Source organism: Amycolatopsis regifaucium, assembly GCF_001613935.1.
In the GTDB taxonomy this organism is placed as follows: domain Bacteria; phylum Actinomycetota; class Actinomycetes; order Mycobacteriales; family Pseudonocardiaceae; genus Amycolatopsis; species Amycolatopsis regifaucium.
This window is the reverse complement of record NZ_LQCI01000034.1, coordinates 349,031-405,261: the sequence shown is the minus strand read 5'-3', so window position 1 is coordinate 405,261 and position 56,231 is coordinate 349,031. Positions and strand designations below refer to the sequence as shown.

57 protein-coding genes (1 of these 57 cut by a window edge) are annotated in these 56,231 nt (G+C 68.6%); 23 read left to right on the top strand and 34 right to left on the bottom strand.

Annotated features, from left to right (window positions below):
• A protein-coding gene (locus tag AVL48_RS25715; protein WP_061980366.1) for an aspartate aminotransferase family protein crosses the window boundary here: on the top strand, positions 1–820 show its 3' portion. 464 nt of this gene lie to the left of the window's left edge; the window shows 820 of its 1,284 coding nt (coding positions 465–1,284); its start codon lies off the left edge, out of view; its stop codon occupies positions 818–820.
• A gap of 65 nt (positions 821–885) precedes the next feature.
• Here AVL48_RS25715 and AVL48_RS25710 read toward each other — a convergent pair whose 3' ends face one another.
• The 4 genes from AVL48_RS25710 to AVL48_RS25695 are packed head-to-tail and all read right to left on the bottom strand — an operon-like array spanning position 886 to position 4,136.
• A complete protein-coding gene (locus AVL48_RS25710) occupies positions 886–1,791 on the bottom strand; it encodes a haloalkane dehalogenase (RefSeq protein WP_143104622.1) in 906 nt (301 codons plus the stop codon).
• Positions 1,792–1,846: 55 nt separating this feature from the next.
• A complete protein-coding gene (locus AVL48_RS25705) occupies positions 1,847–2,299 on the bottom strand; it encodes a DUF350 domain-containing protein (RefSeq protein ID WP_061980368.1) in 453 nt (150 codons plus the stop codon).
• A gap of 58 nt (positions 2,300–2,357) precedes the next feature.
• Positions 2,358–3,524 carry a glutathionylspermidine synthase family protein gene (locus AVL48_RS25700; RefSeq protein ID WP_061980369.1) on the bottom strand — a complete coding sequence of 389 codons (1,167 nt, stop codon included), beginning with the start codon at positions 3,522–3,524 and terminating at the stop codon, positions 2,358–2,360.
• A complete protein-coding gene (locus AVL48_RS25695) occupies positions 3,525–4,136 on the bottom strand; it encodes a hypothetical protein (RefSeq protein WP_244162525.1) in 612 nt (203 codons plus the stop codon).
• Between the two features lie 94 nt (positions 4,137–4,230).
• On the opposite strand from AVL48_RS25695, the gene AVL48_RS25690 reads away from it, so the two are divergent.
• The 4 genes from AVL48_RS25690 to AVL48_RS25675 all read left to right on the top strand — a co-directional run bounded on the left by AVL48_RS25690 (position 4,231) and on the right by AVL48_RS25675 (position 7,567).
• Complete coding sequence (locus AVL48_RS25690) at positions 4,231–5,241, top strand: septum formation family protein (protein ID WP_061980371.1); 1,011 nt, start codon at positions 4,231–4,233, stop codon at positions 5,239–5,241.
• A 4-nt stretch (positions 5,242–5,245) separates the two neighbouring features.
• The gene (locus AVL48_RS25685; protein WP_061980372.1) at positions 5,246–5,596 is read left to right on the top strand and encodes a metallopeptidase family protein; all 351 of its coding nucleotides are present in this window, start codon (positions 5,246–5,248) and stop codon (positions 5,594–5,596) included.
• 213 nt (positions 5,597–5,809) lie between these two features.
• Positions 5,810–7,069, top strand: coding sequence for an MFS transporter (locus AVL48_RS25680; RefSeq protein WP_061980373.1), 1,260 nt, complete (start codon positions 5,810–5,812; stop codon positions 7,067–7,069).
• Positions 7,070–7,129: 60 nt separating this feature from the next.
• Entirely contained in the window at positions 7,130–7,567 is a 438-nt protein-coding gene (locus tag AVL48_RS25675; protein WP_061980374.1) for a hypothetical protein, read from the top strand.
• 4 nt (positions 7,568–7,571) lie between these two features.
• On the opposite strand, the gene AVL48_RS25670 is transcribed toward AVL48_RS25675, so the two are convergent.
• The 3 genes from AVL48_RS25670 to pheA all read right to left on the bottom strand — a co-directional run bounded on the left by AVL48_RS25670 (position 7,572) and on the right by pheA (position 9,911).
• Positions 7,572–8,225, bottom strand: coding sequence for a DUF4232 domain-containing protein (locus AVL48_RS25670; RefSeq protein ID WP_061980375.1), 654 nt, complete (start codon positions 8,223–8,225; stop codon positions 7,572–7,574).
• A gap of 160 nt (positions 8,226–8,385) precedes the next feature.
• Complete coding sequence (locus AVL48_RS25665; protein WP_061980376.1) at positions 8,386–9,006, bottom strand: histidine phosphatase family protein; 621 nt, start codon at positions 9,004–9,006, stop codon at positions 8,386–8,388.
• Positions 9,003–9,911: a prephenate dehydratase gene (pheA, locus tag AVL48_RS25660; RefSeq protein WP_061980377.1), complete on the bottom strand. Its 909-nt coding sequence runs from the start codon at positions 9,909–9,911 to the stop codon at positions 9,003–9,005. The genes AVL48_RS25665 and pheA overlap by 4 nt, the downstream gene beginning before the upstream one ends.
• Positions 9,912–10,008: 97 nt before the next feature.
• Between pheA and AVL48_RS25655 the strand changes: the two genes are divergently transcribed.
• From AVL48_RS25655 to AVL48_RS39185, 3 genes are all read left to right on the top strand, one after another.
• Positions 10,009–10,650: a macro domain-containing protein gene (locus AVL48_RS25655; protein WP_061980378.1), complete on the top strand. Its 642-nt coding sequence runs from the start codon at positions 10,009–10,011 to the stop codon at positions 10,648–10,650.
• A gap of 157 nt (positions 10,651–10,807) precedes the next feature.
• Positions 10,808–11,740: a type I pantothenate kinase gene (coaA, locus tag AVL48_RS25650; RefSeq protein ID WP_061980379.1), complete on the top strand. Its 933-nt coding sequence runs from the start codon at positions 10,808–10,810 to the stop codon at positions 11,738–11,740.
• Between the two features lie 327 nt (positions 11,741–12,067).
• Complete coding sequence (locus tag AVL48_RS39185) at positions 12,068–12,241, top strand: hypothetical protein (protein WP_156515778.1); 174 nt, start codon at positions 12,068–12,070, stop codon at positions 12,239–12,241.
• 34 nt (positions 12,242–12,275) lie between these two features.
• On the opposite strand, the gene AVL48_RS25645 is transcribed toward AVL48_RS39185, so the two are convergent.
• The 4 genes from AVL48_RS25645 to AVL48_RS25630 all read right to left on the bottom strand — a co-directional run bounded on the left by AVL48_RS25645 (position 12,276) and on the right by AVL48_RS25630 (position 16,102).
• Positions 12,276–12,692, bottom strand: coding sequence for a type II toxin-antitoxin system VapC family toxin (locus tag AVL48_RS25645; protein ID WP_061980380.1), 417 nt, complete (start codon positions 12,690–12,692; stop codon positions 12,276–12,278).
• Complete coding sequence (locus AVL48_RS25640) at positions 12,689–12,988, bottom strand: type II toxin-antitoxin system Phd/YefM family antitoxin (protein ID WP_244162526.1); 300 nt, start codon at positions 12,986–12,988, stop codon at positions 12,689–12,691. Before AVL48_RS25640 ends, AVL48_RS25645 begins: the two co-directional genes overlap by 4 nt.
• Before the next feature lie 70 nt (positions 12,989–13,058).
• Positions 13,059–14,615 carry a DUF1841 family protein gene (locus AVL48_RS25635; protein WP_061980382.1) on the bottom strand — a complete coding sequence of 519 codons (1,557 nt, stop codon included), beginning with the start codon at positions 14,613–14,615 and terminating at the stop codon, positions 13,059–13,061.
• 167 nt (positions 14,616–14,782) lie between these two features.
• Positions 14,783–16,102 carry a hypothetical protein gene (locus AVL48_RS25630; RefSeq protein WP_143104620.1) on the bottom strand — a complete coding sequence of 440 codons (1,320 nt, stop codon included), beginning with the start codon at positions 16,100–16,102 and terminating at the stop codon, positions 14,783–14,785.
• 312 nt (positions 16,103–16,414) lie between these two features.
• On the opposite strand from AVL48_RS25630, the gene AVL48_RS25625 reads away from it, so the two are divergent.
• The 4 genes from AVL48_RS25625 to AVL48_RS25610 all read left to right on the top strand — a co-directional run bounded on the left by AVL48_RS25625 (position 16,415) and on the right by AVL48_RS25610 (position 21,602).
• Positions 16,415–16,732 carry a nucleotide pyrophosphohydrolase gene (locus AVL48_RS25625; RefSeq protein ID WP_061980383.1) on the top strand — a complete coding sequence of 106 codons (318 nt, stop codon included), beginning with the start codon at positions 16,415–16,417 and terminating at the stop codon, positions 16,730–16,732.
• Between the two features lie 89 nt (positions 16,733–16,821).
• The gene (locus AVL48_RS25620) at positions 16,822–19,320 is read left to right on the top strand and encodes a M14 family zinc carboxypeptidase (protein WP_244162527.1); all 2,499 of its coding nucleotides are present in this window, start codon (positions 16,822–16,824) and stop codon (positions 19,318–19,320) included.
• Between the two features lie 9 nt (positions 19,321–19,329).
• Positions 19,330–19,956 (top strand): response regulator, encoded by a 627-nt coding sequence (locus AVL48_RS25615; RefSeq protein WP_016330621.1) that lies wholly within the window; start codon positions 19,330–19,332, stop codon positions 19,954–19,956.
• Positions 19,956–21,602, top strand: a complete 1,647-nt coding sequence (locus AVL48_RS25610; RefSeq protein WP_061980384.1) for a hypothetical protein — start codon at positions 19,956–19,958, stop codon at positions 21,600–21,602. Before AVL48_RS25615 ends, AVL48_RS25610 begins: the two co-directional genes overlap by 1 nt.
• Here AVL48_RS25610 and AVL48_RS25605 read toward each other — a convergent pair.
• From AVL48_RS25605 to AVL48_RS25560, 10 genes are all read right to left on the bottom strand, one after another.
• Positions 21,562–23,760: an AAA family ATPase gene (locus tag AVL48_RS25605; RefSeq protein ID WP_061980385.1), complete on the bottom strand. Its 2,199-nt coding sequence runs from the start codon at positions 23,758–23,760 to the stop codon at positions 21,562–21,564. The genes AVL48_RS25610 and AVL48_RS25605 overlap by 41 nt on opposite strands.
• 73 nt (positions 23,761–23,833) lie before the next feature.
• A complete protein-coding gene (locus AVL48_RS25600) occupies positions 23,834–25,099 on the bottom strand; it encodes an HAD family hydrolase (RefSeq protein WP_061980386.1) in 1,266 nt (421 codons plus the stop codon).
• A gap of 42 nt (positions 25,100–25,141) precedes the next feature.
• Positions 25,142–25,750 carry a histidine phosphatase family protein gene (locus AVL48_RS25595; RefSeq protein WP_061980387.1) on the bottom strand — a complete coding sequence of 203 codons (609 nt, stop codon included), beginning with the start codon at positions 25,748–25,750 and terminating at the stop codon, positions 25,142–25,144.
• A gap of 9 nt (positions 25,751–25,759) precedes the next feature.
• A complete protein-coding gene (locus tag AVL48_RS25590; RefSeq protein WP_061980388.1) occupies positions 25,760–26,395 on the bottom strand; it encodes a class F sortase in 636 nt (211 codons plus the stop codon).
• A complete protein-coding gene (locus AVL48_RS25585) occupies positions 26,392–27,021 on the bottom strand; it encodes an excalibur calcium-binding domain-containing protein (RefSeq protein ID WP_061980389.1) in 630 nt (209 codons plus the stop codon). The genes AVL48_RS25590 and AVL48_RS25585 overlap by 4 nt, the downstream gene beginning before the upstream one ends.
• A gap of 144 nt (positions 27,022–27,165) precedes the next feature.
• A complete protein-coding gene (locus AVL48_RS25580; RefSeq protein ID WP_061980622.1) occupies positions 27,166–28,302 on the bottom strand; it encodes a GAF domain-containing sensor histidine kinase in 1,137 nt (378 codons plus the stop codon).
• Between the two features lie 14 nt (positions 28,303–28,316).
• Positions 28,317–31,568, bottom strand: a complete 3,252-nt coding sequence (gene cydC / locus AVL48_RS25575; RefSeq protein WP_082857762.1) for a thiol reductant ABC exporter subunit CydC — start codon at positions 31,566–31,568, stop codon at positions 28,317–28,319.
• Positions 31,565–32,572: a cytochrome d ubiquinol oxidase subunit II gene (cydB, locus tag AVL48_RS25570; protein ID WP_061980390.1), complete on the bottom strand. Its 1,008-nt coding sequence runs from the start codon at positions 32,570–32,572 to the stop codon at positions 31,565–31,567. Before cydB ends, cydC begins: the two co-directional genes overlap by 4 nt.
• 249 nt (positions 32,573–32,821) lie before the next feature.
• The gene (locus AVL48_RS25565; protein ID WP_061980391.1) at positions 32,822–34,333 is read right to left on the bottom strand and encodes a cytochrome ubiquinol oxidase subunit I; all 1,512 of its coding nucleotides are present in this window, start codon (positions 34,331–34,333) and stop codon (positions 32,822–32,824) included.
• A gap of 81 nt (positions 34,334–34,414) precedes the next feature.
• On the bottom strand, positions 34,415–35,368 hold the full coding sequence (locus AVL48_RS25560) for a S41 family peptidase (RefSeq protein WP_061980392.1): 954 nt from the start codon (positions 35,366–35,368) through the stop codon (positions 34,415–34,417).
• Between the two features lie 187 nt (positions 35,369–35,555).
• Between AVL48_RS25560 and AVL48_RS25555 the strand changes: the two genes are divergently transcribed.
• Positions 35,556–36,143 carry a TMEM165/GDT1 family protein gene (locus AVL48_RS25555; protein WP_061980624.1) on the top strand — a complete coding sequence of 196 codons (588 nt, stop codon included), beginning with the start codon at positions 35,556–35,558 and terminating at the stop codon, positions 36,141–36,143.
• Between the two features lie 88 nt (positions 36,144–36,231).
• Positions 36,232–36,903 carry a DUF998 domain-containing protein gene (locus AVL48_RS25550; RefSeq protein WP_143104618.1) on the top strand — a complete coding sequence of 224 codons (672 nt, stop codon included), beginning with the start codon at positions 36,232–36,234 and terminating at the stop codon, positions 36,901–36,903.
• 4 nt (positions 36,904–36,907) lie between these two features.
• Here AVL48_RS25550 and AVL48_RS25545 read toward each other — a convergent pair whose 3' ends face one another.
• Together AVL48_RS25545 and AVL48_RS25540 are read right to left on the bottom strand one after the other, a co-directional pair.
• Positions 36,908–37,546, bottom strand: a complete 639-nt coding sequence (locus tag AVL48_RS25545; protein WP_061980625.1) for an IclR family transcriptional regulator — start codon at positions 37,544–37,546, stop codon at positions 36,908–36,910.
• Between the two features lie 223 nt (positions 37,547–37,769).
• A complete protein-coding gene (locus tag AVL48_RS25540) occupies positions 37,770–38,624 on the bottom strand; it encodes a hypothetical protein (protein WP_074038226.1) in 855 nt (284 codons plus the stop codon).
• An 85-nt stretch (positions 38,625–38,709) separates the two neighbouring features.
• Between AVL48_RS25540 and AVL48_RS25535 the strand changes: the two genes are divergently transcribed.
• The 3 genes from AVL48_RS25535 (at position 38,710) to AVL48_RS25525 (ending at position 42,627) form a co-directional block, all read left to right on the top strand.
• Positions 38,710–39,879, top strand: a complete 1,170-nt coding sequence (locus AVL48_RS25535; RefSeq protein WP_061980393.1) for a homogentisate 1,2-dioxygenase — start codon at positions 38,710–38,712, stop codon at positions 39,877–39,879.
• A gap of 177 nt (positions 39,880–40,056) precedes the next feature.
• Positions 40,057–41,874: a substrate-binding and vWA domain-containing protein gene (locus AVL48_RS25530; protein ID WP_061980394.1), complete on the top strand. Its 1,818-nt coding sequence runs from the start codon at positions 40,057–40,059 to the stop codon at positions 41,872–41,874.
• A 12-nt stretch (positions 41,875–41,886) separates the two neighbouring features.
• Entirely contained in the window at positions 41,887–42,627 is a 741-nt protein-coding gene (locus tag AVL48_RS25525) for a hypothetical protein (RefSeq protein WP_061980395.1), read from the top strand.
• Here AVL48_RS25525 and AVL48_RS25520 read toward each other — a convergent pair.
• On the bottom strand, positions 42,620–43,690 hold the full coding sequence (locus tag AVL48_RS25520; protein ID WP_063054142.1) for a hypothetical protein: 1,071 nt from the start codon (positions 43,688–43,690) through the stop codon (positions 42,620–42,622). The two genes, AVL48_RS25525 and AVL48_RS25520, sit on opposite strands and share 8 nt — an antisense overlap.
• Before the next feature lie 50 nt (positions 43,691–43,740).
• Positions 43,741–44,748: a hypothetical protein gene (locus AVL48_RS25515; RefSeq protein ID WP_061980398.1), complete on the bottom strand. Its 1,008-nt coding sequence runs from the start codon at positions 44,746–44,748 to the stop codon at positions 43,741–43,743.
• Between the two features lie 95 nt (positions 44,749–44,843).
• Between AVL48_RS25515 and AVL48_RS25510 the strand changes: the two genes are divergently transcribed.
• Positions 44,844–45,635: a DUF2470 domain-containing protein gene (locus AVL48_RS25510; RefSeq protein ID WP_061980401.1), complete on the top strand. Its 792-nt coding sequence runs from the start codon at positions 44,844–44,846 to the stop codon at positions 45,633–45,635.
• Here the strand turns inward: AVL48_RS25510 and AVL48_RS25505 are convergent.
• Positions 45,632–46,093, bottom strand: a complete 462-nt coding sequence (locus AVL48_RS25505; protein WP_061980402.1) for a PPOX class F420-dependent oxidoreductase — start codon at positions 46,091–46,093, stop codon at positions 45,632–45,634. The genes AVL48_RS25510 and AVL48_RS25505 overlap by 4 nt on opposite strands.
• 23 nt (positions 46,094–46,116) lie before the next feature.
• Between AVL48_RS25505 and AVL48_RS25500 the strand changes: the two genes are divergently transcribed.
• The 3 genes from AVL48_RS25500 (at position 46,117) to AVL48_RS25490 (ending at position 48,847) form a co-directional block, all read left to right on the top strand.
• Positions 46,117–46,914, top strand: coding sequence for a CPBP family intramembrane glutamic endopeptidase (locus AVL48_RS25500; RefSeq protein WP_061980404.1), 798 nt, complete (start codon positions 46,117–46,119; stop codon positions 46,912–46,914).
• 13 nt (positions 46,915–46,927) lie between these two features.
• Positions 46,928–48,139: an arginine deiminase gene (locus tag AVL48_RS25495; RefSeq protein WP_074038227.1), complete on the top strand. Its 1,212-nt coding sequence runs from the start codon at positions 46,928–46,930 to the stop codon at positions 48,137–48,139.
• A gap of 156 nt (positions 48,140–48,295) precedes the next feature.
• Positions 48,296–48,847 carry a ferritin gene (locus AVL48_RS25490; protein ID WP_061980408.1) on the top strand — a complete coding sequence of 184 codons (552 nt, stop codon included), beginning with the start codon at positions 48,296–48,298 and terminating at the stop codon, positions 48,845–48,847.
• Positions 48,848–48,928: 81 nt separating this feature from the next.
• On the opposite strand, the gene AVL48_RS25485 is transcribed toward AVL48_RS25490, so the two are convergent.
• From AVL48_RS25485 to AVL48_RS25470, 4 genes are all read right to left on the bottom strand, one after another.
• A complete protein-coding gene (locus AVL48_RS25485) occupies positions 48,929–49,762 on the bottom strand; it encodes a hypothetical protein (RefSeq protein ID WP_244162528.1) in 834 nt (277 codons plus the stop codon).
• 2 nt (positions 49,763–49,764) lie between these two features.
• Positions 49,765–50,277, bottom strand: coding sequence for a SigE family RNA polymerase sigma factor (locus AVL48_RS25480; protein WP_061980628.1), 513 nt, complete (start codon positions 50,275–50,277; stop codon positions 49,765–49,767).
• Positions 50,278–50,482: 205 nt separating this feature from the next.
• Positions 50,483–50,836 (bottom strand): DUF952 domain-containing protein, encoded by a 354-nt coding sequence (locus tag AVL48_RS25475; protein ID WP_061980411.1) that lies wholly within the window; start codon positions 50,834–50,836, stop codon positions 50,483–50,485.
• A gap of 82 nt (positions 50,837–50,918) precedes the next feature.
• On the bottom strand, positions 50,919–51,803 hold the full coding sequence (locus AVL48_RS25470) for a DUF5926 family protein (protein ID WP_061980629.1): 885 nt from the start codon (positions 51,801–51,803) through the stop codon (positions 50,919–50,921).
• 632 nt (positions 51,804–52,435) lie between these two features.
• Here AVL48_RS25470 and AVL48_RS25465 point away from each other — a divergent pair.
• Both AVL48_RS25465 and AVL48_RS25460 read left to right on the top strand, forming a co-directional pair.
• A complete protein-coding gene (locus AVL48_RS25465; RefSeq protein ID WP_061980413.1) occupies positions 52,436–52,675 on the top strand; it encodes a hypothetical protein in 240 nt (79 codons plus the stop codon).
• 74 nt (positions 52,676–52,749) lie between these two features.
• Entirely contained in the window at positions 52,750–53,919 is a 1,170-nt protein-coding gene (locus AVL48_RS25460) for a cytochrome P450 (RefSeq protein WP_061980415.1), read from the top strand.
• 52 nt (positions 53,920–53,971) lie between these two features.
• Here AVL48_RS25460 and AVL48_RS38005 read toward each other — a convergent pair whose 3' ends face one another.
• The 4 genes from AVL48_RS38005 to AVL48_RS25440 all read right to left on the bottom strand — a co-directional run bounded on the left by AVL48_RS38005 (position 53,972) and on the right by AVL48_RS25440 (position 56,111).
• Positions 53,972–54,409, bottom strand: a complete 438-nt coding sequence (locus AVL48_RS38005; RefSeq protein WP_063816495.1) for a type II toxin-antitoxin system VapC family toxin — start codon at positions 54,407–54,409, stop codon at positions 53,972–53,974.
• A 26-nt stretch (positions 54,410–54,435) separates the two neighbouring features.
• Complete coding sequence (locus AVL48_RS25450) at positions 54,436–54,720, bottom strand: hypothetical protein (RefSeq protein ID WP_061980417.1); 285 nt, start codon at positions 54,718–54,720, stop codon at positions 54,436–54,438.
• 75 nt (positions 54,721–54,795) lie between these two features.
• The gene (locus tag AVL48_RS25445) at positions 54,796–55,734 is read right to left on the bottom strand and encodes a DUF4328 domain-containing protein (protein WP_061980419.1); all 939 of its coding nucleotides are present in this window, start codon (positions 55,732–55,734) and stop codon (positions 54,796–54,798) included.
• 26 nt (positions 55,735–55,760) lie between these two features.
• Complete coding sequence (locus tag AVL48_RS25440) at positions 55,761–56,111, bottom strand: rhodanese-like domain-containing protein (protein WP_039794049.1); 351 nt, start codon at positions 56,109–56,111, stop codon at positions 55,761–55,763.
• Positions 56,112–56,231 lie beyond the last annotated feature (120 nt).

The following is a 56,231-nucleotide window of genomic DNA, read 5'->3' as shown; positions in this document are numbered from 1 at the left end:
GGCGTCGTCGCTGAGCCCGGTGAGGGTGAGCTACGTCCACGGTGGCTACCGCTACCGCAGCCCGTTCCGGGCCCTTTCGGACACGGAGTACATCGACGCCTGCGTCGCGGACCTCGTCGACGTCCTGGAGACGGGCACCTCGGGCGATGTCGCGTGCATGATCGCCGAGCCGATCCAGGGCGTCGGCGGCTTCAGCTCCCCGCCGGACGGCCTGTTCAAGGCGATGAAGGAGGTCCTCGACCAGTACGGGATCCTGTTCATCTCCGACGAGGTCCAGACCGGCTGGGGACGGACCGGGGAACACTACTGGGGGATCCAGGCGCATGACGTCGTCCCCGACGCGATGACCTTCGCGAAGGGCCTCGGCAACGGGCTCGCGATCGGCGGTCTCGTGGCGCGCGGCGACCTCGTCGACTGCCTGACCGCGAACTCGATCTCGACCTTCGGCGGCAACCCGGTCGCGATGGCGGGCGCGGCCGCGGTGCTCGACCACATCGCCGACCACGATCTCCAGGCCAACGCGCTGGCTCGCGGCAACGAACTGCTGGCCGGTTTGCGCGCGGCCGGGAGCCCGCTCATCGGGGACGTGCGCGGCAAGGGCCTGATGATCGGCGTGGAACTGGTCAATCCGGGTGGCATGGAGCCGAACCCGCAGGCCGCGGCGCGGATGATGGAGGAGACCAAGGCGCGGGGGCTGCTGATCGGCAAGGGCGGGCTGCACGGCAACGTGCTGCGGATCGCGCCGCCGATGACGCTCACCGCGGAGGAGGCCGCGGAGGGGCTGGGGATCGTCGTGGACGCGCTGGCGGCCGTGTCCTGAAGTGACATGAAAGGCCCCTTCATTGCAAATTTTGCAATGAAGGGGCCTTTCATGTCACGCGGGACTCAAGATTTCACGAAGCGGGCGATGACCTCGCCCAGCCGTCCACCGGCGTCCTCCTGCAGGAAGTGACCGGCGCCGGTGATCGTCGGATGCTCCAGTTCGCGGGCCCCGCGCATCGCGCCCCGCAGTTCGAGGCCCCAGGGCGCGGTGATGGGGTCGCCGTCGGAGAACGAGACCAGGAACGGCTTGTCCAGTTCGGTGAGCACCTTCAGCGCGGCCCGGTTGGCGGCCGAGGCCGGATCGTCCGGAGTGGTGGGTACCAGCGACGGCATCGCGCGCGGGGCGGCCTTGTACATCTCGTTCGGGAACGGCGCGTCGTAGGCGGCGCGGACCTCGGGCGGCAATTTGCTCTGACATCCCGCCTGCACGAAGCGGCCGACGTCGAGGACCTGGGCGTTCCCGACGGTCTCGCGGAACTTGTGCCAGATCTCCGGCATGTCGGTGTCGCCGGTGGGGAGGCCGGTGTTGGCCGCGACGACACGGGAGAAGCGGTCGGGGTTCTCGGCGACCAGCCGCAGGCCGATCAGGCCACCCCAGTCCTGACCGACCAGCGTGACCTCGGTCAGATCGAGGACGTCGAAGGCGAACGCGCGCATCCACTCGACGTGCCGCTGGTAGGTGTGGTCGACCATGTCGCCGGGTTTGTCGGAGCGGCCGAAGCCGACCAGGTCGGGCGCGATGGCGCGCAACCCGGCGTCGGCGAGCACCGGCATGACCTTGCGATAGAGATAGGACCAGGTGGGCTCGCCGTGCAGCAGCAGCACAGGCGGCCCGTCCTCGGGTCCGGCCTCCACGTAACCCACTCTGATCACGCCGCCGTGAAGGTCGACGAGTTCCGCGTAGCGCGGTTCGAAATCGAAGTCGGGCAGGTCCGAGAACCGGTCGTCCGGTGTCCTCAAAAGGCGCACGACTCCCACGGTAGTGGGAATCGTGCGCCTATGCCGTTTTCAGTACGACAAGGATTTACGAAATACCGACGGCCACGACGAGGCCGAGGGCGAGGTGCGCGGCGGCGACCACGACGCTGACCGGGGCGAACTTCTCGCTTTCGATGGTCGAGCGGACGTCGATCCGCGTCGCCCACTCCAGCAGCCGGACGGCCAGCACCTGCACCACGATGCCGAGCAGGCCGTAGACCAGCGACGTGATGAGGCCCTCGGTCAGGTCGCTGGCGGAGTTCGCGATCGCCACGACGACGATGAACGCCATCGACAGCAGACCCGACGCGGTGACGATCACCGCGTTCGGCAGGCCGCGTGAGACCAGCTGGGACAGCTTGCCGGGCGTGGTCCAGTCGATCGCCCAGAAGCCGGCGAACATCAGCAGCAGGCCGACGACGCCGTACAACAGGATCGCGCCGATCCCTCGCACGAGGTCGGAGCCGAACGTGTCGGACAGCGCAAGGGTGGTGGTCACAGGGTTCTCCCAGAAGTACGAGCTGGTCAGGAATGTCAGGTTTGTGCGGTTGCTTCTATCACGACTCGACGATGCGGTGCGGGACGAACGCCGCGCCGTCGTCCGTGACCAGTCCTGCCGTCTCGCGGATGCCGAGGCCGGCGGCCTGGTCGCCGACGATCCACGCACCGAGCGCGGGCCGGTATCCCTGGAACTCCGGGAGCGGGTCGAACGCCTGGTAGACGTACCCTTCGGCACCGTAGACGCCGTCGGTCTGCGTCTCGTAGCCGGTGGCGACGATCTGCACGTTCGCGCCCTCGCGACCGAGTTTCGGCTTGCGGACGTATTCGGTCAGCAGGCCGGGGTCGTCGGCGAAGGCGGGCAGCAGGTTCGGATGCCCCGGATAGTTCTCCCACAGGATCGCGAGCAGCGTCTTGTTGGAGAGGATCATCTTCCACAGCGGCTCGACCCACAGCGTGCGCGGCATGGTCTCGACGGCGAACCGGCCGAACTCCTCGTCGACCACCCATTCCCACGGGTAGAGCTTCACCACGGTCGCCATCTGCGCCTCTTCGAGGTCGACGAACCGCTTGAGCACCGGATCCCAGCCGATCTCCTCGATCGACAACCCGACGGTGTCGAGCCCGGCCTCGGCCGCGGTCTCCTGCAGGTACGCCGTCGTCACGTGGTCCTCACCGGAGGGATCCGCGGACGACCAGGTGAAGTGCAGTTCGTTGGAGGGCAGCTTGTCGGCGAGTTCGCCCCAGCGCTCGACCAGCTTCTCGTGGATCGAGTTCCACTGGTCGTTCTCCGGGAAGACCGCGGTCTTCCAGTGCCACTGCAGGACCGCGGCTTCGAGCAACGAGGTCGGGGTGTCGGCGTTGTACTCGAGCAGCTTCGCCGGGCTCTTGCCGTCGTAGCGCAGGTCGAACCGGCCGTAGACGTGCGGATCCTGCCGCTTCCACGACTCGGCGATATGCGGCCAGACCCACTCGGGGATGCCGAAGCGGTGGTACTGCTCGGTGGTCACCACGTTGTCGACGGCTTCGAGGCACATCGAGTGCAGCAGTTCCACGTCCGCCTCGACGGACAGGATCTCGTCCATCTCGAAGACGTAGTGGACCGACTCGTCCCAGTACGGCCTGGACTTGCCGGCACCGTCACGGGCGGGAGTGCCGAAGACCAGGCCCTGCTCCTCGACGATGTTCTGCCAGTCCCGCCGGGGCGGCTTGGAATCCCGGTACACCTACGAGCCCCCGCTCTTGCCGCTGCCGCCGGAGCCGCTCTTGCCGCTGATGCCGAACCCGCCGCGCTGGACGGTCTTGCCCGATTTGGTGCTGACGTTCGCGTTCGACGGCGCGGTGTACGAACCGCCGGACACGCGCTGCCCGATCGCGCCGCTGCCGCCGTAGTTGTAGCGGTAGCTCTGCATGGGCCCACCGATACCGCCGATGGGGATGAAGAAGAAGCCGCCGCTGACGTGTCCCCCGTGCGACCGCACGTAGTTCTCGTCGCAGTTCTGGTCGTTGTCGACGATCTCGTCCTTGGTGGTGCAGACGGCCGTGACGTTCTCCGGCTTCGCGACGGTGTAGAACGTCGCGACCAGGCCGACCAGCCCGACGGTCACCCCGGTGCCGATCAGGATCTTCTTCTTGGTCGACGACTTCTTCTCGGCGGCACGAGCGGCCTCGGCGGCCAGCGCCTCCTGCCGCTCCTGCTCCGCCAGCGCCTGCTGCCGCGCGCGCTGCTCGGCCAGCGACGGCTGACGCGCCTGCGTCGTCTCGTCCTGGAACCGCATCGAGCCGCGCTTCGGCGGCTCCTGGGGAGGCTGTCCCCCTCGGTTGTCATCCTGCGTCATCGAAGCTCCGTAATCGCCCGCCAGCACGAACCCGTGTCCAACACTAACCACCCGCTACGCGCACCTTACGTGCGGCGCGGGCATCATGGAGTGGATGTCTCAACAGGTTGAGCGGTTCCGTGATCCGCGAAACGCGCTGAGCACCCTGCGCACCCGGCTCGTCATGGCCGGTGTGTTCGTGGGCGCGATCATCGCGCTTTCGCTGAGTGTGGCGTTCTCGTGGAATGTCGGCCCGGAGGGCGGTGTGGGCGGCGGCGGTGGCGCCCCCAAACTGTCCCCCGCCGCGGCCGAAGCGTTCCAATCTCCCCCTGGCACCTGTCTGACCTGGAACAACCCGGACGCCACCGACGCGCGGCGCGTGCCGTGCACGGAGTCCCACCTGTTCGAGGTCACCAGCATCGTCGACATCGGCGCGCAGTACCCGGCGGGCGTGCCCAGCCCGAACCTGGACCAGTGGCAGGAGATCTCCCGGTCACGCTGCACCGTCGACGTCAAGCCGTACCTCGGCCGCACGCTGGATCCTTACGGCAGGCTGAGCATGAACCTGCTCCGGCCGACGCCCGCGCAATGGGAGGACGGCGACCGGCAGCTGCGGTGCGGCCTGCAGTGGGCGGGCCCCGGCGGCAAGCTGCAGCCGACCACCGGACCGGCGAAGGAGCAGAACCAGTCCATGGTGTGGGAGGCGGGCACCTGCCTCGCGCTGCTCAACAACAGCTTCGGCGATCCGGTCGACTGCGCGCAGCCGCATTCCTACGAGATCATCGCGACGCTCGACCTCAAGACGAAGTTCAAGGACGGCTACCCGTCACAAGAGCAGCAGAACACCTGGCTGGACACCGAATGCTCGACCGCGGCGCAGGAGTACTCCGGCAACGCGGACCTGGCGGCGAAGAAGCTCATCCTGAGCTGGGACGTCCGCGAGCAAGAGAGCTGGGACGCCGGGTCGACCCTGGTGAACTGCAAGGCGGCGGCGGTTCTGCCGGACAACAAGGGGCTCGCACCGGTCACCGGGAGCGTCAAGGTCGGCAACGGCGAAGCCCCACCGTCGGACGGCGGCCAGGCGACCTCGCCACCGTCTTCTTCGGCCCCGAAGACCGGAGGGTGAGCGCGTGCCCGTCGAGATGACCCAGCAGCGGTTCGAGGAACTGGTGTCGGAGGCGCTGGACGAGCTCCCGCCCGAATTCGCGGACGCGATGGACAACGTCGTGGTCCTCGTGGAGGAGTACAACGAGGAATCCCCCACGATCCTCGGGCTCTACCACGGCGTCGCGCTGACGGAGCGGACCCACGAATACGGCGGAGTGCTGCCGGACCGGATCTCGATCTACCGGCGACCGCTGCTCCAGATGTGCGACACCGAGGAAGACGTCGTCGAAGAAGTACTGATCACGGTGGTCCACGAGGTCGGCCACCATTTCGGCATCGACGACGCCCGGCTGCACGAACTCGGCTGGGGCTGAACCGCGGCACAGGCGATAGCAAAGGTCCCTTGCTCCCTTTCGGCGGATTTCGTGCCGAGGGCCGGGTGGTCGGTGATTTTTGTGCGTCGGGCACCAACGGTTCTTCGGATTCTTAACTGGGCGTAACAACGCAGCAACTTTGGGCGACAACCCCGCTAAACTTTTCGACACGTTGTCGTCGGCCGGCGCCGGCGAATGCCTGGGGAGGCGTGCATGGCCGAGTCGACGGCGCGCAGCAGAGGTGACCGGCGTTTGCGCTGGTTGCTCGCGTCCAGTGCGGCGTCGAATCTCGGGGACGGGATCGGCAAGGTCGCCTTCCCGCTGCTCGCGGTCACCCTCACCCGCGATCCGCTGCTCATCGCCGGGCTTTCGGCGACCCAGTTCCTGCCGTGGCTGCTGTTCGCGCTCCCGGCGGGCGCGCTACTGGACCGGATCGATCGGCGACGCGCGATGATCTTCGCGAACGGCGCCCGCGCGGTGGTCGTCGGCGGGACCGCCGTCCTGGTCGCGGCGGGCGGCGTGACGATCTGGGTGGTCTACGCCGCCGCCCTGCTCATCGGCTTCGCGGAGGTGGTCGCCGACAGCGCCGCGAACGTGCTCATCCCGGCGGTCGTCGACAAGGGTTCGCTCGACAGCGCGAACAGCAAGCTCCAGGCCTGCGAGATCGTCGGCCAGACCTTCCTCGGCGGGCCGGTCGGCAGCGCCACCTTCGCGCTCTTCGCGACGTTCCCGTTCCTGCTCAACTCAGTGGGCTTCGCGATCGCGGCGGCCGTACTGCTGGGGCTGGCCGGAAGCTACCGGCCGAGGCCTGCGGAAAGGGCGTCGACCGAGTTACGCGCCGAACTGGCGGAGGGTTTCCGGTGGCTCAAGAACCACCGGCTGGTGTCGCGCCTGGTCGTGGTCGCCGGGCTGATCAGCCTGGTCAGCGAACTCGCGCAGGCGCAGTTGGTGCTGTACGCGATCGAGTATCTGGGTCTCAGCGAAGCGGCCTTCGGGCTCTTCGCGTTCGTGGGCGGCATCGGCGGGTTACTGGGCGCGGGCATCGCCCCGAGGCTGGTGAAGACGTCCAGCCGTCGCACGGTCCTCCTCGGGGGCACGGCCTGCTGCGGCGCGGCGTTCGCCGGGATGGGCCTGACGAGTTCGGCGGTGGCGGGAGCGGCGCTGTTCGGCCTGTTCGCGGCCGCCGTGGTCGCGGTGAACATCGTGCTGGGGACGGCGCGGCACACGCTCGTCCCCGGTGAACTGCTCGGCCGGGTCCTCGGCGTGTGGCGCACCGTGGTCTGGGGTGCGATCCCGGTGGGGGCGCTGCTCGGCGGCGTCCTCACGCACGCGCTCGGTTCTCCGGCCTGGACGTTCCTGACGTCCGGGCTTCTGCTGTTCGGCGTAGCCGGTTTCGCGTTCGTCTCGTTACGCCCCGGCGCCTTCGATGACGAATCGGCCACGGCCTCGCGGGTACTCCACCAAGACCGGTGAAAACCGGGCCCTTTGGTGCTGAAATAGCCCATCACCGCCAGCTGGTGAGGGAGGTCCGCGATGCAGCAGACACTGGTGCCGGAGGGCGGCGTGGAAACAGCAGAACCTTCCAGACGCCCGCAGGTACTCACCGCGGTCGCCGGTTTCGTCATCGGTGCCGGCGTGGTCGGCATGCTGTGGGCGCTCTCGGGCGTCAACGCGGGAGCGCTCGAAGACGCTCAAGACGCTTGCCAGGCCCTGGCCAGGGTCGGCACCATCCCCGACACCACCGACTCGGCGCCCGGACAGCGGCCCGTGGCGGTACTGGCTCCCGAGATCCTCCACCGGATGACGGCGGCCCGCGAACTCTCGGCGGCGGCGGCCGCCGCCAACGACACCTATCGGCCGCTGGCCGAGCACATCGACGGGGTCAGCCGGATGGTGTTCAGCCTGCACTTCAACCAGATCTCCGGCCAGCGGCATCTGGCGCAGGCCGAACAACTCTGTACCCAGCTTTAACCGGTCAAGATCCCTTGTGGACCGTCTTGACGGTCAGCTGATTGCCCGGGATCTTCCCCGCGCAGCCGAGCCCCTGCACCGGCACGAAATTGGACGCCGTCTCCTGCGGCAGATACACCCGCAGTCCTCGGGTCTCGGTGGGCTTGCAGACCGCCTCGTCGTAGTTGCGGACGTTCACGAAACCGACGTCGGTGGACGCGCTCTCGCCGGGGTTCAACTTGACCGGTTCGCCCTTGGTGCCGTCGCGGAACGCGGCCTCACCGACCTGGTGGCCATCCGAGCCGGTCACGTAGGAGATACCGGGGAAGCCCTGGATCGTGCACGCGTGTCCGCTGGTGTTGGTGATGACGAGCTGCCGGTACACCGTCCCCGCCGCCCCGTCCCCGCCGACGACGGCGAGTTTCACGTCTCCCGCTTTGCACAGCCCGTCGTTCTTCGGCGCCGGCTCCCCGCCCTGTGCGGGCTGCGGTGCCGATGCGGAACTCGACGGGCTCACGCTGGGCGCGGCCGAGGTGTCCGGTGCCGAACTGGACGGTGGTGCGGACGAACTCTGCGCGACCGGGGCGGTTTCCGAACCGCACGCGCTGATCAGCAGGAGCCCTGCGGTACCCGCGATGAGACCGCCGATGGAGATCGTCTTCGAACGAACCATGGTCATTCGCCTCCCTGTAGCCGGGTGACCCACCGATCAGTAGACGTCTTGTCCGGTGCCGGGGTTGCGCTCCCCCGGTTAATTCCCCACAAGGTGTTAATTGATCTCGTGGGGTGTATTCCCCGGCGGGGGTGGAGGCAAACGGGATTACCGCCTGAGCCGCGGTTCAGCGGTTGAGGGGGACGTCCGCCCAGGTCAGGCAGTTCCAGCCATCCTCGGTCGCGACGAGTTCGACGATGCCGGTGTTGGGGATGAGGCCCTGGTTGGCGATCTCGGCGGTGACGTTCCCGGCGAGCCACTCCCCGCCGAGCCGGATCGCGCCACCATGGCTCACCAAGACCACCGTGCCGTCGGGGTCGGCCTGCTCGTGCTTGGCGCGCAGCCGGGCGACCGCGTCGAGCAGCCGGGCGCGCACCTGCGCGCCGGTCTCGCCGCCGGGGATCGGCGGGTCGAGTTCGCCGAGCGTCCACCGCCGCACGACGCTCATGTAGACCGCGACCGAGTCCTTGTCGGTCTTGCCCTCGAGGTCACCCGCGGCGACCTCGTGCACGCCGTCGACGACCTGGACGTCGAGGCCGAGCTTGGCGGCCAACGGCGCGGCCGTCTGCTGAGCGCGGACCGCCTGCGAGGCGTAGACCGCGACGATCGGCTCCGCGCCGAGCCTCGTCGCGAGGTCACGGGCCTGCTCCTGGCCCAGTTCGGTGAGCGGCGGGCCGGGCAGGGCGGTGTCGAGCGCGCCCCGGACGTTGCCGTCGGTCTGGCCATGGCGGACGAGGAGAAGTTTCACGCCTGTGCTCCCTTCCGGACCGACTCGACCCAGTCGATCGCGTCGGTGAAGTCCTCATTGGCGGCACCCGGTTCGACTTCGGTCGCGCCGCCGTCCGCCCGCGGGTGGGAACCGAGGAACCGGACGTTGCGGCACCGGCGGCGCAACGCGGCCAGCGCGTCGCCGATCCGGGGTTCGGTCACATGCCCTTCGAAGTCGATGAAGAAGCGGTACTCGCCGAAGTTGTTCCTGGTCGGACGGGCATCCAGCTTGGTCAGGTTGATCCCGCGGACGGCCAGTTCGGTGAGCAGTTCCGCCAGCGCGCCGGTGCGGTTCGTCGCCGCGGCGACGATCGACGTGCGGTCGGCGCCGGTCGGCGAAGGGAGTTCGCCGGGCGGGCGGACCAGCAGGAACCGGGTCTTGGCGTCGCGGACGTCGGCGACCTCGGTGGCCAGCACCGCCAGCGGATAGTGCTCGACGGCGACCGGCGCGGTGACGGCGGCGTCGAACTCGCCCGCGTCGACGGCGACCGCGGCGGCGGCGGTGGACGACGTCGCGACCGGGTGGGCACCGGGGAGATTCGCCTCGACCCAGTGACGGACCTGCGCGAGCGCGTGCGGGTGGCTCGCGACGGTGCGGATTTCAGTCGTCCCGGGCCGGGTCAGCACGCTGAAGTGGACCGGCAGCAGCACCTCCGCCACCGCGACGAGCGGCTCGGCGTCGCTCAGGCTGTCGAGGGTGGCGGTGACCGCGCCCTCCACCGAGTTCTCGATCGGGACGCAGGCCGCGTCGGCCTCCCCGGCGCGCACCGCGGCCAACGCCGCCGGGATGGTTTCCGCCGGGAGCAGCTCCTCGCCGGGGGCGAGCCGGCGTGCGGCCTGTTCGGTGAAGGTTCCCTGTGGGCCGAAGTAAGCGATCCGTGACACCTCGCCAGATTACGCACGCCGCGCGTGGCGACTTTCACTCGGACAGCCGGTACGCGAACCGGTTACGCCGGGTGGCTTTTTTTGCCATGCTTAGAGCGTGACCGCCGAATCGGGCACGCACACCGGCCACGCGGATGTCGGCTCCTCTAGTGCTCCCCTGCCGGACCATCCCACCCCCGAGCTGGTGCTGTGTGCCGTCGATGACCTGCTCGCGCAAGCCTGGACCACCGTCGCGGACACTGTGGACGGACGGATCTTCGTGCACCGCGGGTCGGTGCTCGACGTCGTCGCGCAAGCCGTCGTCAGCCCCGCGAACTCCTACGGCTGGATGCGCGGTGGCATCGACGCCGTCTACGCCCGCGCCTACCCCGAGGTCGAGCAGAACGTGCGCAGCGCCGTCCTCGCCTACCACGGCGGGGAGCTCCCGATCGGGGAAACGGTGATCGTGCCCACCGGCGAGGCGGAACCCGCCTGGTTGATCAGCGCTCCGACGATGCGGGAACCCGGCGAACGTCTCCCGCGGGACACCGTGCACCCGTACCTGGCCGCCCGCGCCGTGTTCCGGCAGTGGCGCGACGGCAGCGTCGACCAGGGCCGCGTCCGTGACCTGGTGCACACGATCGCGATGCCCGGACTCGGCACCGGGGTCGGCGGTGTCGCACCCGCCACCTGCGCCCGGCAGGTCGCCGCGGCCTGGAAAGAGGTCTTTTCGACGCCCCGCACCCGTAACGGACGGTAACACCCCGACGCGGGCTACATCACATCACAGCGCGTTCACGAGCCGTAAGCCCTACCGTTAAAGCGGCTTCATCCGGTTCGAGGCACGCCTTCCCGCCGAGAACTCGTCAACACGGTTTTGTACGGCGCCAGCGCAGGCGACGGGCGAGGAGTGTGCGATGCCGCGGGTCCGTGAGCTCAGTCCCTACGTGGAGCTGCACCGTGAGCAGTGGCGCGAGCTGCGCAGGGCGACTCCCCTGCCACTGACGGCCGCGGAACTACTGCGGCTGCGTGGTCTCGGCGAACAGGTCGACCTGGCCGAGGTCGCCGAGGTCTATCTGCCGCTCTCCCGGCTGATCAATCTCCAGGTCGCCGCCCGGCAACGGTTGTACGAAGCCACCACCACCTTTCTCGGTGAAGACAGTCGGGGCACCAAGGTGCCGTACATCATCGGGATCGCCGGAAGCGTCGCCGTCGGTAAATCGACCACCGCGCGCATCCTGCGCACACTGCTCGCCCGCTGGCCGGATCACCCCAGGGTCGACCTGGTCACCACCGACGGGTTTCTCTACCCGCGGGCGGAACTCGTCCGGCGCGGGATCATGCACCGCAAGGGTTTCCCGGAGAGCTACGACCGCCGAGCCCTGCTGCGTTTCGTCACCGAGGTGAAGTCCGGGGCGGAGCGGGTCAGCGCGCCGGTGTACTCGCACCTCGCCTACGACATCCTCCCCGACGAGGAGCAGGTCGTTCAGCGTCCCGACATCCTGATCCTCGAGGGTCTCAACGTCCTCCAGCCCGGCCCTCGCCTCACCGTCTCCGATCTGTTCGACTTCTCGATCTACGTGGACGCGCCGACGACCGACATCGAGCGCTGGTACATCGAGCGCTTCCTCAAATTGCGGCACACCGCCTTCGCGGACCCTGCGTCACACTTCCACCACTTCGCCGGCCTCCCGGACGACGAGGCACGGGCCGAGGCACGCCACCTCTGGCGCACGATCAACGAGCCGAACCTGATGGAGAACATCAAGCCGACGCGGCCCCGCGCGACCCTCGTCCTCCGCAAGGACGCCGATCACGCGATCAACCGGGTCCGGCTGCGCAAGCTCTGAGCACGGACACTGGGTAACCGGATACTCACGGAATCTCTACTCACGGCAAGCGTTTCACGACGACGATCAAGATCGTTTCACCGGAAGCCGATCACCCGGCCGAATTCCGGCCGTTCCCTCACAAGCAGCAGCCTTCGCACCAGCGGCGAGGCGCCGACGCCATCCGGTCGCACGCCGCGACCAGGGCCCGGATTTCCTCGGCCGATCGGCCGATCCACCCTCAGTACGTGTAACCGGTTGGCCGATACCGGCTACAGCCCCCCGAGGTGACCCTTGTGTCAGGGGAACAAGAGGTCTTCAAAAGGACCTTGAGCAGGGAGGAGGGTCATGATGTTCTCGATCATCCTGACCTGGGTCGGCTCGATTCTCGGTCTCGCACTCTTGGTGGCCATGGCCGCCGGCGCCTTCGTCGTCGACTTCGATGACGCCCGCGGGGACCGCCGCTGGAAGAAGCCGGCAGTCACGGAGAGCAAAGGGACCTCGGCGGCACCGCTGAGCTGACGCGGGGCGCCGAACCCGGCTCGGTCCATACGGCTCAGTCGAAGGGGTTGTGCACCTGCGCGCCGAGCCCGGCCATATCGGCCAGGTTCCTGGTGACCAGGGTCAGCTCGTGGACCCGGGCGGTCGCGGCGATCAATCCGTCGATGGACGGCACTTTCCGCGGCGCGTACTGCCTGCCCCATTCGGCCGCGATTTCGGCGGTCACCGGAAGGATCCGTTCCGAGAACTGCGCGGTGAGCCCGGCCAGCCAGTCGGCCAAGGCGTCCGCCCGCTCGCGGTCCTGGTCTCCCCGATTCCTGAGTTTCGTTATCCCCCTCTCGATCTCTCCGACGGTGAGCGCGCTCAGATAGAGCTTGCTCGACGACACCCCGCCCCACCACCGGGCGAAACCCGGGTTCTTCGCGCGGCGCCGGGCCTCGGACACGATGTTCGTGTCCAGCAGAAAGCTCACCCGCTCACCTCCGCGGCAGCTCTCGGCAGATCCTCCGCGCGCTCGGCGGCGATCTCCTCCAGCACGTCGGCCAGTGCCTCCCCGTATTCGGGATGGTGCTGCTCGCCGGAAAGCACGAGTTTGAAATCGACGGCTTCACCGCCTCCGGCCAGCCTGCGGTAGTCCACGATGTCCAGCACCACGGCGACCTCCTCCCCGTGTTTCGTGACGAACTGCGGTCCCTCGGCCGCGGCCCGGCGCAACAGCTCGCTCAGCCGCTGCTTGGCGTCCTGCACTTGCCAGGTTGCTGCTTCCATCTAGACAGACTAGACGGATTGGACGGAGAGGGCAAGGGCGGGAGCGGTCGTGACCGGTGAAAAAGCGACGTCAGCCGAGGTCGGCGAGCGCCTTCCGGTAGTCGTCGACGTCGTAGTCCATCTCGTGTTCGCCCGCTTCGCTCAGCTGGGCGGACAACACGTCGATCAGCCGGTCTAAGATCTCGTCGCGCTCTTGGCCGCTCTCGCGCAGCCGGCGAACGGCTTGCCAGACCTCGGCGGGCTCGTCGGCCCAGAGCTGGTCGACGATCGTGGTCTTGAGCGCCAGCCGCAACCTCGGCTCGCCGTCGAAGGTCTCCTCGGCCAGGGCCTCGTGATACTCGGGGTGCTCGCCGATGACCAGCAGACGGCGTTGTTCGGGGTCGGCGGGCTCGAGTTCCAGCTCCTCGTCGCCGATCTCCGTGTAAACCGTGGGGACGGCGAACATGCGGCGCTGGAGGGCCTCCGCGAGTTCCTCCGGGTCTTCGATCCCCTCGGAACCATCGAAATAGACATCGAGGGTGGAGTCGTCTTCCTGCGAGAACTCCTCAAGGAACTCCGTGGCGCTTTCCAGCAGCGTCACGCGGGCGGCTTCGGGGAGACCGGCGCGGTCGGCGGCCCAGGTGACCCAGCCGAGCAGTGCGGGCTCCAGCGCGTCCTCATACGCCTCGTCGACCTCGAACTCGCCGTCCAGCAGGGACTCGAGAAACCGCGCGAGCTTCTCGGGCCCGACGCGCAGTGGGCTGCCCGGCTCGGTCTCGCAGCCGTAGTCGACGAGCAGGCGCGCGTAGAACCGCGTCGCTTCGGTGTCCTCCACGAGCCCGGAACCGATGAAGTCGGCGACGACCTCTTCGCGCACCTGCTCGGGCCATTCGGTGATCTCGGGCGAGGGTTCGGGAACGGGGAGGTTCCGGATCCAGGCCAGCGCGAGCGCGTGGAACCGTGCGTAATCCTCGCTGACGTCGGGCTCCTCGACGACGTCCGTCGCGGCCAGCCCGTCCGCGAGCAGCTGGTGGGCGCGCTCGGGCAGCACCCGCTCCAGCGTGACCAGTTCCGGGTCGTCGGCGGCCTGTTGCCGCATCTCGGCCAGCACTTCCTGCGGCTTGTCGACCACGACGACGTCGCGGATGCGGCCGCCCTCGGTGAAGTCGACCAGCGCGAGCAGACCGTGCTCGACGCCGCCGCGGGAGAACACACAGAGCAGGGAGGACTCGTCACCGAAGACGTCACCGGTCCGCCAGCAGTCCCCCACGGTCACCGCGGCCAGGTCCGCCACCCACTCCGGCTCCGGGATCCCGCGGCCCAGCACGGTGTTCAGCGCCGAGGCGGCCGCCTCGCGTTCCTCCTCGGTCTCGGCGAAGACCTTCAGGCCGGCGAGCAGCGCCGCCGCGGCGGGGGTGATCTTCCGCTCCGCGAAGGCGATGAGCTCCAGGCCCAGCGGCTGTTCACCCTCTTCGAGCTCGATCTCCCACCACTGGCCGAGCACCTCGGAGGTCAGCAGTTCGACATCGAGCACCTCGGGTTCGGCGCCGAGGGTCGAGAAGTCCCGGAGGACGTCCTTGAAGAGGCCCGTCACACTCGGAGTGGCGGGCTGGGCTGCCTTCTTGCGGGCACGACTCACCGGACTCATGAAACACATGTTTTCACGCGGACCCGAACCGGCTCGTCGCGGTGGTCCCGGGCGCGAAACGGAGGTCCAGGTCGCGGGGAGGGCGCGGGCGGACACCGGTTCAGGACCACCGCGACTTCGCCGGGTTTCCTCGGTTCACTCCGAACAACGACCGGTGACGGCCGCGGTTACGCCTTGACCGTTTTGGGAATCGCGATTCTCGCCGCCTTGATCTCGGCGATCAGCCGCGTCTTCCGTTTGTGTATTTCCACCAATGTGGCGAGGTACGAGCTGAATTCTTCAGCTGTACCGGCCTTTTTGTGCACCGTGCGAAGTTTGCGCAGTTGCCGGGCGGCCTCACGGTAGGACGTCGGGTCCTTGTGCGTGATCAATTCTTCGACATGGTCCCGGTAGACGGGAATCGTTTCGGCGGGATGGGCGACGGAACGCGAATCCGCGAGTTCGACGCGCACCGGCAAAGACGCTTCGAAACGCACTGCCGCCCGCCAGGCTTCGTCCGCGCGATCCTCGCCGAGCAGCGCACGGACGAGTTCGTCGGCGGCTTCCGTGCCCTCGGCGGCGAGTTCACGCAACCGGGCCAGCGCGGTCTTCCGCTGCGCGACCCATCTCCCCGCTTCCAGTGCCTCTTCGCGCAGCGCGAGATACGTCGTACTGGTGGGACTCTCGTCGAATGCCTTGCGAGACAAGGGAATCGGCTCTTCGACCGGAGGTACCGCTTCCTTCTTGTCATGCTTGTCATGCGTGAGCGCCCGCGCCGCGTGCGCGATGGCCTCGCTGTGCCGTCCCGCCGCGCGCAGCACACGCACGATCTTGAGGCTGACGTCGACCCGCGGTGGCTTGGCGGCGAGGATCGCGACGAGCGCGTCGACGTCGCCGGACACCTCCGCCAGTTCCTCGCGCAACCGCTCGGCCGTCTCGCGCTTGGCGCCGGACGGCTGCTCCGCCAGCACTCTGTCTACTGTGGACTTAATTCGCGCGATCCCCTTTTCCCCCAAGGCGGAGGCGAAGTCGGGCAGTTCGATGGCCGGCCAGCCCGGCCCGTCGAACTCCACTTCGAGAATCCAGTCGGCCAGGCTCTCCGGATCCGGCGGGCGCGCGACGCAGGCCCGCGCGTACAGCTCCACGGCCCGGTCCAGCCGGTCCGCGACCTCGCCAGAGGCGTCGTCGATCTGCTCCAGCATCTCGCTGATGTCGTCCACGGTCCGACGGGCGAGCGGGGCCAGATCGGCCCGGCTCCCGGCGTCGAGAAGCCGCTGAAGCGTGTCGAGAACCGAACCGACCTTCGCCGCGTACTCGACGTTCCCCGCCGTCACAGCGGTGTCGAGGAGACGGTGCGCCTCGGCGAGATCACTCCCTTGGGTGATGAAGCGGTTCTCCAGGGCCTGTCGTAACACAGGGTCACGCTCGGCGTGGGCATGAAGCAGGTCCGCCAGCGTCTCCGCGTCCAAGGTGCGCAGGTAGGGGCGCAGATCCGTCGTCGAACTCACCCGGACAAGTCTGCCCGACCGGTTCGCCGACGCGTGTGGGCCAACAGCGTGCTCTTTTCGGAGTACTCGGGTACACGGTGTGACCAGCCCGAAGACTCCGAAAGCGCGGTGGTGAGGCGGGCCGGGCAGCGGAGGATCGAGATGGGGAGCCGCCGGACGATTGCCGACCAGCTTCCGGTAAATCTGATGGCTACTCTCGGCTCGCTTCGACCATGGTGACGGCTCCGCTTTCGGCGTCGTCACGGATCTGGATGGCTCGCTCGTCCGCCATACGGCCGTTGGCGCACCGTGACGATCTGGTAGGCACAGCACGTGACACTCGACGACCTCAACCAGCGCCTCCGCGACTTCGCCGCCGCACGGGCCTGGGAACCGTTCCACACCCCGAAGAACCTGGTCATGGCCCTGTCCGGCGAGGTCGGCGAACTGACCTCGCTGTTCCAGTGGCTCACGCCGGAAGAGTCCGAGAAGTGGCGCTCCGACCCGGAACTGGCGCACAACGTCGTCGACGAAATCGCCGACGTCACGCTGTATCTCCTCCAGCTGGCGAACAGTCTCGGCGTCGACCTGATCGAGGCGGCCAACGCCAAGATCGACCGGAACGAGCATCGCTTCCCGGCGCCCGATTAGCCGCCTTTCGGCTCTTGTGACGTCTTTAGCGGGTCGAAAGACTGTGCCGACGTCTCTGGAGGTGGCCCTTGTCGCGTTCGGCTCGCACCGTGGTTCTGGCACTGATGCTGTCCCTGAGCGCGGTCGCCGCGCCCGCGTACGCCGCACCGCCGCCGACGACGCATCGGGACCCCGGCAACGGGCCGGACCGCAACGAGATCGCCGCGACCGACCCGCCGATGAGCACCGCGCGGGCCGCGGCGGGCGAGAACGTCGCGGGCGACCGTTCCGGTTATCCGCGCAAGACCACCCTGCGGGTCTACCCGGAGAACCCGGGCGACAAGTCGATCAAGCTCGGCCTCGCGCCGTATCACGCGATCGCGCCGAAACTGAACGCCTTGCAGGCGCGCAGCGACCGGATCTCCGTCGAAATCGCCGGGCAGTCCGGCCTCGGCCGCGACCTCTACCTGGTGACGCTCACCGCGCCGGAGAGCCCTCAGCAGACACGACGGCAGGACGCGTGGCGGTCGCTGATCGAGAACGACCCGGCCCGTGCCGCCCGCGACCCGTTCCTGCGCCACGGTTACAAGGCGCCGGTGTGGATCAACAACAACATCCACGGCAACGAATGGGAAGGCACGGACGGCGCGCTGCGCGTCATCGAGAAGCTGGCGACGTCGAACGATCCCAAGACGACCGAGCTGCTGAAACGGAACCGCTTCTACTTCAACGTCACGGCCAATCCGGACGGCCGGGTCGCCGGCACGCGGCAGACGTCGCAGGGTTTCGATCCCAACCGCGACTTCGTCACCGCGTCGCAGCCGGAAGTGCGGGCCATGCGCGGGATCGCGATCGGCAAGCAGCCGCTGATGATGCTGGACGAACACGGCTACGTCGAGAACACGCTCATCGAGCCGACCACGCCGCCGCACGGCCAGAACTACGACTTCGATCTCTACCTCAAGCACGGATACGCCAACGGTCTCGGCATGGAGCAGGCGGTCAAGGCACTCGGGCGGCCGGAGACGGCGAAGCCGGAGATCCCGTTCCGCGACTACGAACCCGGCAGCTGGGACGGCTGGGCGCCGATCTACACCGCCCAGTACGCGATGTACCACGGCGCGGTGTCGTTCACGATCGAGATCCCGATGCGGGTCAACAACGCGGACTACGAAACGCGGCCCGTGGCGGAACTCCAGCGGCGCGCGGTGATCAACACCGAGGTCGTCGAGGCCACCATCGGCAGCACGCTGGCCTACGTCGACCGCAACCGCGGTGAGCTGATCGCGAACCAGATCGAGATGTTCCGCCGCGGCGGCGCGGGCGAGGCGCAACGCGAGATCCCCGACGGGTTCGTGCCGGGCTTCGGGCCGGAAGACCGCTACCGAACGGAGTTCCCGCGCGCCTACGTCATCCCCACCGGCGCCGACCAGCGCTCGGCCGTCGCCGCTTCCCGGCTCGTCGACCATCTGGTGGCCAACGACGTCCGGGTCGAACAGGCCGATCGTCCGTTCAGCCTGGCCGGGCGGCGCTATCCGGCCGGTTCGTACCTGGTGGACATGCACCAGCCGAAGCGTGGCCTGGCGAACGTGATGCTGGAACAGGGCAGCGACATCTCGGCGAAGGTGCCGGTCATGTACGACATCTCCGGCTGGAGCCACCGGCTGCTGTGGGGCGCGTCGGTCGACATCGTCCGCCAGGGCAGGCTCGACGTCCGGGCGCACGACGTCGCCGCGGCGTCGCCCACCGGCGGCATCGACGCCGCTCCCGGGCGTGACCTCGCGCTGAAGCTCGTCGACGGCAAGGACGTCAGCGCCGTCAACGACCTGCTGAACCGGGGTATCGCACTGGGCCGCGCGGCCGACGGCACGATCGTCGTCCCCGCCTCGGCGCGCCCGGCCGCCGCCGAGGTGGCGGACCGCTACGGCGTCCGGTTCACCGAGGCGAGCGGTGCGGTGACCCCGCTCGGCCGCAAGACGATCGCGGGCGCCGTCGGCCCGGACGAGCTGAAGGCGTTGCGGGACATGGGCTTCGACGTCCGGCCGGTGTCGGCGGCGGTCCTCAACGCCGGCTTCGACTGGTCGCGGATCGACCTGTTGTTCGTGTCTTCGGGGCTGCGCTACACCGACCTCAACCCGGCGGCGAAGGACGCTCTACGTGCCTTCCTCACTCGCGGTGGCGTCGTCACCCGCGGCGCGACAGGCGCGCGCTTCAACACCGACGTCGGACTTCTCGCCGCGCGCCCGGTGGCCGGCTGGGAGGACGGGAACGGCGTGGTTTCGGTCGTCAACGGGACCGGCCCGGTCGGCTCGGGCGCGTTGCCGGACTCGTTCGTCTACGGGCCGTTCTGGTTCACCGATCTCGGCTCGTCGGTCACTGTCGAGCAGCGCTACGCGAGCGGGAATCCCCTGGTCGCGGGGCATTGGCGGACCCGGGACGACGGTACGGGAGGACCTCGGCACGCGGCGGGCCAGGCAGCCGTCGTCTCGGGCACTTCATCGTTCGGCGGGAACGTGGTCCTGTTCGGCACCGAACCGCTGTTCCGCGATCACCCGAAGGGCTTGTACTCGCAGGTGGCCAAGGCGATTTACTGGGCCGCCGCGAAGTAACGTGGGGGTATGCCGATCCAGGTGCTGCTCATCGACGACCACGAGGTGGTGAGGCGTGGTCTGCGCGACCTCCTCACCGACGAGCCCGACATCGAGGTCGTCGCCGAGGCGAGCGGGGTCGACGAAGCCCTCGCCGTGGCGATGCACGTGGAGCCGGACGTCGCGGTGGTCGACGTGCGGCTCGGCGACGGCGATGGCATCGCGCTCTGCCGCGAGCTGCGTTCGAAGCCGAACCCGCCGCAGTGCCTGATGCTGACCGCGTTCGACGACGAGGAGGCCATGGTCGGCGCGATCATGGCCGGCGCTGCCGGGTACCTGCTGAAACAGGTCCGCGGCCAGGACGTCGTCAACGCGGTCCGCGAGGTGGCGGCGGGTCGTTCGCTGCTCGACCCGCTGTCGACGGCGCGCGTGCTGGACAAGCTGCGGCACCCGCCGGAGGACGAACTGGGCTCGCTCACCGAACGCGAGCGCGAGGTGCTGGACCTGATCGGGCAGGGCATGTCCAATCGCGAGATCGCGGAGCGCCTGTTCCTCGCCGAGAAGACGGTGAAGAACTACGTGACGTCCGTCCTCGCGAAGCTCGGCATGCAGCGCCGCACGCAGGCCGCGGCATGGATCGCGCGCCGGGACAGGTAGTGCGCGAAAAAGGTACCCCCTCCCCGTCGTTTTGGGCGAAAGTCCCGGTCGACCCGGCGTTCGACCAGTGGCTCACCATCGGGGTCGAGCGGAAGGTCCTGGTCGTCGTCCGCACGGTCACGACGCTGACCAGGTTGCTGGACATCCTGTCGTTGATCGAAAACGATCACCGCGTCCAGCTCGTCTTCACCTACGACGCGGACAGCACCGCGATCTTCAGCGCCGGTGTGCCCGAATATCTCGGCAAGCTGCGCGCCTCGGTGGTTCCGTGGCGGCAAGCCATCGAAAGCCGCTTCGACCTGGTGATCGCCGCGAGCGAGAACGACGACCTGCACCTTTTCGACGCCCCGATCGTACTGGTGCCGCACGGAATCGGGTTCCAGAAGTACTACCCGCGGAGCCGGACGGTCGCCGGCATGAACCCCGCCCGGCTCGTGCGCGACGGCCGGGTCGTGCCGGCCATGGTCGCGCTCTCCCACCCCGAGCAGCGCGCCCACCTGCGGCAAGCGGGCTCGGAAGCGGCGGGACGGGCGGTGATGGTCGGCGACCCGTGCCACGACCGCCTGCGCGCGGGAATCCATCGTGCTCCCGCGTATCGCGCGGCCTTCGGCGCTCCCGGCCACACCTTGGTCGTCATCGCCTCCACCTGGGGGCCCGGTTCCCTCCTCGGGACCGTGCCCGATCTCCCGCTGCGGCTGGTCTCCGAACTGGAATACGACGAATACCGCTGCTGCGCCGTGCTCCATCCGGGGATCACCGCGGCCCACAGCCCTTGGCAGGTCGACGCGTGGCTCTCCGAGGCACGGCAAGCGGGGCTTCGCGTACTTCCCCCGGAGGCCGGCTGGCAGGCCGCGCTCACCGCGGCTTCGTGTGTGATCTCCGATTTCGGTTCGTTGGCGCTGTACGCCGCCGCGGTGGACCGGCCGTTGCTCCTGATCGGCGACGGTGGGGAAACCATGGTTCCCGGTTCGCCCATCGAAGCGCTCGCCGCGCAGACCGCGCGACTCGATCCGGACGCCGCGCTGGGGCCGCAGATCGAGCTCGCGATCCACCGGCACAGCCCCGGCGATCACGCCGCCATCGTCAAACAGGCCGTCGGCGCACCGGACATGTCGGCCGGACTGCTACGGCCGCAGCTGTATCGGTTGATGAATCTTCCCGAACCTGCCACCGAAGCGTCGTTCCCACCCCACGAGGTGCCTGACGTCGAGCCGCAGGAGGTCGCCATCTTCGTCGTCGGCGCGGAGGCGGCCGGGGCCGCCACGAGGATCGTGCGGTTCCCGAGTACCGGCCGACGGCACGATCTGGCGGGCAAACACCTGGTGGCGCACGAAACCCGGGCGACATTGCGGCAACTGTCCAGTGCTTCGATCGTCTACATCGGACTCGAAGAATCGGACCGCGAACGTTTTCCTTTGTGGTCGGAGGAAATTCTCCACCAGTGGCCGGACGCCGCGGTGGCCGCGGCGACGGTCGGCAGAAGTACCTGCCTTGTCCGTACCCGTGACGGTGTCCAGCGGGAGCTGACCCTGACGGACCGCTCGATCGACCCGTTGATCGCCGCCTCGCTCGCTTACCTCGACCGGTTGTCCCCGACCGAAGTCGTCAAGATCGGCGATCGCCCGGTGACGATTCGAGTGCGCTGAAGTACCGGTCGGCTCGCGGATGCCCGAGCTGGGTGGCGTCGTAAGCGAGCCGTCCCCAGACGTCGATCGCGCCGGGGTCACCTTCGGCGGTCATGAGCCGTGCCTGGAGTTCCCTGAGTTCCCAGACGTACTGGGTGGCTCGCTGGGCGGCCAGTTGATCCCACGCGGAGCCGAAGCGCGCTCGCGCCCCGGCGAGGTCACCGAGAGCCAGATACGCGTTGGCGTAGACCATCTCGACCCGGGCGTGGTTGCGTCCGGCGGCGGTCATCGTGCCGAGGACGGCGATCGCCTCAGCCGGTTCGCCGAGTTTGACCAGGACGTTCGCGAGCATCCGGGGGTGGATGGCGAGAGCCGGGCCGTCGGCGAGTTCCGTGCTGATGGCACACGCCAACCGGAGGTGCCGTTCGGCTTCCGCGAGTTCCCGCTTGATTTCCGCTCCCCCGGCCTTTCGGTGGACGAGCAGTTCCGCGCGTTCTTCGTGAAAACGACCTCGGAACTCCGCCAGCGACGCCTGAAGCTTGCGCCATCGGTTCTCCGCGAACCCCGCCGCCGGACCGGACAGGATCTTCGCCGCCCTGTCGAGATCCTCCAGTGCGGCGGGGAACCAACGCGCGAGGTAGCGGGCCTTGCCCCGCATCATCAATGCCCGCGCGAGTTGCGCGGGCTTCGCGTCCTCGTCCGCTTCGACGGCCTTCACGGCCCAGTCACTGATGTCGATGAATTCACGCCAGTGACCACGCTTGTTCACCAGCGCTTCGAAGGCTCCGGCCAGCTGCAAGGTCTCCTTGTAGCGGCGGCGCAGACAGGCGAGTTTCACCAGCTCACCGATCAGCGACCGGTGCCACTCCAGCCAGTCGATGTGATCGACCCGCAGGTCCCAGTCCCGCTTGGACGGAACGACGTAGGTGCGCAGGCGCTTGCTGTTCTCGCGAAAATCGGCCGCGACCGCCTTCTCGCGAACATAGGTGAGCAAGCGATCGAAGGCCGCGCCCCGATCCGCGGGCAGCGTGCGTGCGTACTGCCCCGCCAGGATCGTGAGCGAATACCAATCGCCGGCCTGGTAGGTCAGCTGCGCGGCGATCAGTTCGTCGACGACCTTCGCGTCGCCGGTCATCGCCGTCGCGGTGGCCCGGGTGAAGAAGCCGCCAGGATGCTCGGCCAGCACGGCACAGGCCTCGACGGCCGCGTCCGAAAGCCGCGCGAACGTGCGCCGCAAGGAATCCCGAATGACCCCTTCGACGTCTACGACACCCGTATCGCGGTACTCGTCGAGCAACGCCGCCACCGGCCGCGCTTCCCCGGCGCGACCGGCGAGGGTGACGCCGACCTCGCGGAGGGCGAGCGGCATCCGATCGCAGAGGTCGAGCAACCGGTCGGTCTCGACCGGTTCGTCCGTCAGCCGGACCTTGCCGCAGAAGTCCGCGAGCAGCTCACGCGCGCCCTCGACGTCGAGTCCTCGCAGTTCGATGGCCGCGGGGTCGCAGGTCTTGAGTTCGCGGCTGTACACCGACGCCGTCGCCAACACCAGGCTGGTGCGGAACCTGGCGAACAAGGCCAGCTCGGCGGCGAGTTCGACGTCGTCCAGGATGACCACGAACGACCTGGTGACCAGCACGGCCAGAAACTGCCGGTCCAGTTGCTCGTCGTCGACCGGGATCTCGCCGTGGGGAATCCCGAACTCCCGGAGCACATACCGTTTCACGGCGGCGGGGTCGAATTCGTCGCCGTCGCGATAGCGGGCGAGTGGTACCTCGATCCGGCCCGACGGGAAGTCTTCCTGGACCCGGTCGGCGAGCTGGCGGGCGAGTTCGGTTTTACCCGAACCCGCCGCCCCGACGATCAGCTTCAGCCCCGTCCTCGGGGGATCGGCGAGGATGGCGAGGTGGTTGCGGAAATTCTCGATTCCCGCCGTCGCCGTCGAAGCGTTTTCCTCATGGAGTACGGAAACCGCCTCGATCAGGCGATCAGCCCATTCCTTGTCGGCACGGGCGGCGGCGATGGCCCGGCGGCTCAGCGCGTCCTTGCCGGACTTGGTCGTGCCGAGCCTTTCCTTGAGCAGCGAAACCACGTTCCGGCTCGCCGTGGAGACGGCCCCCACCGCCGAGGTCGCGGCCGCCTTCGCGGCTTCGTCCACGACGACCTGCAAAAGATCGACCACGGCCTCCCCCTCATTCAGCCAAGAACGCCACGGTAGCAGCGGGACGACCGAGGGTCACGCATCGTGAACACGCTCAGGGGTGCACGGTGTCACGCTGATCGGGGATGACCGTGCCGTCGTCGCGCAGCACCGGGCCGTGTGTGCCGTCGGCGTTCTCGTACGCCGTCGTCGAGCACGGGTAGGTGCGGTTCAACGCCGGGAAGGGCTCGATGAACATCGGGTTCACCGCCCACTTGCCGTCCGCGTTGTCGTAGGCGCGGCACATCAGCTCGTCCTTGTTGCGGTTGAGCGTGACGCGGACTCCGGTGGCGTCGCGCAGCATGGTGACGTCGGTGGTCGCGTCGCCGCCGGCGAGTGCCTGCCGCTTGGTCTCCGGTGCCGCTTCCATCGCTTCCGGGCCGCGGATCCCGAGGATCCGCTCGTTGATGAAGCAACGCTTTCCGTCGATGTAGGTCATGATCTCGTCGGCGCCGTCCGCGTGTCCGCCGCAGCCTTCGAGGTGCCCGTTGATCCGGCCGTTCGTGGTGAGCGAGTAGATCCCGAGGGTGCGGCTGGGCGGGACGCCGACCGCCGACCCCCAGACGTCCGCGAACTCCTTGGGCGAGGCGGAAACGACCCAGGTCGAGAACCCCGCCCTGGTCAGCGTCGCGATCAGGTCCTTGATCTCCGGGTAGTAGCGGATCCACGCGACCTGAGTGCTCGAACCGACCTTCTGGGTCGCTCCGACCGGTGCCGACAGCGCCGCGGCCCTGGCCTGCCGGGCGATCGCGCGGACCTCGTCCGGACGGTATCCCGCGTTGATCTGCGCGACCCAGGCGTAGGCCGCCTCCATGTAGCGCCGGTTGTTTCCGGCGAAGACCTCTTCGCCGGTGGTGGTCTTCGCGTTTTTCCGCACGGAAAGGAGTTCGTCGGCGCAGGCCACGTTCTTGCTCGTCGGCAGCGGTTTCCCGGCCGGGGTGTCGGTGCCGCACGCTTTGCCGAGCGCGTTCGCCCCGGCGTCGGTCAGGTATCGGCTGGTCGTGCGCCAGTCCTTGTTCCGCGGCTGGAGGATCTTGTCGTGCCGGATCATCCAGAAGACGGTCTGGTCGGAGATGTCGTTCTTGATGACCGTGTTGTCCCAGTCGAACACCGCCACCGGGCGCTCGCCGTGCTTCCCGCCGCAGCGGCCGCGTTCGTCGATGACCTTCTGGATCTTCGCGGCGTTGTCGCCGTACCAGTGCTCGGCCAGCCGCAGCTGCGGGCAGCGGGACTCGGTCGCGGCCACCGACGTGGCGGGCACCAGCACCGGAACGGCCACCACAGCGGCGGCGACGGCGACGGCTCGCAGGAACCTCGGCATGTCATCTCCCCACGTCCTCATCGACTTTCCGGGGAGATCTTGTCATTCTCCGGCGAGAGTCACGACCTGCCGGTTGTGAAAGTAGTCGTCTTCACGGAGCACCGTGATACTGCCGGGTGAACCTCGGAAGTCGACGTACCCGGCCGCTTCGAGTGGCATCCGGATCCACGCCGCGATGACGAAGGTGAGCGCGCCGCCGCGCGTCACCACGATCTGGTGCGCACAACGGCTTTCCAGGATCGAGTCCATCGCCGCGTAGACGCGCCTGGCCATCGCGCCCTTGGTTTCGGCGCCCGGTATTCCCTCGTCGTGCTCCAGTCGTTCCCCGACCGCGGGCGGCGGGACGAACCGCCGGTCCAGCCAGTCCTGTGGCCGTCCTCCCGCCTCCCCGTACGACTTCTCGCGCAGCCGCCGGTCCAGGACCGGCTCGACGCCGAGCCGTTCGCCGATCACCTTCGCCGTCCGCGCGGTGCGCCGCAGATCCGAGGAGTACAGCTCGACCTTTTCCGGCACCCGGGCGTGCAGTGAGTCGGCGATGGCGACGGCCGCACGCTTGCCATCGGGCGTGAGATCGGCGTCGTACCAGCCGCCCACCAGGCGATCGACGTGATGGGTGGCTTGCGGATGCGTGACGACGTAGACGGTGCGCATTCCTCGAATCTAAGTGCGCGTCAGTCTCGCGTAGGCGATCACGTTGTCGAGGTAGTTGCCGGTCGAGGAGTCGAAGTCGCCGCCACAGGTGATCAGGCGGAGTTCCGGCCCGGGCGTGTCGCCGTAGACCCTCTCCGTCGGGAAGGAGGCCTTCGGATGCCGCTCGACGGCGTACACGGTGAACACCGCGGTGATCCCGTCGTCGCGATGGACGACGGCCTCGTCGCCCGCCTTGACGTCCTTGAGCCGGACGAAGATGCCGGGGACCTTCTTGTAGTCGACGTGCCCCGCGAGCACGGCCGGTCCGATTTCGCCGGGAGCCGGGCCGCCGGTGAACCAGCCGGTGGTGATCGCGTCGTGCGGCACCTGCAGGCTGCCGTCACCGGTCAGGCCGAGGTCGATGATCTCGCCGGTGCGGACCCCGATCGCCGGGATTTCGAGCGTGACCGGCTTCGCGGATCCCAGCGGGGCGACCGTGGCGGCAGTCGGGGCCGCCGAAGACGCGGTGGTGGGCTGCGCCGGTGACGCGACCCTGCCTGCCGAGGGGCCGGCGCAAGCGGTCAGCGCCGCCGCGAGCGCCACCCCGATGATGGTGCCGATGACCAGCGGAAAGGGCCATCGGCGCCAGGAAGAAACCCGGGTCATCGCTCGGCACGCCGCCGGAGGACGAGGGCCGCGCCCGCGGCCGTCGCGGCCAGCAGGATCCCGCCGGTCAACGCGACCGCGCCGATTTCGAGTAGACCGCCGTTGAATTCGGTGGCCTCACCACCACCGGTCGCGACGCCGCCCACGGGCTTGACCTTCACCTGACCGGATTTCGAAGGCTCGCCGAAGCGGGACTCGCAGGCGTACCCGTCGTGGTCGCCGTCGAGCTTGTACGGGTCACTCGGGTTCCTCTTGAGCTCGGCCTGCGCCGCGGCCTGCGAGGGGAAATCGGCACAGTCCTGGTCAGCGGACTTCGCACTGCTGGGCACCGGTTTCGTATCCGTCACGACGGGCGGAACGGTCGGCGTGCTCGTTTTCGTCGGCCCGGATCCGCGCTTCGGCAGCTTTTCGCACGCGATTCCATTCTTGTCACGATCGAGGCCGTGCGGATCGGATCGATCTTTGTCGAGCACGGCCTGCGCGTCCTCCTGGAACTGGAAATCACCGCAGTCCAAATCGGCGACCGCGGGCGCGTCAGCCAGCGCGAAAGCGACAGAAGCGGGGCCGAACAAGGAGAATCCAGCGAGAAGCACGGCCGTGCCGATGGCGCGACGAACCGAGGACATGAGGAGGCCTTTCGATGGGGAATTCGCGCTCCGAGCGCGTTCGATACCCCTACAGTCGCCCGTCGGCCGCCATCGTTACGGATTAATCAGAAACCGCGAATTGTCACTCGTTCGAGCGACAAAACGCGGTGAATATCCCACGAGTCAATCGAGTGGGACGTCGAAAGCCACCAAAGTACCCAAGCTCGGCGAAGAATTGATCGAGAACCGGCCACCGGAAGTCGTCGCACGCTCGTCGAGATGACGGAGCCCGCGTTTGGCGACGCCCTGCGGAACACCGGAACCGTTGTCCCGCACCCGGAGTTTGACGCCGTCGGCGTCGCGGCTGAGGGTCACGCGGGTCTCGCTCGCCCCGGAGTGTCTGACCACATTGGACAGTGCTTCGCGCAGGGCGGCGCGGATGTGGTCGGCCTGCTCGGCGGGGATGTCGGCCAGTTCTCCCGACAGTTCGAGGGTCGGCGGGTAGCCGAGCAGTTCGCCCGCGATGCGCACCTCGCCCCGCGCGGACTCGGCGAGATCGGTGGCGACGACCTTCTCGTTCGCGGGTTCCGGGCTGCGCAACGCGCGCACGGTGCCGCGGATCTCTTCGATGGTCTGGTCGAGCTGGTCGATCGCCTCGGACAGCCGCGCGCCGTCGGCCTGCGCGAACCGCTTCCGCATGTTCTTGCGCACCCGGTCCAGTTGCATGCCCGCGCCGTAAAGCCGCTGCACGATGACGTCGTGCAGTTCGCGCGCGATGCGTTCGCGCTCCTGGTAGAGCGTCACGCGGTGACGGGCGTTGGCGCCTTCGGCCAGGGCGAGGACGACACCCGCCTGCGCCGCGAAGGCGGTGAGGACTTCGACGGTGCTGTCGGAGAACGGAGCCCCGCCGTGGCGGCGGTACACGGTCAGCGCGCCAAGGACGCGTCCGCCGGAACCGAACGGCGACGCCGCGAACGGACCGAAGCCCCGCAGGTCCGGCGGTACGAACGGGGCCGTGCGGGGATCGACGGTGAAATCCTCGCTGACGACCGGTTTCCCACCGCGGGCGACCTGACCGGCGGCGGAATCGGCGGGAAAGGCCAGGCCCCGCAGGCCTTGGGTCGGCGCTCCGTGCGCTGCCTCGACGACCACCTGGCCGTCGTCCGCGCGCACCATGACGAGACCGAGGTCGGCCTCGGCCAGTTCGACGGCGCGGGCGACCACCGTCTCGAGCACGTCGCCCGGGTCGTCGCCGGACAGGGCGGTGCCGGTGATCTCGGTGGCGGCGGACAGGGCGCGCGCGGCAAGTGTGGGATCCATGAGCGCTGTCGACATTAGCCCGCTCCGGCCCGTGCCCGCGCTGTGACGCGACCCTCTTGTACCTCCATGACCACGTCGGCGCCGTCGGCTTCGGCCGCGTTGTGGGTGACGTGGACGACGGTCTTTCCCGCCAAAGCCTCGGCCAGGCGTTCGCGGACCGTGCGCGCGGTGGGTTCGTCGAGGTGCGCGGTCGGCTCGTCGAGCAGGACCAGGTCGGCTTGGGCGGCGCCGAGCAGGGCGCGCGCGAGCGCGACCCGCTGCGCCTGCCCGCACGAAAGCCCGGCGCCCGCGCTGTCCAGCATCGTGGTCAGCTCGACGTCCTCGAGAACGGCCTGATACAAGGCTTTTCGCAGGTCGGACTCGGAGGCCGTCGGATTGGCGAGGCGCAGGTTTTCGGCGACCGTGGTCGAGACGAGCATCGGTTCTTGCGGTGCCCAGACGACGTTTTCGGGAGTGGCGACCTCGCCCTTGCTCGGCTCGAGGAACCCGAGCAGGGCGGCGACGAGCGTCGACTTGCCCGCACCGCTCGGGCCGATGACGGCCACGTACGTACCGGGCGCGATGTCGAGGTCGACACCGGTGAGGACCGGGCGCTCGGTGCCGGGCCAGCCGAGGTCGGCGTCGCGGATCCGCACCCCGCCGGTGGTATGAAAGGCCCCTTCATTGCGAATTTTGCGATGAAGGACGCTTTCATCGCACGCGGCGAGGCGCAGCCGGGCCTGGCGCAGGGTGTCCCAGTGCTGCGCGGCCGGCGGAAGCAGGGAGAGCACTTCCGCCAGCGCGAGCGGGACCAAGGCGACCACTGGCGCGAGGACCGGGTCCAGCGCGCCGGCGGCGACGGCGCGCACGGCGAACCCGGTACTCACGACGGTGGCGGCACCCGTCGCCAGGATGATCAGGGCGTCGGCCGCACCGGCGCCGAAGGCCTGCCGCCGCGCTTCCGCGGTCAACGCGGCGTCGGTCCCGGCGATGCGGCGACGGCGCTCTTTGTCGGCCCCGAACGCGATCAACTCGGCGGCGGCCTCGAACAGGCCCAGCACCTGCGCCGACACCGAACGCCGTCCGGCGGCCAGCGCGCTGGTCGCGCGGCGTTCCGTCCGCAGCGCGAGCAGCGGCGCGAACGCGCTCACCAAGACGGCCGCGGCCAGCGTGAGTCCGGCTTCGGGCAGCACGGCGGTCTGCACCGCGACGGCGCCCACAGCCACCAACGTGACGACGACCAGTGGCGTGAGCACGCGGGGAAGCAGATCGCGCACCGTGTCGATGTCCCCGACCAGCCGTCGCTGTTCCTCACCGGCACGAAGCGCACGCGCCGGTCCGAGCCGCACCAGCGATTGCCAGAGCCGGACCCGCAACCGTCCGGCGATCCGGAACGCGGCGTCGTGCGTGACCAGCCGTTCGAGGTATCGCAGTCCCGCTCGGCCGAGGCCGAACGTCCGCACGCCGACGATCATCACCGTCAGGGTCAGGATCGGCGGCTGCTGGGACGCCTTCGCGATCAGCCAACCCGAAAGCGCGGCCAGTGCGACTCCGGCGAGCAAAGCGGCCGCGCCGAGCAAGGCGCCGCCGAAGAACCTGCGGTGCAGCAGATCGCGCCACGGGAGTGGCCGGACCGGCGGCTCCTCGGCCGCGGTGCCCACGTCGACCACGCGCGTAGTCGACATGTCGATACCGGACGAGCGTTCGTGCGCGGCGATGATCGCGGCGGCCCCGTTGTCGACGGCCTTCGCGACCGCGGCCATGACGAGCGCGGCGTTGACCTCGTCGAGGTGGGCGGTGGGCTCGTCGAGCAGAAGCAGCCACGCGCCCGTCCGGACCCGCGCCAAGGCCCGCGCCACCGCGACCCGCTGACGTTGTCCTTGCGACAGCTTCGCCACCGGCCGTTCGGCAAGGCCGCTCAGGCCGAGTTCGCCGAGGATGTCGTCGGCGCCGACCTCATCGCGGACCGTGCCCCCGCCGAACACCGGCGACTGCGGCACCCACGCGACGTTCTGGCGCCAGCGGTCGAGCTCGGCGTCGGCGAGGTCGGTGCCGCCGACGGTGATCGTCCCGTCGTGGGCCTGCACGAAGCCGAGCAGCGCGGACAGCGTCGTCGACTTCCCGCCGCCGCTGGGCGCGCGCAGCCAAAGCATTTCGCCGGGCCGGACCGCGAAGGTCTCACCGTCGGGCGCGAACCCGCTCCTCCGGGCGACCCGCAGCCCTTCGACGTGGACCTCGCCCTTGGCCGGTGTCTCGGAACCGTTGGGCGGCAGGGGTTCCGCGAGCACGTCCGCGACCCGGCGCACGGCCTCGACACCGTCTTCGCTGGCGTGGAACGCGGCCCCGACCGCGCGCAATGGCTGATAGCACTCCGGCGCGAGGATCAGGACGCCGAGCCCGATGGCCAGCGGCAGTGCGCCGTCGACCAGCCGGACGCCGATGACGACCGCGACCAGCGCGACCGAAAGCGTCGCGATCAGTTCCAGTGCGAACGCCGACGCGAACGCCACCTTCAATGTTTTCAGCGTCGTACGGCGATGCCGTTCGGAGATCTTCCGTACCGTCTCGGCCTGCGCCTCGGCGCGGCGGAACGCGCTGAGGATCGGCAGCGCCCGGACGAGTTCCAGCAGATGTCCCGACAACCGTTGTTCGGCATCGGCGGCGTCGGCGACACGTTCGGCGGTGTGCTTGCCGATCAGGATCGCGAACAGCGGCACCAGCGGCACGGTGATCGCGACGAGCACGGCCGACGGCCAGTCGGCGAACAGGATCGCGGCCCCGGCGGCGAGCGGCACGATCGCCGCGGTGACCAGCGCCGGGAGGTACTGGGTGAAGTAGGCGTCGAGCGCGTCGAGCCCCTTGGTGGTCAACGACGTCAGCTCGCCGTGGCCGCGGCGAGCGATCCATTCCGGGCCGAGTTTCAAGGCGTGATCGAGGGCTTTGGCGCGCAATTCCTCCTTCGCGCGGGCCGCCGCGCGGGCGGAGACGACCCGCACCGCCCAGCCGGTCATCGCGCGCCCGGCGACGAGCGCGAGCAGCACGGCCAGCTGGGCGGTGCGGTCCCCCTGTGCTCCGCGGACCACCGCGGAGAGGACGTCGGCCAGCAGGAAAGCTTGTCCCACCAGCAAAACGGCGTTGACGAAGGAAAGGAGTCCGCTGAGGATCAACGCCCGGCGCGCCGCCGCCGAAAGCGGGGCGAGCGCGCCGAGCGGACCCTTTCCCGGTCGCGCTGGGTCCATTGTGGACTCATTGGCGGAAAGGGTGTCGCGGCCGGGAAGTTCGGTCATGGTGCGTGCACCGGTGGGATGTGCTTGGTGCCGATGCGCTTGCGGAACACCCAGTACGTCCACCCCTGGTAGATCAGCACCGCGGGGGCGCCGAACACCGCGACCCAGGTCATCACGGTCAGGGTATACGGACTCGAGGCCTCGCCCGCGATGGTCAGCGTGTTCGCCGGGTCCACAGTGGACGGCAGGACGTTCGGGTACAGCGCGACGAAGAGCGCGACCGCCGAGGCGGCGATGACCCCGCCCAGCGCGGCGAACGCCTGTCCTTCGCGGCCCTCGCGGATTCGGAACCAGGCGAGGACCGCGGCGAGGACGGCGACGCCGATCAGGAACAGCGTCCACAGGTCGCCCGAGCGCAGTTGCACGACGACGAGGAACGCGAGCAACGGCAACAGCGCGACCGGCAGGAGGCGCGTGGCCAGGTTCCGTGCCCGGTGACGGAGGTCGCCTTCGGTTTTGAGCGCGAGGAAGGCGGCGCCGTGAACGAGCGAGAAGCCGACGACCGCGAGCGCGCCGAGCAGCGTTTCGAGGCGGATGGCGGCGAACGCGCCGCCCACCCGGTCGCCGTCGGCGTCGAGCGGGAGGCCGAGGACGGTGGTCGCGAGCAGCAGTCCGACGCCGAACGGCGGGATCCACGAGCCGAGGCCGATCACGCGGTCCCAGTTGCGGCGCCAGCGGTCGGAGTCGACCTTGCCGCGGTATTCGAACGCGACCCCGCGGCCGATGAGCGCGAGCAAAACGACCAGGAGTGGCAGGTACGCGGCCGAGAACAGCGAGGCGTACCAGCCGGGGAACGCGGCGAACATCGCGCCGCCCGCGACGATCAGCCAGACCTCGTTGCCGTCCCAGACCGGGCCGATCGTGTTGACCATGACGCGGCGCTCGGTGTTGTCCTTCGCCAGGACGGGCATGAGCATGCCGACGCCGAAGTCGAAACCTTCGAGGAAGAGGTAGCCGAGCCAGAAGAGGGCGATGACGCAGAACCAGATCGTTTCGAGGGTCATCGGATGCTCCTGCTTGCTTCGTTCACTCCGAACGCGTCGGTTGCTTCTTCAGCGATTCGAGGAGCGCCTACCACTCGAGTCCGACCGAAACGGCCCTTCAATCTCCCGTTGCCCTGGGTTATCCACAACGGGGCAAGTTGTCCACAGATCCCCTGTGGGTAACCCACCTGAGCGATACTCCCGATACGCTGGGTGCGGGGCCGTCCCCCGGGAAGGGCGGGGGGCTGGGCAGGTGACGTCAAGAGGCGATCAGTAGGCGAAGGCGAGTGCTTCGTCATCGCTGTCACCGCCTTCGGGGTCGCCGTTCTTGCTGGTAGAGGTCGTTTTCTTGGGTGGCATGACAGCGTCGACACCGCCGCGCACGTACTTGCGGATCAGATAGACCTCGACGACGCCCAGCACCGCATAGACGGTCGTCAAAGCGATCAGAGACGTCCACACCTCGCCTGTGGACAACTTCGACACCGCGTTGGCGGTGAACATCCACACTCCGTCGACCCCGGTCGGGTTCGGCACCACCACGAACGGCTGACGCCCCATCTCGGTGAAGATCCAGCCGGCGCTGTTGCCGATGAACGGCGTCGCGATCCCGCCGAGCACGAGCCGCGGGAACCACCGTTGCCCGGGGATCCGCCCCCGCCGGGTCAGCCACAGCGCGAGCAGCCCGATCCCCGCCGAAATCGCGCCGAAGCCGATCATCGCGCGGAAGCCCCAGTAGGTCACCGGCAGATTGGGCACGTAGTCGATCGGCTTACCGGCCAGCGAGCCCAGTTGCGGGTCGTCCGGGTAGTTCGTCCCGTACTTCGCCTGGTACTCGGTCACCAGGTTCTCCACGCCCTTGACCTCGGTCGAGAAGTCGTTGTGCGCCAAGAACGAGAGCAACGCCGGCACGGTGAACGTCTTGACGTCCTCACAGTTCGCGCCCCGGACGTCGCCGATCGCGATGATGGAGAAGCTCGCCGGTTTCTCCGTGTGGCACAACGCTTCCGCCGACGCCATCTTCATCGGCTGCTGCTCGAACATCAGCTTGCCCTGCACGTCACCGGTGATCGCCAGCACCGCGAACGCCACCACGCCGACCCAGCCGCCGAGCCGCACCGAAGAGCGCCACACCGCGCGGTGCTCGTCGTCCTCCGAACGCTTGCGCCACAACTGCCATCCGGCGATCCCGACCAGGAACGCCGCCGCCACGGAGAAGGCGCCCGCGATCGTGTGCGGGATCGCGGCCAGCGCGGTGTTGTTCGTCAGCACCGCCCAGATCGAGTTCATCGTCGGCTTCCCGTCGACGAACTCGACGCCGACCGGATGCTGCATCCACGAGTTCGCGGCCAGGATGAAGTAGGCGGACGCCACGGTCGCCAGCGAATACGCCCAGGCGCACGCGAGGTGGACCTTCTTCGGAAGCTTGTCCCAGCCGAAGATCCACAGGCCGAGGAAGGTCGACTCGACGAAGAACGCGACGAGCCCTTCCATCGCCAGCGGCGCGCCGAAAACGTCACCGACGAACCGCGAGTACGCGCTCCAGTTCATCCCGAACTGGAACTCCTGGACGATCCCGGTGACCACCCCCATCGCGAAGTTGACCAGCAGGAGTTTCCCCCAGAACTTGGTCATCTTCAGATAGCGCCGCTCACCCGTCCGGACCCACGCCGTCTGCATCCCGGCGACCAGGACCGAAAGCCCGATGGTCAGCGGGACCATCAGGAAGTGATAGACGGTGGTTATGCCGAACTGCCACCGAGCGAGATCGAGAACCTCCACGCCTCAAGCCTGCTCAACACGAGGCGGGGCCACCAGTTCAAGTGGTCCCGATCTCGCCGGGACGTAGGTCCCGCGTCCGGCTCAGCCGAGGCTCGCGAGTGTGAGGCGCGCCTCGTCCGCGACCTGCCGCCGCACGCCCGAATCCCCCAGTGTCAGCACGTGGTCCAGCGCCAGCGCGTACGCGCTGTCGAACGCCGCCTCGACATCGACGGCGATATCCGGCCGGACGCCGACGCCTTCCCAGTTGGTTCCCGTGACCGGGTTCACGGCCCGTCCACCCGGGACGGTGACATCCAGATGTTCGTCCACTTTGTACTGTTTCCGCGGGTTCGCCCCGCCGCCGGTGACCGCGCCGACCGTCTTCGCCCGCCCCAGTTGCTGCAACGAGTAGCTCAGGTCTTCCGCACCGGAGAACGTCGTCGGCCCGGTCAGCACCCAAACCGGCTTGTCCGCGCCGAACTTGCGGCCTGGTACGTACGGCAGCGTCCAGAACTGATTGGTCACGTCACCGTCGCGCAGATAGATGCTGTTGTAGTGGGTCGGTTCGGCCACCAGATAACTGATCAGCATGGCGACCCCCATCGGGTCGCCACCCCGGTTCTCCCGGACGTCGACGATCAGCGCGTCGGTCGTCGCCAGCAGCGTCATCGCCGCGGCCAGCGCCTCGCCGGCGATGTCCGGCCCGTAGAACAGCTTCGTCTCCAGGTAGCCGACGTTCCCGGGCAGCCGCCGTGCCGACGCGATGCCGTGACAGTTCAGTTCCGCCTCGCGCCGGAACTCCTCGGGGTCGAACGATTCCCCGTCCACCTCGGGCAGCGGGTCGACGTGGTGCCGCAGCCGCAGATGCTTGTCCCCGTTGACCGACTGCAGGTCTCGCGTCACCGCGACGGCGAACGCCTCGTCGTCAAGCCCCGCGTAGGCGCCGTCGCCCAGTCTCGCCTGTAGGAACACGGCCAGCTTCTCGGCGACGTCGGGGAAGACGTAGTGGTCCCGTAGCCGCCTGCACACGTCCTCGATCCGCGCTCTCTCGTCCATGATCGCCGACGCTACCAGCGGCGCCTGAAAAAAGAATTCGGTTTGCCGAAATCTCCTTTCCGCCCCGCCACGAAACACAATTCGCCCGCACATGCCCGGCAATTCGGAAAAGCCATCAGCTTGTCTTTTCCTGAATCACCCCTTTATCGTTGCAGTGAAAGGGGTGGAAATCACCATGTCGAGTTCGATGTTGGCGCTCATCAGCGCCTTTGGCCTGGTACTGGCCGTGGAGCTGCCGGACAAGACACTGGTCGCCACCTTGGTTCTCACCACCCGTTTCCGGGCATGGCCGGTATTCGCCGGGGTCACCGCCGCGTTCGCCGTGCAATGTGCGATCGCCGCCACGTTCGGCAGTGTGCTCACTTTGCTGCCGGAGGCACTGGTCACCGCGATCGTCGCCACGATGTTCGGCATCGGCGCGTACATGCTCCTTCGCGAAGGATTCCGCCCCGGCAAGGACGGCGGAGAGGACGCGTCGCGTTCCGGGCCGAGCCCCGCGACCTTCTTCCGCTCCGCGCTGACGTCGTTCGGCGTGCTGTTCGCCGCGGAGTGGGGCGACGCCTCCCAGCTCGCGACAGCCAGCCTCACCGCCCGCTTCGGCAACCCGTTCGCGGTCGCGCTCGGCTCCTTCGTCGCGCTGGTCGCCGTCGCGGGTCTCGCCGTCTTCATCGGCGCGAAGGTCCGGAGCCGCATCCGCCCCAAGCTCATCCAGCGCGTGGCGGGGTTCGTCTTCGCCGGCTTCTCGCTGTTCGCGCTGACCCAGCTCGTCTTCTGAGGCGCACGGGGTTTTCACAGGTTCGACGGGTAACCTTTCGGGAACGAAAAGGTGAACACCCGCCCCGACGTGCCTGGAGAAACCGGTCGTGACCTCCCCGAAGATCCTCGCGGCCCGTGCCGTCTCCCCGGTGCACGGCAGGCTCGCGATCTTCGGCATGGCCGTCGCCGTCGCCATTTCGATCGACCTGCACCTGCGGCTGTCCAGCCAGGTCAGCCCGATCTGGCAGACGCTGTCCGAGTACGTCTACGGCTACCTCTCGCCCGGTTCGACGGCGGCTCCGCTGTTCGGCGCGATGTGCCTGGCGCTGGGTTTCGGTTCCCTCGCGTTGCTCGGCGGCATCGCGAAGGCGCATCGCACCGGTTACCGGTCCGTCCTCGTCCTGCTCGGCGTGTGGTGCGCCGGACTGTTCGTCCTCGCGCTCGTCCCCGTCGACCCGGAGGGCCAGGCTCGTTCGCTGGCCGGGCAGATCCACAACTACGCCGCGCTGACGGCCTTCCTCGCCCTTCCCGCCGCCGCGTGGGTGCTGACCCGCCCCGGCCGGGCGCGCTGCCCGTGGGAGCCGCGCCGCACGACGATCCGGCGGCTCTCGGTGGCCAGTTTCGCCGCCGTGGTGATCGTGCTCGGCGGCTTCGTCTGGACGCTGCTCACCGGGCCGTCGCAGCAGGAGATCACGCTCGGCCTGTTCGAACGGCTCCTGTTCGCGGTCGACCTCACGCTGCTGGCGACGATGGTGCGCCCGCTGCTCGGCAATCGCTGACGCGCTACTCGGGCTGCTTCAGCACCTCGGCCAGCCGGACGGCCGCCGCGACGACCGCGGGACCCACCACACCGGCCGCCAGCGGCTCCAGCGAGACGACCCCGACGCTGGCGCGCAGTCCCGGTACCCCGCGCACCGGCGCGGCGACACCGGACGCGCCGGCCTCCAGTTCACCGGTCGAGGTCACCCAGCCTTCGCCGCCGGGACGCAGAGTCATCGCCTTGCCCGCCGCGCCCGCCGACAGCGGATGGCGGGTGCCGACGCGGTAGGCGACGTGGAAGCTCGTCCAGGAGGGTTCGACGACCGCGACGGCCTGCGCCTGATCACCTTGCGCGACCGACAGGTGCGCCGTCGCGCCGACCTTCTCCGCCAGTTCGCGCAGCACGGGCCTGGCCGCCTCCCGCAGCTGCGGGAGGACCTGCCCGGCGAGCCGGAGCAGGCCGACGCCCAGCCGTACCTTGTTCCCGTCGCGCCACACCAAACCGCGTTCGGACAGCGGGACGAGCAGCCGGTAGACGGCGGCGCGGCTCGCGCCGATGGCGACGGCGAGTTCGGAGATCGTCGCCGCCTCACCACCGGCGTCGGCCACGGCCTGCAGCAGCGCCAGCCCTCTGTCCAGGGTCAGCGACCCTTCACGAGTCAAGACCAACCCACCCCAAGCTCAGCCACCCCAGACCGACGCGACCAACCCTGAGTCGACCGATACTCAACGGACCGAGACTCCCGTGACCAAAGGTCCCTTGATCCCTTGAAGTCGCGCCTTTCGGCCGAAGGCCCCGCTATCGCGCTGACAGGGCGCCCTCCACGGCCATTTGACCTCCGACGGCCACGAGCGCCCTGGCAGCGCGATAGCGGCGGCGCGATATTCACAAGAGCCCGAGTTCCCCGAGGTCGGCGACAGGCTCGTCGAACGACGCCGCCGCGTAGGAGGCGAAGAGCCCGCGAACGGCCTTCGCGGCCGGGTCCGACAGGCCCTTGGCCTCGGCGGCCAGCGCGGCACCGTCGGTCGACTCGAGCGCGGCGCGCACGTCCCCGCCGGAAAGGCACCGCGCGGACGCCACGATCAGGTTCAGGAACCCGTGGTGGGTGAAGCCGCTGGTCTCGTCGGTGTGCCGGACGGCGCGATGGAGGCTGTTCGTCGCCTTGAACGACGCCCCCGTCTCGCCGCTGACCACGGACAGGAAGTCGGCGACCTCGTCGACGCTGGGGAAGTTCTCGCCTGCCTGGCCGCCGCAGCGGATCTTCGGCCAGCTGCCGTGCTCGATCACCTTCCGCACGCCGTCGAGCCAGCCGACACCGCGCCGCGGCTCGACCACCCGGATGACGTCTTCGGGCACGAATTCGGAGACGCGCTCAAGCCAGACCTCGTCGACGTCCGACGGCGCCGGCATCTCGACCATCCGCAACGCGAGGATCTCGCTGCGCGATTCGACGATCGAAATCGCCTTCGGGACGCCGCCGAGACCGGTGTCGATGATCAGCGACAGCGGCAGCGGTTCCTTGGGTTTGATCTTGATCAGTTCGGTGATGAGCTCGGGCAGCCTCGACGCCTGGCACAGGAACACACCGAGGACGCCGGAGTGTTCACCGGACCTCGACGCGAAGTGCGCACGCAGCGCTTCGGGCATGGACGCCTCGCCGGGCGGGAACAACGCCGAGTCGTCGACGAGCCGCGCGAACAGGGGAGGGATTCCTCGGGGGCCGGGTGGCGTGAGTTCCACAGCGCTTGACACGACTGACACGCTAGTAGCGTACGACATCAGGACAAAATCGTTCGCACAACGGACACGTTCCGGGGAGAATCCGATGCCTTACTACCGGCAGGTAGGCGAGATCCCGCACAAGCGCCACACCGCGTTCCGCAAGCCCGACGGCGGCTTGTACGCCGAGGAACTCATGGGTGTCGAGGGGTTCTCGGCGGACTCCGCGTTGCTGTACCACCGCGGCCTGCCCACCGCGATCGTCGACGCCGTCGCGATCGAGGACGAGCGCGGGCCGATCAGCCCGAACCATCCGCTCAAACCCCGCGCCTTCAAGACCCAGAACCTCGAGTTCGGCGACGCCGACGCGGTCACCGACCGGCGGCGGCTGTTCGGCAACGCCGACGTCACCATCGGCTTCGTCCACGCGACGCGCCCTTCGCCGCTGTACCGCAACGCGGCCGGTGACGAGCTCTTCTACGTGCAGGGCGGCAGCGCGACCGTCGAGACGATCTACGGCGCGCTGGAGGTCGGCGACGGCGACTACCTCGTCATCCCGACGTCGTGCACCTACCGAGTGCTCCCGCACGACGAGGTCAAGCTGCTGACCATCGAGGCGCGCGGCCACATCGGCCCGCCGAAGCGGTACCTGTCGGCGAAGGGCCAGTTCCTGGAGCACTCGCCGTACTGCGAACGCGACATCCGCGGGCCGTCCGAGCCGATGCTGGCCGAGGGCACCGACGTCGAGGTCCTCGTGCGGCACCGTGCCGGGCTGACGCGCTACACCTACGCGACCCACCCGTTCGACGTCGTCGGCTGGGACGGCTGCCTGTACCCCTGGGTGTTCAACATCGACGACTTCGAGCCGATCACCGGCCGCGTGCACCAGCCGCCGCCCGTGCACCAGACCTTCGAAGGCCCCAACTTCGTCGTCTGCTCGTTCTGCCCGCGCAAGGTCGACTACCACCCCGAGTCGATCCCGGTGCCGTACAACCACGCGAACGTCGATTCCGACGAGCTGATGTTCTATGTGCGTGGGAACTACGAGGCGCGCAAGGGTTCCGGGATCGAGGTCGGCTCGCTTTCGCTGCACCCGTCCGGCTTCACCCACGGGCCGCAGCCCGGCGCGGCGGAGGCGTCGATCGGGGCCGAGTTCTTCGACGAGACCGCGGTCATGGTGGACACCTTCGCGCCGCTGGACCTCGGCGAGGCGGCCGACGCTTCGGAGGATCCCGGTTACGCGTGGACCTGGTCCGGCCGGGGCCCTGGCGCCTGACGACCCATGCATTTAGTCCTCTGAATGCGTGCCCAACGCATTCAGAGGACTAAATGCGGGTTGGTGGTAGTCGCGTTGGCGGGATAAGTACCGCCACCGCCGCAACAGTTCGGCAACGCGGCCCCGGGCAAGGCGAAACCTCCGGATAATCGGTGTCCCCACCGCTGGAGGTTCTCCATGGTCGTGAATCCCGGTCAGTCACGCGGCGGCCGCAAGGTCCTGGCGTTCGTGGCCGCGGCGGTGGTCGCGATCGGGTTGATCATCGGGCTGCGCGCGCTCACCAGCGATTCCGGTGCGGAGCCGGTGGAAGCGAAATGCACGACCGGTGACGCGGTCAAGCTCCAGGTGTCCTCGTCACCGGAGAAGGCGGGTGTGGTCACCGAGATCGCCAAGGGCTACAGCGGCCGCTCGGTGGCCGGACGCTGCGTCGACGTCCTCGTGCAGTCGAAGTCCTCCGGTACCGCGATGCAGGCCCTCGCCCGCGGCTGGAACGAGGCGGTGGACGGCCCGCGTCCGGACGTTTGGACGCCGGCCGCGTCGGGCTGGGTGAACCTGCTGCGCCAGCAGCTCACCGGCACCGACCATCCCGCGCTGGTGCCCGAGGGCGACCCGGAGTCGGTCGCGAACGCGCCGCTGGTCGTCGCCATGCCGAAGCCGATGGCCGAAGCGCTCGGCTGGCCCGGCAAGGGCATCGGCTGGAAGGATCTCGCCGCGCTCGCCACCGATCCGCAGGGCTGGGCGAAGTACGGGCATCCGGAGTGGGGGAAGTTCCGGCTGGGCAAGACGAACCCGAACATCTCCACCTCCGGTCTCAACGCCACGATCGGCGCCTACTACGCGGCGACAGGCACCTCCTCGGATCTCACCGCGAACGCGCTCGCGAAGCCGGAGGCGCGGACGTTCGTGCAGAACGTCGAGCAGGCCATCGTCCACTACGGCGACAACACGCTGACCTTCCTGACGAACCTGCAGAAGGCCGACGACCGCGGCGCCGCGCTGTCGTACATCTCGGCGGTGACGGTCGAGGAGAACTCGCTCGTCGGCTACAACCAGGGCAATCCGACCAACGATCCGGCGAAGCGCGGGCAGCACGCGCCGCCGAAGGTGCCGCTCGTCGGGATCTACCCGAGTGACGGCACGCTCAACTCCGATCACCCGTTCACCGTGCTGAACTGGGCCGACGACGTCCACAAGCAGGTCGCCGCGGACTTCCTCGCGCACCTTCGCGGCGCCGAAGCGCAGCAGAAGTTCAGCGACATCGGCTTCCGGACCTTCGACGGCAAGCCCGGGTCGCAGACCACTTCGGACAACGGCGCCCAGCCGGACGCGAAACTCAACCTGATCCGGCCGCCGAGTCCGCCGGTGCTCGCCGAAGTCCTCAAGTCCTGGAAGGACCTGCGGAAGAAGGCGAACGTGTTGCTGGTCGTCGACGTCTCCGGTTCGATGGGCGACGGCGTCAGCGGGACGGGCAAGAACAAGATGGACCTCGCGAAACAGGCGGCCGTGGCGTCGTTGCCGCAGTTCAGCGACGCCGACAAGGTGGGGTTGTGGATGTTCTCGACGCGGCTGGACGGCGACAAGGACTTCATGGAGCTCCGTCCGGTGACGCCGATCGGCGGTGAGGCGGGCAGGCAGGAGCTGGCGTCGCGGCTGAACGGGTTGACCCCGCAGAACGGGACGGGGCTCTACGATTCCTCGCTCGCGGCTTACGAATTCATGAAGCAGCGGCTGGATCCGAACGCGATCAACGCCGTCGTCGTGCTCACCGACGGCCGGAACGAGGATCCGGGCGGGATCGATCTGCCCAACCTCGTCGGACGATTGCGGACCGAGGGCGGCGGCGAAGCGGTGCGGATGTTCACCATCGCCTACGGGTCGGACGCCGACTTCGGCGTCCTCAAGGAAATCGCCGAGACGACGCAGGGCGTGGGTTACGACTCGTCCAAACCGGACTCGATCGACCAGGTCTTCACCGCCGTGATCTCGAATTTCTGAGATCCTCACCTCATGCGTTTCGTCCGTGAGCTAGCCGAACCGTGGGGATTGCTCCTCGCGGCGACTTCGGCGGGTGCGGCGTGGGCGGTGCAACTGCCGGTGGTCGCCGCGCTCGGTGTCGGCGTGACCGTGCTCGCCGCCCGTGCCGGGATCGCCGTCGCCTCCGGGGAAAAACCCGTCGCCGAACCCGAGGAGCGGACGCTCCCCGACGTCGAACCGGGCTCTCCCGAGGCGGAGTGGCTTCGTCGTGCCGAAGCCGCGGCCGACGGGTTCGAGTCGATCTCCGACTCGCTGGACACCGGTCCGCTGGCCGACCGGGTCGCCGACATGGAACCGGTGGTGCGGGAAACCGTCGACACCCTCCGGCGGCTGGCCGGTCGCACGTCCGCCACCGGGAAGGCGCTCGCGCGGGTGGACGCCTCCGCGGTCGCCGCCGAGAAGGCCAGGCTGCGGAAGGAACTGAAGACCGCCGACGACGACATCCGCGGCGACCTGCTTCAGTCGCTCGAAGCCGTGCAGGCACAGGAAGACGTCCACGCCCGGCTTTCGAGCGCGCAGCGGAAACTGCTGGCACAGCTGCGATCCGGCGCGCTCGGCCTCGACGGCCTGGTCGCCAGGGCGGCCGAATTGTCGGCCGCCACCGGCGATGCGCTGCTCGACACCACCACGATCGGCGAGCTGAGCGATCAGCTCGAAGGCATCCGGCGAGGCGTGGTCGAAACCGAAGAGGCGACCCGGCGATCCCTCAGTTGAACCTGACGCGGCCGAGGACGGCGTGGCCGGGAACCCCGGCGAACGTGGTCGTGCCGCGCAACGGTGCCCCGACGATCCACAACCGCTGCGTGGCCCAGATGTTCGCGGCGAGTGCCGGGTCCACTTTGGACATGAAGGCGTCGCTCCACCGGCCGTCCGGCCACTGGATCCGGCAGCCGAGGGCCGCCAGCCCCGAGGCGCCGATGCGGGGCGGGGCGTGGGGGATCGCGACCAGCTCACTCCACTTCCCCCGCGGCAGCGGCTTCAGCATCCCCATGGCCGCATCGACCCCGATGACGAGAAGGACCAACCAGTAGATCGTCATGATGACGAGTCCCGGTTCGGGCCGGGGACCGTCTTCGACGAGCATGACGACCTGTATCGCCACGAGGAGGCCGAGAGCGGCCGCCCCCGCCCCGAACAGGGCGCGGAGCCCCCAGGCGATTCGCTGCCGGTGCGCGATCAGGACGACGTCCTCTTCCGGCGGGACGATCCGCTGGTCGATTTCGTCCAGCGGCACCGCGTCGCCAGGCAGGGACGGCACCGCCGTCACCTGATGCGGCCAGAGCACTCCTGGCAGCTGCAGGAACCGGCGTCCCTCCTCGTCAGGTCCGAGAAGCCAGATCCGCCGCTGCGCAGCGAGCTGGAGCCGGGCGGCTTTCGGCAACCGCACCTCGGCCCACACGTCATCGGCGTCGGGCAGCTTGAAGTACACCTTCGACCCGACGGAGAACAGACCCTCCGGCGGCAAGGAAACCTCGGAAAACGCCGACTTCCCCGCCAGCTCGGACAAGGCCTTCCACGGAATCGCCCGCCGGCGCAGCCATGCCACCGCGAGGATCCCGAGCACCAGTACCGCGACCGCCGAGACGGCGGCCATCGTGAGGGCGGTGAATTCTCCGCGCAGGGAGACGGTGGCGGCCCCGGGCGTTGCCAACGGGATGAGGAGCCAGAAGCCGCGGACCCCGCGCATGGTCCCGAGCAGGGAATCGAAGACCGGCATCTCGATCGCCCGCTGATCGCGAAGCGGTTCCAGCACATCGGCACGCGACGTTTCGTGCATGACTCCCCCAACCCCCGGTTGCCGGTAGATCGCGGGGTCGGGAGGGTTCGTTACCGCCCGAATTTGACCGGCCCGAAAACGGCGTGACCCGGCACTCCGGCCTTCGTGGTCTTCCCGGCCACCGGTACCCCGAGTACCCAGAGCTGTCCGGTGACGGCGATGTTGGCGGCGAGCGAGGGATCGGAACCACCCGCCCGCACCGAAACCTCGCGGCCGTCCGGCAAGACCGTCCGTCCCTTCACGGTGACCATGCCGAAGAGATTGACCGACGCCGGCCCGCACACCACGAACAGCTCGGTCCATCGCGGTTCGGGCACCGGCCTGGACAGCACGAGCGCCGCGATGGCGAGGCCGGTCGTCGCCAGCACGCAGAGACCCGCGAAGACCTGCGCGTCCAGTACGAGGACGCTGCGGCGGTCCGGGAAATCGACGGCCACCCAAACCGAGAAGGCGGCCGCCACCAGGGCGAGCCCGGCGGTGAGGAGGTAGTAAGACGCCAGCAGCCGTCGTTGCAGCGAGAGCAGCCGTCCCGGCGAGACCGGCTCCGCACCCAACGGCGTCGAGCCCTTCGGCGGAGCGTCGCGGAAGGAGCCGCGCCGGGCGGCGATGACGCCGGGAAGCAGGACGAACCGGCCCAGCACCCACAGCCGTCGTTGGGCCGCGAGTTGCGCGCGAAGCGGGGCAGGCAGCCGTACGACCAGCCAGCGTCCGTCGAGCGGCACGCTCACCTTCGCCCCGGCGACGACCGCTCCGTCCAGCCCGTTCACCAGGTGGAACGGCTGGTGAACGAGCTTCCGCATCGACAAGGATCCGGCCACGGCGAGGAAGCCGTAGTAGGCCGAAACCGGTGTCATGTAGACGAGGAGGAAGACCGGCACCGCGATCCCGAACCGGCCCGTGAACAGCAGGATCACGCCCAGCACGGCGAGCAGTCCGGCGGCGCAGGCCAGCGTGCCCGCGGTGACGGCCGAACGATCGAGCGTGTTCACCAAGATCGGCAGGTTCTTCGCCGGAATCCCTTCGGGTGGTTCGAGCACCCGGCTTCTTCGGTCTTCCACCTGGTCAACGTATACGGGCGAGCGGAAACGTGATCGAGGCTACTTCCGTTCGATCCGGAGATCAGGTTAGGCTCACCTAACTTAGGAGGTGAGCCGTGACCACACCCACGTCCATCCGCCGCCCACCGGCGCCGAACCCCGCGGAACGCGCGAAGACGATCGCCACCCGCAACGGACCGGCGACGTTGACCCAGACCGCTGAACAGTGCGACCAGCCAGGACAGTACGGGCGCGTCATCCCCGTCCTGCATCACGTGCACACGAGCGGCAGCGTCAGCATCCTCCTGCCGGACGAGCACCACCTGGTGAAACGCTCGCACGAGGCCCAGCGCGGCGAACTCGCGGTGATGGTGGAGCTGACCGACCAGGCCCCGGTCGACCTCCGCGAACCCGTCCGAGGGCTGCTGTGGATCACCGGCTGGCTCCGCCCCCTCTCCGAGGTCTCCGCCCGCGCCCGCGCGGTCACCATCGCCGAAACCCGGCCGGACGAGCGCCTGCTCGACGTCGGACACGGCCTGACGCTACTGAGGCTGACCCCGGCGTCTCTGGTGCTCGCGGACGCCGAAGGCACGCACTCGCTCCGGCCGCATATGTTCAGCGCCGCGCCACCGGACCCGTTCCACGACTACGAGGCGGGCTGGCTGCGGCATCTGGAGACCGACCACGCGGACGTCGTCCAGCAGCTCGCCAAGCACGTCCCCACCGCACTGCGCGGTGGGCGGATCCGGCCGCTCGGGCTGGACCGCTACGGGCTGCGGCTGCGGGTCGAGGCCGAATCCGGCGACCACGACGTCCGGCTCGCGTTCTCGCGCCCGGTCGAAGGGCCGCCGCAGCTCGCGGCCGAGATCCGCCGCCTGATCGGCTGCCCGTTCTTTTCGGAGGATTAGGCCAGCTCCGCCGGAAAGCCGCCCTTGGCGACCGGGCCCCAGGACTCGATGGTGACGCGGATGATGCTCTTGCCCTGCTTCACCATCGCTTCGCGGTACTCGTCCCAGTCGGGATGCTCACCCGAGATCGCGCGGAAGTAGTCGACCAGCGGCTCGACCGAGTCAGGCAGGTCGAGGACTTCGGCGGTGCCGTTCAGCTGCACCCACTGGCCGTTCCACTCGTCGGAGAGGACACAGGCGGACACCTTCGGCTCACGACGGATGTTGACGACCTTCGCCCGCTTCGGGTACGTGGAGATGACGAGGCGGCCTTCGCCGTCGACGCCGCAGGTCACCGGCGAGAGCTGGGGGCCGCCGTCGGCCTTGGTGGTCATCAGGATGGCGCGATGACGGGTGGTCAGGAAGTCGACGAGCGCGGCACGGTCGACGGTTTCGTTGGTCGCGATGCTCCTTGGCATGCCTCGACGGTAGCGTGCGGCGAATGAGCTGGCTGCGTCCCGAACGCCCGGCGCTGCCGGAATTCGTGGAAGATCCGGCGCGCCGCCGCGCGATCGTCATCGAACTGGTCGTCGTCTTCGGTATCACCCTCGGCCTGTCCGGGCTGCGGAGCCTGCTGTCCCTTGTGGACTCGCTCCTGCAGCCGGTTCCGCTGGCGCAGCAGCAGGCCCAGCTCAACGTCCCCCAGGCGACGCTGAGTCTGGTCGACCTGCTCAAGCAGCTGTTGAGCGCGGGCCAGCTGGTCGGCTGGGGTGCGCTCGGGCTGTACCTGTTGTGGCGCGGCGGGATGAAACTCGCGCAGATCGGGCTGGACCGGCAGCGCCCCGGCCGCGACATCGTCAACGGCCTCCTGCTCGCCGCTGTGATCGGGATCCCGGGGCTGGGGCTGTACTTCCTGTCCTACCGCCTCGGGTTCAGCCTCTCGGTGCAACCGTCCACTTTGGGCGAGACGTGGTGGCGTCCGATCACGCTGACGTTGTCGGCTTTCGGCAACGCGTTCGCCGAAGAGGTGCTCGTCGTCGCCTATCTGCTGACCCGGCTGCGGCAACTCGGGCTGCGCGAGAACACCGCACTGGTCGCGTCGTCGGTCCTTCGCGGCTCGTATCACCTGTATCAGGGATTCGGCGGTTTCGTCGGCAACGTCGTCATGGGCCTGGTGTTCGGCAGGTGGTGGCAGAAAACGAACCGGTTGTGGCCGCTGATCGCCGCGCACACCGCGCTCGACTTCGTTTCGTTCGTCGGATACGCGCTGCTCAAGGGGCGAGTTTCCTGGCTTCCCTAGCTACTGTGAACCGGTGATTGACGAGACGACTCCACCCCGAGTTGACAGCGAAGTCGGCCCCCTGCGTGCGGTGCTGCTGCACAGGCCCGGCAACGAGCTCAAAAGGCTCACGCCTCGCAACAACGACCAGCTCCTGTTCGATTCCATCCCCTGGGTGGACCGCGCGCAGGAGGAGCACGACGCGTTCGCCGAGGTGCTCCGCGGCCGCGGTGTCGAGGTGCTGCTCCTGGCGGACGCGCTGCGCACGGCGCTCAGCGACACCCGTGCCCACGCCGCCGGCGTGCACGCGGCCGTCGACGAGCGGCGGCTGGGCGTCGACCTGGCCGATTCGCTGCGTTCCCATCTGTCGAGCGTGTCCCCCGAGGTGCTGGCCGAGGCGCTGATGGCCGGGATGACCTTCGAAGAACTGCCGGCCGCCGAGGGGGTCTCGCTGGTCCGGCTGATGAACCATCCCAACGACTTCGCCGTCGATCCGCTGCCGAACCTGCTGTTCACCCGTGACTCGTCGGCGTGGATCGGCGACCGGGTCGCGGTCTCCTCGCTCACCATGCCCGCCCGCGTCCGCGAGACCGCGGTACTGGACCTGATCTACGCCTATCACCCGTGGTTCCGCCACGCGTCACGCGCGTACGGCGCGCATTCGGCGCCGATCGAGGGCGGCGACGTCATGCTCCTCTCGCCGGGGGTCCTGGCGATCGGGGTCGGCGAGCGGACCACCGCGGCGGGCGCGGAATCGCTGGCGCGGTCGGTGTTCGCCGACGGGATCGCCCACACCGTGCTCGCCGTCCCGATCGAGCAGACCCGCGCGACCATGCATCTGGACACCGTCTGCACGATGGTCGCCGCCGACGCCGTCGTGATGTACCCGCTTTCCCGCGATTCGCTCACCGCGTTCACCATGCGGCCGACCGACGACGGTTCCATGAAGGTGGAAGGACCGGCCCCATTCCTCACCGCGGCCGCCGAAGCGATGGGAATCGACCGGCTGCGCGTCATCGACACCGGACTCGATCCGGTCACCGCGGAACGCGAGCAATGGGACGACGGGAACAACACGCTCGCGCTCGCTCCCGGCGTCGTCGTCGGCTACGAACGCAACGTGGAAACCAATGCCAGGCTTGAGGAAGCGGGCATCGAAGTACTGGCCATCACCGGCTCCGAACTGGGCTCCGGCCGCGGCGGGCCGCGCTGCATGTCGTGCCCGATCCGGCGCGAAAGCATCTGAATCAGTAATCAAGTAAGCCTTCCCTAATCGATTTACCTTGATTAGGGAAGGCTTACTTAATTGAGGTGAACCTAGTATTGGGAATACTAACCTAATAAGAGGTAGATCACCAGGCAAAAGTGGAAATCGATTAGCGAATGACGTATTGTCGAATGCATGGCCCTCATCAAGAAGCAACCGCGCTCGAAGTTCTATGAACTGCTGCAGGCGCAGATCCACAACGAGTTCAACGCCTCTCAGCAGTACATCGCGCTGGCGGTCTGGTTCGACGCCGAGGACCTGCCGCAGCTCGCGAAGCACTTCTACAAGCAGTCCGTCGAGGAGCGCAACCACGCCATGGCGCTGGTCCAGTACATGCTGGACACCGACCACCACGTGGAGATCCCCGGCACCGGCGACGTGCGCAACACCTTCTCCGACGTCACCGAGCTCATCGAGCTCGCGCTGCAGCAGGAGAAGGACGTGGCGACCGACATCCAGCAGCTGGCCAAGGCCGCCCGCGCCGAAGAGGACTTCATCGGCGAGCAGTTCACGCAGTGGTTCCTCAAGGAGCAGGTCGAAGAGATCTCCCAGATGTCCACGCTGCTCAACATCGTCAAACGCGCCGACGGCAACCTGTTCGAGGTGGAGAACCACCTGCACCGCGAGTCCATCGGTGACAGCGGCGCCGACTCGGGGATGCCCCCGGTCGCGGGCGGGGCGCTCTGACGCACTGACCGCTCTCCCACCACAGGGAAAACCCGGGCTCTCCCCCTTGGAGCAGCCCGGGTTTTCCGCGTTCGGGACGGCTCAGCCGAACTGGCAGCCCTGGTCGAGGCTGGTCAGCAGGATGCTGACAGCGGATCCGTCGTCGGACAGGAAGATGCGGTACGCGCTCACCGCGCCGGCGGGCGCGACGTAGGCGGCGCCGTCCTTGGTGCTGCCGGGATAGGCCGCGAGGATCTCCGCCTCGGTCGAGCCGACCCCGATGCCCTCCGGGGTGTGCACCTTGCCCGCCGGGTTGATGACGGTGATCCCGGCGCTTTCGGTCAGCGAAACCGACGTCGGCCCCGGAACGGCGGATCCCTCCGCGTAGCCGTACGTGCAGGCTCCCCGGACCTGCTTCGTCCGAAGCGGCCCGGCGGCGGCCTCGGCCTCGGCCTCGCTCATCCCGAGCCGGAGCTTGCCGAAGCCGGTGGCGGTCAGCAGCGCGCCCGTGGTCACCTTGCCCTGCGCGGGCGGCTTCGTGGCCGTGGGGCTCTTCGGCGGCTTGACGGACCCACCGGGGGCCGTCGACGGCGGCGGTGCGGACGCATGGATCGACGACGGCGCCGACGAGTACGCCGGCGGTACCGAGCTCGCCGGTCCCGGCGGCTGCGGGATCGGCGAAGACACGCCCAAGCTGAGCTGGTCACCCGGGAAGGCCGCGCCGTTGTCCGTGTCGTGGATCGTGAACACCGTGAGCCCGCCACCCAGCATGACCACCGCGGCGGCCATCCCGGTCGTCGTCTGCATCATCTGACGACGACGGCGGCGACGCTTGGCGCCCGCCACGATCGTTTCGGGATTCAGCGTGGACGACGCGCCCAGCCGCTCGTCTGAGAACAGGTCGCGCAGCTTCCGCTGCACATCCTCCTCGGACATGTTCATCCCGCTTCCCTCCCTTCGTTCTTGGGCTCGATCAGCGCCAGCTTCGTGCGCAACGACGTGATCGCCTTGCTCGCCTGGCTTTTCACGGTGCCCTGGCTGATGCCGAGCGAGTCCGCGATCTCCGCTTCGGACAGGCCCTCGTAATAACGCAGGACCATCACCGCTCGTTGCCTCGGCGGCAGCGCGCGTAACGCCTGCCACAGCGGTTCGTGCTCGAACGGATCGGCCTGGCTGTACGGCTGCGTGTCCGGGAGGTCGGCGACCAGGTTCTCCCGTTTGGTCCGGCGCCACCGGCTGACGTGCGCGTTGGCCATCGAACGGCGGATGTAGGCCATCGGATCGCCGGTCTTGTGCTGGACGTAGGACCAGCGGGAGCCGATCTTCTCCAGCACCGTCTGGACCAGGTCGGCGGCGTCGTGCGGATTGCCGGTGAGGGCGTGCCCGTACCTCAGCAGACCCGGCAGGCTCGCCCGCACGAAGTCGCCGAAGTCGGTGAGTTCACCCGGCACGTCCCTCCCTCGGGTCTCGCCGGACGCCCAGACATCCGTCCCCGAGATGACCGTCGCGGCAGCGGTCACCGTATCGCCTCCTCCCGGGTCCACTCGGCCAGGCATGTCTGGCTCGCCTCTCCCGAAACGCATGGCCGCCCCCGCAGGTTGTCTCTTACCGAGAACTAGTTCGAGAGACGCCCATCTGGGTGAGGAATTGCCCGCCTCAACGTCTCGACAAGGAGTCGGGAATTCTGAACGAACCGTCCCCCCGAACAGGGAATTCGTGCACGGCCACCACAGCGTTACGCGGAATCGGTCCGTACACGTGCGGGAACTGGATACCCGCCGGATGCGGCGGGTCGCCGTCCTCCCAGACGACGGGCGCGCCGACGAGCGCCGGGTCGATCTCCAGCAGCACGAGATCGGTCCGGCCGGGGAAGACGGCGTTGGCTGGGATGTGCGCGGTTCCCGGGTCCGAGCAGTGGATGAAGCCGTCGGAGTCGAGGGACGGGGCGGTGTAGACGCCGCCTTCGGGCACCGCCGCCCAGTCACCCCGCGCGCAAATATGAAGGATCACGCGACCATCCTGACGCATTTCGTCCTCTGAACGCGGTGGTTGCCTGCGCGACCACCGCATCCAGAGGACGAAACGCGAGGGGTCAGCGGATGGTGAGCTGGCGGCCGATCAGGCCGTCGCGCGAGCGGCGCTCGGTGGCGTTGAGCGGCTCGGTGTCGAGGGACTTCAGCGCGGCTTCGAGACGGACGCCGAGCTGGTCCTTCGCGTCGGCCCATTCGCGCGCGTGGGCCTCGGGGTCGAGGTCCCACACCGGCACGAGCAGGCCGTGCGCGCGGAACGAACCGGCGTAGCGGGAGCCTTCCCCGAGGTTCAGTTCACCGGCCGCGGACAGCCGCGCAAGCGCTTGCAGCAGCAGGTTCTCCGGCTCGGGGCGGACCCAGCGCAGGTGCGCCTTTTCGCCGGCGAGCACCCAGTACGCACCCGCGCCGAGCCGTTCGGTCGGCATGATCGCCGCGTTCGCGCGCTCGAGGGACAACGCCACGTCGCCGCTCGCGTCGGCGTCCTCGGGCAGCCACCAGGCGAAGTCGTTGAAGAGCGTGACGTCGAGTTCGACGCTCGTGTCGAGCAGGTCCTGCAGACGGGCCTTCTCATCGGCGGTGGGCGGCGTCGTGGTGTCCGGCACGGACAGGACGTCACCCTCCTTGGCGTCCAGTACCCACTGGAGCGCGCGGCCGAGGTCGCGGCTGATGTCCGAAGACCGGGTCTGCACCTGCATCCCGAGGTAGCGCTCGCCGTCGGACCGGACGAACGCGGCCGCCGCCATCGGCAGCACCGTGCCGAGGGTGACCTTCTCGTCGGAGCCCGCCAGCTTGAGCGACGCCGTCGCCGAGGGCACGAACTCGCGCAGCGCGATCAGCTCGGCCTCCGCCGCGAGCCCCTCGAAGGGCTGGCCGACGAAGACGTCGCGCACCTTCGGCTTGCGGTCCGAGGTCGTCTTGGGACCCTTCTTGCGCGAACCCTTGCCCACGTCAGCCTCCTCAAAGCTCGGTGGGAACGCTATCGCGGGAAGGACGGGAGGCTCGTAAGACCCCCGCCCTTCCCGCGTGCGATCAGGACCGCGAGGGCGGAGCATCAAGACCCCACCCGCGCCGCCACCCCGGCTCCCGGCCACCCCCGCCATCAGCCAACCGGCGGGAGCCGACTCCTCGACCGGCGCTTCGCCGGCGAACGCGGTCGCGGGCAGCAACGCGAGTGCGGCGGCGGTCAGACCGGCGAAAAAGGGCATGACGAATACGCATGGAAATACCGCAGTTCTCTTGAAGAATTACCCCAGACTGAAAGAACTTCCGGACCAGACGGCCACGGAAATCCCCTTGCCGTCCAGCGCTTCCGCGTTCCGACACCCCTGGAGACGCCGAGGCCCCCGCCAGTTCGGCGGGGTTGGTAACGGAACCGTCTTGGATGACACCCTGTCTCGCTCGAATCGACCGGATCGGCCGGTTCCAGCGGCCATTCGGGTGTCACGGAAACGTGTCCGAAAAGGGTTTTCACCATCCGGACGATCGAACCGCGGGTGACCAGCCTGCCCTTTTCCACTCGCCACGACTAACAATGATCATGACGCCATCCGGGTGTCGTAGTACAGGGAAAGGATCACTGATGAGCATCTTCAAGCGCCGGGCCACCTTGGCCGCGTTGCCCGTGGCACTCGGGCTGTTGCTGGCCGGGCCTGCCGTGGGCACGGCCTCGGCCACGTCCTCGGCCGACTCGTCCGGATCAGCCGACCAGGCACGCTGTCTGCTGCTGTGTTCCAGCTATAGCTACCATTACCATCCGTATTGGTACTATCACCACCAGCACCCTTGGCACCACGGCTCGCTCCTGGGAATCGGGCTGTAGCCCCGGTCGCGGCCGTGGGCTCCGCGTCGGGGCGGACACCCTGGCGCGGAGCCCGGCCAGGTTAGAGTCGGCGAGTGTTCGACCCTCGCGATCCCGCTTTCCTCGCCGATCCTTATCCCGCCTTCGCCGCGTTGCGTGAAACCGCCGACGTGCACCGTCACGAGGGGCTCGGCATCGCGGTGGCGGTGTCGCACGCCGCTTCGGCCGCGGTCCTGCGGCATCGCGGTCTCGGCCGGATCTGGGAGGACGCCCTGCCGGTGGAGCGGTTCGCGTCGTTCAACCTGCTGCACCGCAACTCGCTGCTGGAGAACGAGCCGCCCGCCCACACCCGGTTGCGCCGGGTGATCGCGGGCGCGTTCGGGCGGGGGCACGTCCAGCGGCTACGGCCGATGGTCGCCGAACTCGCGGACGGCATGGTCGACACCCTCGCCGCCGAGATCGCCGAAACCGGTTCGGCCGACCTGCTGGCGCATCTCGCGCAGCCACTGCCGGTCGCGGTCATCGCGGAACTTCTCGGCGTCCCGGTCGAGGACGGGCCGCGCATGGTCACCTGGTCGAATCACGTCGTCAAGATGTACGAGTACGGCCTCGCCGAAGAGAAGCGGGACGCCGCCGAAGCCGCCGCTGCGGAGTTCGTCGAGTACCTGCGCGACATAGCGAAGCAGCGCGCGAGTTCCCCTGGTGACGACATCGTCAGTGATCTTCTGCGCAGCGAACTCACCGAAGACGAACTGGTCGCGACCGCGGTCCTGCTGCTGATGGCCGGGCACGAGGCGACGGTGAACGTCATCGGGAACGGCGTCAACGCGCTGCTGACCCACCGCGACCAGTGGGAACGGCTGGTGGCGTCCCCGGAGCTACTGGACCCGTGCGTCGAGGAGCTGATCCGCTTCGACGCGCCACTCCAGTTGTTCGAGCGGACGGCGACCGCCGACGTCGAGATCGCCGGGTTCCGGGTGGCCGAGGGCGAGAAGATCGGCGCGCTGCTCGGCGCCGCCGCGTGGGATCCGAAGGTGTTCGACCGGCCCGACACCCTCGACATCGGCCGCACGCCGAACGCGCACCTGGGCTTCGGCATGGGCATCCACTACTGCGTCGGTGCCCCGCTCGCGCGGGTGGAGATCGCGGCCGCGCTGCATTCGCTGACCACGAAGCTGCCGGACCTGCGACCGGCCGGGCCGCCCGAACGGCGGCCGGAGTTCGTGATCCGCGGCCTTCGCTCGCTACCGGTGACCATGGCGTAGCGACGGCTGCCCGCAGCGCGACACCAAAGGTCCCTTGCTCTCTTCCCGCAGGTCAGCGGGCAGATTGGGGGTAAAGCATGAAGTGAGAAACGTGCACCGGCTTGATGTGCTCGAAATGCCGACGGTCCACCGTGGCCACCTCGACCGTTTTCAACCGTTCCGCCGTGGCCACGACCGCCGCGTCGGCCAGGCCGAGCGGCCAATCCGAGTACTGGCGCATCAGCACGGCCATCCGCCGGAAATCGTCGTCCATGGGGTGATAGATCGCGAACTGCGGCGAGCGCATGAGTCCTTCGATGAACGCGGCCTCGGCCTCGCCGCCGAGATACTTCTCGATGTAATGGCATACCTCGGTCAACACCAGTGACGGCACCAGCAGATCGCGCATGGGCACGGTCTCGAGCCATGCGACCACCGCCTGATGGTGATCATCTTTTCGGCTGGCCATGGCGATGAGCGGACCAGCGTCCACCACGATCGGACGCGCCATCGATCTTCGCTCGTTCCCGTCGTGAATCAGGTGACATCCTGGTCGCGCACCACGGCCTTCACACGCTCGGACGCATCAGCGGGAAGATCGAACATGCCCAAGAAGGACGGCAGCGAATGCGGCTCCGACGTCTCGTTCGCGACCGGCTCAGGCCTGCGGATCCCATGACCGGTGAGTTTTGTGCGCCCCGTAGCGGGTTTGGTCGCCCTTTTCGCCTTTACCGCGGACGACTGGTACCGACCGCTCGCAGCAGACCTCGCCCGGCCGGTCTCCCCGGCGGGCAGGTCACACTCCTGCTGCTCGCTGTTCATACCTCCATGTTACCGAACGACCCGCTTCCAGCAGGGTGCGTAGCTGCGCATTCGACGTTCAGTGGAGAAGTCGCGTCAGCGCACTGAAGAGGCCGGACGCTCACGCCGGTCCGGGTCCGGAGCCCCATCCACCTTCAGTACGCGAAGCAGACGAAGCCGCTTCTCCGACACAGGCGACAGGAGGCCGGACATGCGTTTCACGAGCAGCGCCGTCACCACGGCCAGGCCCGCGGCGGCCAGATCGGTCAGCGCGACCAGCACGACCCCGTCCGCCAGCGCCTGGACGCCGTCGCGGAACCGCCAGACGATGACGAGCCCGAGCAGCACCCAGTTGATCACCCAGACGCCCCACCAGAGGAACACGAGCCGCGACGGCTTCGGCCGCGTTTCCCGCGTGCGGCGCAGGACGGCGTGTTCGAGTTCGGCGACGACCGGCAGCACCATGATCAGGTTCACCACCGGCGCCAGTACGAACGTGAGCACCTGCCACTGCCTTCTCGGCGGTGTCTCGCCGGAGGCGTCCGCGGCGGCGTGCCGGGCCACGAGCAGCCACCACACGGTGAGTCCGGACGGCAGCAGCGAAAGGATCGTCGTGAGCAGGCCGGTGGTGACCACGAAGCCGTCGGAAACGGTGACCACCGAGGTCGACAACGCGGAGTCGCGGCTCTGCACGAGCAGGACATAGCGCCAGATCTCCGAGGCCGACGCGGCGAGCGCCAGTGCGGCGAAGGTCCAGAGCACCGGCAGGAGGCTGCGCTTGATGACCTGGAGCCGTTCCCCGGCGGTGATCTCGCCGGACGCCGTGCCGGGAACCGCGGTCGGACGGCGCCAGACCAGGTTCGGGAAGCCCCACCGAGGCGGGACCGGATAGGACGGCGGCCCGGAGTAGCGCTCGGCCACCGGTTCGCGCCGCTGCGGCCAGGCGCCGGGCGGCGGCGAAGCGACCCAACGGAGCCGTTGCCGCACCGGTTGATATCGCGGCTGCTGCATCGGCGCCGGACGCACCGGCGGCATCGGCGGGTAATGGCCTGGCTGCACGGTTACAGCACTTCGGGTTCGACGCCGGGATGGTCGCCGACCATCGGGCGTCCCTCCTGCTTCCAGGAACCCATCCCGCCGGCGACGTTCACCGCGTCCCAGCCGCTCGCGTTGAGCCACGCGGCGGCGCGGGCGGACCGGCCGCCGCTGCGGCAGATCACGTAGACCGGCTGGTCGTCGGGCAGTTCGTCGAGTTCGCCGACGCGCGCGGGCAGCTCACCCATCGGGATGTGCTTGGCCCCCGGGGCGTGCCCGGCGGCCCACTCGTCGTCCTCGCGGACGTCGAGTAGCGCGACGCCGTCCTTGGGCAGATCACGGACGGCGACGGTCGGGATGTCAGCAGGGCTCACCACCCTCCCATCTTCCCATCCCGCCCCGTTGCGCGCGCGTGAAGAACGACTCAGTGCTTGACGGCCTTTTCCGCCCCGACGCCGGTGAGGGAGCGGACCTCCATCTCGGCGTACTTCTCCTGG

Excerpts from the sequence above, each read along its gene's own strand:
- AVL48_RS25635 (WP_061980382.1), bottom strand. The coding sequence starts at position 14,615 with ATGAGTCCGGTGAGTCGTGCCCGCAAGAAGGCAGCCCAGCCCGCCACT.
- AVL48_RS25675 (WP_061980374.1), top strand. The coding sequence starts at position 7,130 with ATGCAGCAGACACTGGTGCCGGAGGGCGGCGTGGAAACAGCAGAACCT.
- AVL48_RS25535 (WP_061980393.1), top strand. The coding sequence starts at position 38,710 with ATGCCTTACTACCGGCAGGTAGGCGAGATCCCGCACAAGCGCCACACC.
- AVL48_RS25585 (WP_061980389.1), bottom strand. The coding sequence starts at position 27,021 with ATGTCCTCGGTTCGTCGCGCCATCGGCACGGCCGTGCTTCTCGCTGGA.
- AVL48_RS25670 (WP_061980375.1), bottom strand. The coding sequence starts at position 8,225 with ATGACCATGGTTCGTTCGAAGACGATCTCCATCGGCGGTCTCATCGCG.
- AVL48_RS25555 (WP_061980624.1), top strand. The coding sequence starts at position 35,556 with ATGTTGGCGCTCATCAGCGCCTTTGGCCTGGTACTGGCCGTGGAGCTG.
- AVL48_RS25680 (WP_061980373.1), top strand. The coding sequence starts at position 5,810 with ATGGCCGAGTCGACGGCGCGCAGCAGAGGTGACCGGCGTTTGCGCTGG.
- AVL48_RS25600 (WP_061980386.1), bottom strand. The coding sequence starts at position 25,099 with ATGCCGAGGTTCCTGCGAGCCGTCGCCGTCGCCGCCGCTGTGGTGGCC.
- AVL48_RS25580 (WP_061980622.1), bottom strand. The coding sequence starts at position 28,302 with ATGGATCCCACACTTGCCGCGCGCGCCCTGTCCGCCGCCACCGAGATC.
- AVL48_RS25445 (WP_061980419.1), bottom strand. The coding sequence starts at position 55,734 with ATGCCGCCGGTGCGTCCGGCGCCGATGCAGCAGCCGCGATATCAACCG.
- AVL48_RS25560 (WP_061980392.1), bottom strand. The coding sequence starts at position 35,368 with ATGGACGAGAGAGCGCGGATCGAGGACGTGTGCAGGCGGCTACGGGAC.
- AVL48_RS25690 (WP_061980371.1), top strand. The coding sequence starts at position 4,231 with ATGTCTCAACAGGTTGAGCGGTTCCGTGATCCGCGAAACGCGCTGAGC.
- AVL48_RS25505 (WP_061980402.1), bottom strand. The coding sequence starts at position 46,093 with ATGCCAAGGAGCATCGCGACCAACGAAACCGTCGACCGTGCCGCGCTC.
- AVL48_RS25695 (WP_244162525.1), bottom strand. The coding sequence starts at position 4,136 with ATGACGCAGGATGACAACCGAGGGGGACAGCCTCCCCAGGAGCCGCCG.
- AVL48_RS25525 (WP_061980395.1), top strand. The coding sequence starts at position 41,887 with ATGCGTTTCGTCCGTGAGCTAGCCGAACCGTGGGGATTGCTCCTCGCG.
- cydC (WP_082857762.1), bottom strand. The coding sequence starts at position 31,568 with ATGACCGAACTTCCCGGCCGCGACACCCTTTCCGCCAATGAGTCCACA.
- AVL48_RS25530 (WP_061980394.1), top strand. The coding sequence starts at position 40,057 with ATGGTCGTGAATCCCGGTCAGTCACGCGGCGGCCGCAAGGTCCTGGCG.
- AVL48_RS25485 (WP_244162528.1), bottom strand. The coding sequence starts at position 49,762 with ATGTCCGAGGAGGATGTGCAGCGGAAGCTGCGCGACCTGTTCTCAGAC.
- AVL48_RS39185 (WP_156515778.1), top strand. The coding sequence starts at position 12,068 with ATGATGTTCTCGATCATCCTGACCTGGGTCGGCTCGATTCTCGGTCTC.
- AVL48_RS25520 (WP_063054142.1), bottom strand. The coding sequence starts at position 43,690 with ATGCACGAAACGTCGCGTGCCGATGTGCTGGAACCGCTTCGCGATCAG.
- coaA (WP_061980379.1), top strand. The coding sequence starts at position 10,808 with ATGCCGCGGGTCCGTGAGCTCAGTCCCTACGTGGAGCTGCACCGTGAG.
- AVL48_RS25465 (WP_061980413.1), top strand. The coding sequence starts at position 52,436 with ATGAGCATCTTCAAGCGCCGGGCCACCTTGGCCGCGTTGCCCGTGGCA.
- cydB (WP_061980390.1), bottom strand. The coding sequence starts at position 32,572 with ATGACCCTCGAAACGATCTGGTTCTGCGTCATCGCCCTCTTCTGGCTC.
- AVL48_RS25450 (WP_061980417.1), bottom strand. The coding sequence starts at position 54,720 with ATGAACAGCGAGCAGCAGGAGTGTGACCTGCCCGCCGGGGAGACCGGC.
- AVL48_RS25595 (WP_061980387.1), bottom strand. The coding sequence starts at position 25,750 with ATGCGCACCGTCTACGTCGTCACGCATCCGCAAGCCACCCATCACGTC.
- AVL48_RS25615 (WP_016330621.1), top strand. The coding sequence starts at position 19,330 with ATGCCGATCCAGGTGCTGCTCATCGACGACCACGAGGTGGTGAGGCGT.
- AVL48_RS25640 (WP_244162526.1), bottom strand. The coding sequence starts at position 12,988 with ATGGAAGCAGCAACCTGGCAAGTGCAGGACGCCAAGCAGCGGCTGAGC.
- AVL48_RS25490 (WP_061980408.1), top strand. The coding sequence starts at position 48,296 with ATGGCCCTCATCAAGAAGCAACCGCGCTCGAAGTTCTATGAACTGCTG.
- AVL48_RS25500 (WP_061980404.1), top strand. The coding sequence starts at position 46,117 with ATGAGCTGGCTGCGTCCCGAACGCCCGGCGCTGCCGGAATTCGTGGAA.
- AVL48_RS25590 (WP_061980388.1), bottom strand. The coding sequence starts at position 26,395 with ATGACCCGGGTTTCTTCCTGGCGCCGATGGCCCTTTCCGCTGGTCATC.
- AVL48_RS38005 (WP_063816495.1), bottom strand. The coding sequence starts at position 54,409 with ATGGCGCGTCCGATCGTGGTGGACGCTGGTCCGCTCATCGCCATGGCC.